A 57,671-nucleotide genomic window follows, 5' to 3' on the forward strand; every position below is an offset into this window, starting at 1 on the left:
GGCCGCGTGTCGGGCGCGCGCTTCTGGTTCACGCTGCCGGTGAGCGACGCCGCACCGCGCGATGTGCCCGATGACATCTCGCCCGGCGAACCTTCTTCGCGGGAAGCGTAGGGCCTGTGTCCGCAGCGTTTTATGATGTGCGCTCGACCCACGAAAGAAGACCGGCCATGAGCGAATCCCAACCCACGTTGAGCGGCACGCGCGTGCAGCTCCGGCCACTGCGGCGCGAAGACCGCGCCGCGCTGCTCGCGGCCGCCGCCGACGGCGAACTGTGGAATCTGCGCGTGACGGTGGTGCCGAACGAAGACACCATCGACCGCATGATCGACACCGTCTTCGCGGACCGCGACGCCGGCACGGTCATGCCCTTCGTGATCGTGCGGCGTGAGGATGGACGGGTTGTCGGCAGCACGCGCTTCTGGAAGATCGACCGCGTCAACCGCAAGTGCGAGATCGGCAGCACGTGGCTGGCGGCCTCGGCGCAGCGCACCGGCATCAATATCGAGGCGAAGCTGCTGATGCTCACGCACGCGTTCGAGGTCATGCAATGCGTGCGGGTGCAGTTCACGACCGACGAGCTCAACGAGAAATCCCGCGCCGCGATTCTCGGCATCGGCGCGCAGCAGGAAGGGATTGTGCGTCACGAACGCATCATGCCGGATGGTCGCAAGCGCAATTCGGTGCGTTTTTCGATCATCGACGATGAATGGGCCGGCGTGAAGGCGATGCTCGAAGCAAGGCTCAGGCGGAGGGCGTAGCGGGGCGCTTCAGGCTCTTGTCCTGTGTCTTCATGAACGCGACGAAACGGCGCGTGACCGCGTCGTCGCGTTCCTCGGCCCACGCGAGGCCGATGCGCCAGCGCGCGGGCTTGTCGCGCAAGGGCAGCACCCGTGCATCGCGCAACAGGTATTGCGCGCGCGACGGCAGAAACGCCGCGCCCACGCCACCCGCCACCGATGCCAGCACGGTCTGGATATCGTCGGCTTCCTGGATCACGCGCGGCACGAAGTGATGTTCCGCACACCAGCGCTCGATCTGGCCGGCAAGGCCCGGTCCCCGCGCGCGCGCCAGAACGATGAAACCCGGTTCGTTGAGTTCGTCCAGCTGCGCGGGCAAGCGCGTGTGGCGGGATTGCTCGGGAAGGGCGAGCGCGAGCGTTTCATCGAGCACGGGAAACGCCGAGAGACCGGGTTCGACGGGTATGCGCATGAAGCCGGCGTCGAGTGTGCCGGCGAGGATGCGGCGCGTCTGCTCGTGCGACGAAAGATCGTGCAGCGTGATGCGCAGGCCCGGATGCAACGCACCGAATCTGGCGATGAGCCGGGGCACGTGCGTGAGCGTCGAGAGGCACAGTCCGACGCGCAGGAAGCCGCGCGCGCCGCTCGCGCTTGCGCGGGCGCGTGCGAGTACGGCATCGGCGTCGCGTACGAGCGTGGCGGCGTCCGCCATGAACGCTGCGCCGAACGAGGTCAGTAAGGCGCCGTGACGGCCGCGCTCGAAAAGGCGCGCGCCGAGGCTCGCTTCCAGCGCTGCGACTTGCTTGCTGAGCGCCGGCTGGCTGAGGTGCAGTGCCTGCGCTGCGCGGCCGAAGTGACCCAGTTCAGCGATGGTGAGGAATGCCCTAAGCAGCCTGAGTTCCATGGCTTTGATTCCAGAAGGTGATCAAATCGATCCAAAGATTCATTTTACTTATCGATCGCCGGGCGTTTCAATGAGGCCGTTCTGACCTTCCTGCCGAGGTGTCGTGTGGATGCTGCTTCGTTGTGTGTGGCTGTCGTGCCTTTCGAATCGCATGCTGGCGAGCCGCGTCGCAACGCGGTGCGGATAGCCACAGCGCTTGCGGATGCCGCGGCGCACGGCGTGCGGCTCGCACTGTTTCCGCAATGGAGCATCAGTGGCCCGGACGACGCGACGCTTGCGGAATCAATCGACGGGCCAGCGCTCGACACGGTCGCCATGGCGATCGATGCCAGCGGGGTTGCCGCAGGCGTCGGCTGGCTGGAACGCGGCGGCGATGGCCGGCTCTACGACGCCTATGCGCTGTGCTTTCCTGGCGGCATGCGCGTGCGCCATCGGAGGCTGCACGTGACGCAGCGCGCGTTGCAAGGCGGCCAACGTTTCACCGTCAGCGATACGCCATTGGGGATGCGCGTCGGCATTCTCATCGGCGACGACAACGACCTCGTCGAGAACGTGCGGATGACGGCGCTGCTCGGCGCGACGCTGCTCGCCGCACCGATGAACCATGCTGCGACGGCGCAGGCCACGCTTGCCGCACGCGCCGTCGATAACGGCCTGTATATCGCTTGCGCCCATCCGGCGGCGCGTGAGGCGCGGATCGTCGGACCTGATGGCCGCGTGCTCGCGCGCCGCAGGCAGGGCGCCGATGGACCGATCATCGCGTGCGTGCACGCTGCGCAGGCGGCCGCGAGCGCTGGACGCAAGGCGTTCGCGGTACGCCGCCCGGAACTCTATGCGCCGCTCGCGGGGCAGGGCAATACCTATCCACTCGTGCAGGAACCCGGGCACGCCGTGCCGCGCGGTTCGCTGCCGATCAGCTTCGCGGTGGTCGCCCGTAGCCGCATGCCGCGTTGAACCCTTCCGGCGCCACTTCAGCAGAATCCGCCGCGCATTTCTGTCCCGCTACAATCAAACCACACGCTGGACACCTGTCCCAGGACGGAGGCTTCGCACATGGATTTGATCATTCGTCGCGCGGCGCTCGCAGGAGCGCGCGAACTCGTCGATATCGGCATGGATGCCGGGCGCATCGCCGCCATCGAACCGCATCTCTCCGCCGCCGCGCGCGGGGAAATCGATGCTGCCGGCGCGCTCGTCACGCCGCCTTTCGTCGATGCGCACTTCCACATGGACGCCACGCTGTCCTATGGCCTGCCGCGCGTGAATGCATCGGGCACGCTGCTCGAGGGCATCGCGCTGTGGGGCGAACTGAAGCCCGATCTCACGCAGGAAGCGCTCGTCGAACGGGCGCTGCAATACTGCGACTGGGCCGTGGCGCGCGGGCTGCTGGCCATCCGCTCGCACGTGGATGTATGCGACCCGCGGCTGCTGGCGGTCGAGGCACTGCTCGAAGTGAAGCGTCGCGTGAAGCCCTATCTTGATCTGCAACTGGTCGCGTTTCCGCAGGACGGCGTTTTGCGCAGCGCCGGCGCATTCGACAACCTGAAGCGTGCGATCGCGCTGGGTGTCGATGTCGTCGGCGGCATTCCGCATTTCGAGCGCACGATGGACGACGGCGCCGCATCGGTGAAGCTGCTGTGCGAATTCGCGGCTGAGCAGGGCTTGCGCGTGGACATGCATTGCGACGAGTCGGACGATCCGCTGTCGCGCCATATTGAAACCCTGGCCGCGGAGACGCACCGGCTTGGCCTGCAAGGGCGCGTGACGGGTTCGCATCTGACCTCGATGCACTCGATGGACAACTACTACGTGAGCAAGCTGATCCCGCTGATGCGCGAATCCGGCGTGGCGGCGATTGCCAATCCGCTCATCAACATCACGCTTCAGGGACGCGCCGATACCTATCCGAAGCGGCGCGGCATGACGCGCGTGCCCGAGCTGATGGCAGCGGGCGTCACGGTTGCGTTCGGCCACGATTGCGTGATGGATCCGTGGTACAGCCTCGGTTCGGGCGACATGCTCGAAGTCGCGCACATGGGACTGCACGTCGCGCAGATGACGGGCGTCGAGGCGATGCGCGCCTGCTTCGATGCCGTCACGGTCAATCCGGCGCGCATCCTCGGGCTGGAGGGCTATGGCATCGAAGTGGGTTGCCATGCGGACTGCGTGGTGCTCGATGCGCGCGATCCGATCGAGGCCATCCGTCTGCGCGCGGCCCGCACGGTCGTGGTGAGAAGAGGGAAGGTGGTGAGCCGCAGTCCCGCCGTGCGCGCGACGCTGGCGCTGGAAGGCCGGCCCGGTGAGGTGGACTTTCGCATCCGCCGATAAAAAAACGCCGGCATCCCATGAGATGCCGGCGTCCTTGTCCTTGCCGGTCAGTGTGCTCAGTGCACTGCCTGCCCCGACATGCCGTTGTGCCGCAGCAAGGCATCGATGTCCGGCTCGCGGCCACGGAACGCCTTGAACGATTCCATCGCCGGGCGGCTGCCGCCCACTTCCAGGATCTCCCGGCGATAGCGCATGCCCGTTTGCCCGTCCAGCACCGAACCGCTGCCGAGCTTCGCGGCTTCCTCGAACGCGGCGTATGCATCGGCGGACAGCACTTCGGCCCACTTGTAGCTGTAGTAGCCCGCGGCGTAACCGCCCGCGAAGATATGGCTGAAGGTGTTCGGCCAGCGCGAGAACGGCGCCTGCGGAATCACGTGGAACTGCTCGTTGATCGCGCGTGCGAGGTCGTTCACGTTCTGCGTGCCGTTGGCCGGATCGTAGGACGTGTGCAGCACCATGTCGAACATCGAGAAGACGATCTGGCGCAATGTGCCCAGACCGCTCTGGAAATTCTTCGCGGCGAGCATCTTGTCGAAGAGTTCGCGCGGCAGCGGCGCGCCGGTTTCCACGTGAGCGGACATGTCGGTGAGCACGTCCCACTCCCAGCAGAAATTCTCCATGAACTGCGACGGCAGTTCGACCGCATCCCACTCGACCCCGTTGATGCCCGACACGCCCAGTTCGTCGATGCGCGTCAGCATGTGATGCAGGCCGTGGCCGAACTCGTGGAACAGCGTGATGACTTCGTCGTGCGTGAAGCAGGCGGGCTTGCCGCCTACCGGCGCCGAGAAGTTGCAGGTGAGATACGCCACCGGCGTCTGCACGCCGCCCTGGACGCGCTTGTGACGCGAGCGGGCGTCGTCCATCCAGGCGCCGCCGCGCTTGCCTTCGCGCGCGTAGAGATCCAGATAGAACTGCGCGACCAGCGTGCCGTCCGCATTCTCGACGCGGAAGAAGCGCACGTCCGGATTCCACACGGCGGCTTCGTCGCGACGAATCGACACGTTGAAGAGCGTTTCAGTGACCTTGAACAGGCCCTTCAGCACGGCTTCCTGCGGGAAGTATTGCTTGACCTCGTTCTCCGAGAACGAGTAACGCTTCTGGCGCAGCTTCTCGGCGGCGTAGGCGACGTCCCACGGTTGCAGCTCGGGCATGCCGAGCTCGGTCGCGGCGAACGCACGCAGCTCCATCCAGTCGTTTTCGGCGTAGGGCCGCGCGCGGGTGGCGAGGTCTTCGAGGAACGCGATCACCTGCGCCGGCGATTCGGCCATTTTCGGGGCCAGCGACACTTCGGCAAAGTTTTGGTAGCCGAGCGTCTTGGCTTCTTCGTCGCGCAGGGCCAGGTTCTCGACGATGTTCGCCGTGTTGTCCCACTCGGCCTTGCCGCCGCCGTAGGTTTCGCCGAGTTCGGACGCGCGCGTGACGTAGGCGCGGTACATCGCTTCGCGCATCGGACGATGCTCGGCGTATTGCAGCACTGGGAAATACGACGGGAAATGCAGCGTGAATTTCCAGCCGTCCTTGCCGTCGCGCTGGGCCGCCTCGCGCGCGCCTTCGATCACGTCATCGGGCAGGCCGGCGAGATCGCTTTCCTGCGTGACGACATACGAGTAGGCGTTGGTGGCGTCGAGCACGTGATCGGAGAACGCCTTCGAGAGCGCTGCCTGTTCTTCCTGCAACTGCGCGAAGCGCGGCTTGCGATCTTCAGGCAACTCGGCGCCGGACAGACGGAAGTCGCGCAGCGAATTGTTGAGGATTTTCTTGCGCTCGTCGCTCAGGCCCGCGAATTCCGGACCGGCGGCGATGGCCTTGTACTTCTCGTACAGCGCGAGGTTCTGGCCGACGCTCGCGGAGAATTCGGTCACGCGCGGCAGGTTTTCGGCATGCGCGGCGCGCAGTTCAGGGGTATCGGCGACGGCGTTCAGATGGCCGATGACGCCCCACGCGCGCGACAGCTTTTCCGATTCCAGTTCGACCGCCTCGACGACGTCCGTCCAGGTGGCGGGCGTGTCCGGTGCGGCCGCGCGATCCACGGCGCTTCTGGCCGCCGCCAGCAGCACATCCAGCGCGGGCGTGACGTGTTCGGGGCGGATCTCGCCGAAACGCGGGAGATCGGAGAAATCGAGCAGCGGATTGGCCGCTGCCGGGGTGGACGTGGTGTCGCTCATGGCTCTCCCGTTCTGGTGTTGGGTGAAGCCCCGGCGGGACAGCGCGCCCCGCGCCGGGTTCTCTCAAGGATTATTGGGGCGGGCGGGGCAAATTCCAATCGATAGTTTTTTCAGGATGCGCGATTGTTTCAAACCCGGTTTCAGCCTTGGTTCTAGCCCTGCGCCGCGCGTTCCGCTGCTTCGATGGTGTTGACGAGCAGCATCGTGATGGTCATCGGGCCGACTCCGCCCGGCACCGGCGTGATATAGCCGGCCACTTCCTTCACGTGGGCGAAATCGACGTCGCCGCACAGCTTGCCTTCGTCGTTGCGGTTCATGCCGACGTCGATCACCGTCGCGCCCGGCTTCACCATCTCGGCGGTCAGGATGTCGCGGCGGCCGACCGCGGCGACGATCACCTCCGCCTCACGCGTGTGCTTCGCCAGATCGCGGGTCTTGCTGTGACAAATGGTGACGGTGGCGCCCGCTTCGAGCAGCAGCAGGGCCATCGGCTTGCCGACGATGTTCGAACGGCCGATCACGACCGCATTCGCACCCGTCAGGTCGATGCCGTGCGCCTCGAACATCTTCATTACGCCGTAGGGCGTGCACGGGCGGAACAGCGGCTTGCCGGTCATCAGCGCACCTGCGTTCGCGACGTGGAAGCCGTCTACGTCCTTTTCCGGGGCGATGGCTTCGATGACCTTATGGCTGTCGATGTGCGGCGGAAGCGGCAATTGCACGAGGATGCCGTGGATGGCGGCATCGGCATTGAGTTTTGCGATGTGCGCGAGGAGTTCGGCTTCGGTGAGCGTGGCGGGAAAGCGGTCCATCACGGAATGCAGGCCGTTGTCGTGGCACGCCTTCACCTTGTTGCGCACATAGACCTCGCTCGCGGGGTTGTCGCCCACCAGCACGACGGCGAGGCCCGGCTTGTGCCCGCGGGCGGAGAGAGCGGCGGCGCGCTGGGCGACTTCGGCGCGAAGGGTCTTGGAGAGGGCGTTGCCGTCGATGAGTTGGGCGGTCATGGTGAATCGTGTGGGGTGAGCGAGGGGGCGGTGCGAAGAATCGAGTCGGGCCGGGGTGCGGCTCGGTGTGCTGTCAGGCGGAAGTATACCGTGCCTCGATGGCGCGGGTAACGGAGTGCTGAATTCTTGCGGCTTCTAATGCGTTTTCAAACGGCGATTTGAAATGTTTTGTTTCCGCTTGATTTTACGCTTCGGCGGCTATTTCGGACGGTCACGAGTCTGATAGTGTCTTGAAGGCGATTTTTAAAGAACGGCATGAGCATGTGTGCGCTTTGATTATCTGCGAACAAGACTGGGGTTCATGGATGTGCACGATCTTTGGTTTTTCCTCTCGTTTTGAAACGACAATGATGTCCGGAGTGGCGCAATGATGAAAATGTCGGTTGCGGGGGAAACCATTGCATCCAGAAAGCCGAAATATTCGGTTTCTCGAACAGTTTCCCTCAACGTTGTCGATTCGGAAGCTGATGACGAAGATGATACGGATGAAGGCACGCCGTTGATGGGCGCAGGTCGACCTCCGGCGAAAAATACCGTGCGTTCATCGACTGTTGTCGAAGAATGTAGCGTTGTCGAAGTCAAAACCGAGCCCGAAACCAAACGCGATTCACATCCTGCGTCCTGGTTGAATTCGTATTTATTCACCACGGCAGGAATGGCGAAGAATCTTACGCGAAGAGTACTTTCACTATTGGTTTCACCGTCCGACTCCTGTTCACCGCTGAAGCCTTTCATTACCACGGATTTTGCGATGCTGACGTATCTCTTTACCGGAGATTCGTGGTCTGCCGTCACGACGGAACGGGGCCTCAATATCCTGATCGATGAGGAAACGGAGAAGTTCCATGAGGATTGCGAGACCTTGAGGAAGGAGACCGTGGAGGTGTTTGTCAAGCTTCGCGAAAATCCAGCGCTCGCAGCCGTCATTGTGCCGGACCTTACCTTGGAGTGGACCGGCCAACGTCTGAGAGCGCTTGGAGAGAACTTGCTGATCGAGGGCGCCGCAATTGATTTTGGTTGTAATGCGCCGATCTACATTAGAGGAGTTTTGGAGAGCTGGCGTTATTTGTCGCATGGGCGCCATCTTCTTAGGCAAGCGGCGATCGGCAATGGTGCGGAAGCGCTACTTACTCTCACGAGCAACGCGATATCCGAGCAGTTCATTCGGCGATTCATGGCTGAGTCGTCTGAACCGAATAATGATGGTTTGGCTCAGACTGCGATGTTCGCGCTTGGCTGGTTCTTAGCGTACCGTTGTCTGGAAAGACACCCGTCCCTGGCAAATTCGAAGTGGCGAGCTGATTTCAGAAAGCTGCGAGGGCGGATACTGGCGCTGCGTAATCCTTATTCGATATCCATGGCGCAGCATCTGATCGTCGCCTTCACAGGGCCGACCGTGGAGCGCAAGTCCTTCATGCCGGTGGACAAAGAGATCCTGGTCGTGAACGGTTTCAGAAGGCTGAAAGACTATGGAGCGTTCAAGCCACCTTCCCTGAATGCTCATGCTGTTCAGGATCACCCCCAGGAGCTGGTCGACGATGTGTGCGACGCGCTGCACTTGGCAAAACTGTGGGACAACCAGCTCCTGGAATACATTGAGCTGTGCCCGCCATTCGTCGAGCCGGAATCCAGGTTTGGTGTTCCTCAATCAATCGAAGAACAAGAACGCGCCGCAAACCACGCCAGGCGGCGCGAGATGGAACATCACAAGGAACTGAAAGTACTCGACACAAATCTCGAGGAACTATTCGAAGGTATCGGCGAAGTAACCGATGCTGAAATCGATGAGGATTTCGATTCGGGAGACTGTGCATGGCCCGATGTAGCAGCGGATGCAGGATTCGATGAAAAGCCGGATGAAAAGGCGGATGAAAACAGCGGTGCAGTCAATGCGACGCTCGAAGAAGATTTTGAAGTAGTAGAAATCGAAGCAGAACCTGACGAGGACGTCGAAGTCGAACTCGACGCAGCATCAGAACCCGCGGCTCCGGATCCATCTGACGCGCCGATGGCATCGCCAGCACCGCGCAACGTCGCGTCAGGAGTGGCCGCTGTGGTTGCAGCTGCCGTGCCGCTCCTGGCCGCGCCGGAACGCTTCCAGATCGAGCTTCCCCTCAATGACTTGGCCCATGGCCGAAACCCGCTTCGTTACCCCGTGATCATTGCGGGCTTGGTCGCCGCGGGTGCGGCGGCGGGCTTCGTCGGGTTGGCGATCAACTTCTTTGTCACTACCTCGGCAAGCAACAAGCGTGCTTTGGCACTGAAAGAACAGGAGCACGAGCGCGAGCAGGAAAGAGCACAAGAGATGGAAATCATGCTCGCAGATCGCGCCGTTTTTAATCAATTTGTGAACGAAACAGGCGAGATCATTCGCAAGGACCTTCGCGGGATGGCAGCGATCGAAGCCGGTCCTCTTATCGAACTGGAAGAAGTCGAAGAAATGCCTGAGACAAGGGACAAGCGCGCTGCAGGGGACGAGGGCGCTCCACCCGCTCAGATTCAGAACATCGACGTCATCGTTCCCCAAGCCCGGGTTTTGAATGTCAGCGCCATCCTGCCGGATTTCTCCGACGCACCGGAAAAACGCGAATTCGTATGGCACGTTTTACGCGATATTGATCCAGCGGATTTCGTGAAAGCGTTTGAGACGCCGGCCGAATTGCGCATCGATACAGATCCGGTGTTGTTCAATGCCGGCATGGCGAAGGCCGAGGAACTTCATGACGACGATCCGGATTGCAGCGGCGATTCGGTGCGCATTGCGCGGGAGCATTTTGGAAAGCCGATCGAATACGTGCTGAGCCCCGCCATGTTGCTGAATCGCGACGAGTCCGAAGTGCGTGGCGAAATCGCGGAGCTGCTCGTCGCCGGGCGAGCTTACATGGCCTTGTGTGAGTCAGCTCCATCATCGAAGCAGTACTTCAGCATACTGTTGCCTGAACCGACGATCCCGGCCGAACTGCTCGTGCCCGATCCCGAAGCAGCGCTGGCACAGTGGGATGGAATCGTGAAGCCAGGCGACCTCGTGTCCACGGCTATCTCATCGCTTGTCGACCGATTCAAAGGTCGTGCGCAGCAAATCTATGGAAATCAGCGGTCGAGGCGGATCGATATAGCCGAAATCGAGAAGATTTTTGAATCACTCCGGTCGGACCTGGAAGCTGAAAGCGCACGTCGCAGGTCGTCGCCCGATCGTCAGGAATCGGACGCCAGACAGATCGCGCAAATTGCCCTGCATATTTTTCCGTCGTTCGAAAAGCGTACGCTCGAGTACTTCCGGGTATTGAACAAGGTGCGCGTGGACTTGCGGCAGATGCACCCTGTCAGTCCCGAATATGACCTCTACGCAGCGCTGGTCTATGGCGTCAGATATGCGGTTGCGCGCACCATGCCCCAAGTGTCTCCGCTGTTCCAGAGCGTCTCCCGGGATATGGTGCTCCTGCAGGTTGATCTGGCAGGCGACGAGACCTACAAACAGGTTCAGGGTTTCGCACAGTCCATGCTCTATGCGCTGCTGGACGGAGGCGGATGGGCGAAGGCGCTGAATATGTCGATGCAGCCGAAGAAACTGGCCGACGAGTTTGCTAGCGCATTTGAGAATTCGGATTTTCGCCGGAGGATGAGTCCCCATGCACTTGAAGGATTGAAAAAACTCAGCGAATTCGAGACAGAGGAAAAAGTCGGATCGGGACCGGCAGCGCGCATTAAATACTACGAGCAATTCAATGGCTGGCGCGACAAGTATCTTGAAGCGGCGTCCAAGGCACTGACCGTGACGCGGCTCGACAGCATCGATGCTTCACCCTTCTGGATCCATGAACCGACCACTACGACTTACTGCGTCACTATCGTTCTCGGTTTGCGAGCGTTCGGACGAAGAACCTATTTCGAAAAGAAAAGGACCGTCTATTGGTCGAAGCTGTCAGACGACAGATATATGATCATCGAGACTGATAATACGATTCCTGAGGTGAGGGTAGTCAGTCGGGACGAAACACAATGTGACGAGGCGCTTTTCAAAAAATTTTTTATAGAACAAACAGAATACAAATTTCGTGATTATTTCCGTGTTACTACGCCGGAACACAAGGAAGTGGCTGAATGCATCGAGAAGCTCTTCAAAATCTCTCACATTCAATGGGGCAACGATCGAGCGGACCTCAGGATCAGCACGGAAAAAACGGGAGCTCAGGTCGTACAACAGCTTGATATCCTCTGCACAGACGGGTTGAAAACGTTTGTCAAAAACCTGAAGGAGTCGATGCGAGCGAAATATTGGTACACCCCGATCAACGGTGCAATTCCCTTCTACGACCTTGCGGTCCGATTAAGCGAAGATCGTTACTACGAGACCGGCGCCGTGCGAATCGCTGAAGAGGTCGTCAACCTTGTTCTTCTTGTGGCCGATCCGGCCGTGCAGGCTGGAAAAGCGCTCGGCGTCGCAGCGGAATCCGGGTTTCACATCCTCCTCGAGGGCTATTTTGCCGAACAGGCGGTCGGTAAGCTTGCTGTGCGCATTGGGGAAGAAGTCGTGCCGAATCTGGCTGAAGGATTGATAAAAGCCGGGCAGGAGCTGTCCAGCAACATCGTCATCGGCTTGCTGATGCCCCCATTAGGGCCCTTGGCGCTTCCGTTGCAAATCTATGGGCTGGTGAATCTGGGGCGTAGAGCATTTCAGGCAGCAAGATCGTTCCGGTACTTTCAGCCCGTGTCCATCAGCGGCAGGGCATCGCCGCTCACCGCGCAGCTGGTAGAAAAAGGATACGTGAAGTTCGTCAAGGAATGGCCGATGCCATGGAAGGCGCCCAAGTTGAAGCTCCATGAGTATGAGATAACGCCGCTGGGCGCAACGGTTCTCAGATTACAAGGCGGCCAGGGTCCTGATGTGAACGAGGGCGAACTTGGCGAATCCTGGGCTGCGTCCTTGAATGGCGTCGTGGATTTCAGTGTTGCCCTGACTGACGCCGCACTGCCCGAGCTGGAGAGTCAACCCGCCTGGCTTGAGCGGAGCATGGAACGTGACGGGAAGCTCCTGCAGCTTCTGGATGGCTCTGACGCAATCAGTTATCCGGATGATTCGAACATCATGCTGACGGCCACCGTATTGAAGTTGAATCGTGCAGAAGACGGCTTCGTTCATGCAACCGTCGACTTGACGAGACTGGACGTGGCCGACTCGATCGTGCTCGACGCGCAAATCGGTGAGAGACAGCTTCTCCTGACCGCGGTTTCAGAAGACGAGCGTCGTCTGGAAGTTTTTTATTTCAGTCGTTTCGACGTCGAACCGTGGAGCCTGAAATACGCCGACGCGATGTTGGGAGCGTGGAACACGAAGTATCCGGGTTCAGCGCTCAACCCGTCACTGCGCGAGCAGTCGCCCCAGCAGCTCATTGCGTCGATGGGGCTATCCCAATCGAATTTGATCTTTGGAAATCGCTGGAATGGAAGGCAGTTCGACTGGATGACCGCGGTGCCCGATGCTCCGGCCTCGCAGCAGATGCTGTTGAGGGCCGGTTCGTCGCTTGACGCGCAATCCGGTCATTACGTCGATAGCCGCATCGACTGTCGTATGACCGCGCTCAGGACCGGTGATGTCGTCAACGTGCGCACGGCCACCTCAAAGGTTCATCAGCGTTCCATCCAGCGCATTTCCGCGCCGGTCGCTGCAGCGAAACAGGGCTCTGTTTTCCATGTTGCCGAGACGTCCAACATGGTCGACATACTGCGTGGTGTGAAGCTCGAGACACATCCGAAGGCGCTGATCGATGCTGTCACGAACGCGATGAAAGACAAGTTTGGCGAAGATGGCGTCGTGGTCGAGCCGCAGGTGTTGTCGAAGAAGTCGGGAAGTCTCACGACCCGATCACTCTTGTTTCAAATCCGACAGAATGGCGATGTGTTCATGGCGGGATGGGCGGATGAAACGTCCAGCGAACCTTTCTGCCTGGCTGAGCAATCGTGGTTCGAGAAGGCGCGACGAGAGAACGAAGGCACGACTTCGGTGCTCTCGGCGGTGAACAGTCAGAATTGGGCCAAGAGCTTTTCCACTCCGATCGAAGCACTGTTGCAGAGTGCCGACGCACAGGTTTTATCCATCGATGTACAGGCACTCGAATTCAGCGAGCCCGTGAGACTGGACAGCGGCGTCAAACCCATCGAGAAAAGCCCTGAAATCGACATGCGCGTCGAGAGAAGCGTCGGCGATATCGACGATATCGTGGAGCACTACCTGCATGAGCGCGCGCCGGCGGATCTTATCAAGGGACTCGACGACCTTCGTGATCACATTCAGCCTTCCGCCGTGCGCGTCACCACCGTGGTGCGGCTGGCTTATTCCGCGGAGACGATGCATGCACCGTCATGCTCGGTCGCGCTGCATGTCACCTTGAAGAATGGCGCTGATTTTGTCGTGCCCGGTCAACCTGCAGCCGAACCGGTCGTCTTTTCAGGCGTCAGGGTCTGGGCAAGCCGCGGCGCAGACCTCATCCTCACGTTTGAACAGGACGCACCCGTTGCCAGCTTCTCAGCCATCCTGAATGAAGACCGCGCCGGGATGAAGTTTTTCGATGGCGCTTACTGGAAACGCGCGGACAGCCGGTACGAGATTCAATATTTCAATCCGAAGCTGAAAGGTTTTCTGCTTGAGCAGTTGGATCAGAGTCGCGCGGAACTGGATCTGCCATGGCGCGATGTGTTAAATAGCGGCGTTCGTCCACAGTCATACTTTGAATCCCGGGCTTATCGGATCTTGCAGCTGAAAGAGCGTGTCTTCGATTATCCAGATGAAGCGCCGATGCGGGAACGGGCGAGTGCGCAGGACCTGGAAACGCGTCGAGCGTCGGAATCGCCGAACTCGAAGCTTGAAAGATATGCTGTCAAGGTAAAGCCATTTCTCGCGTGGAACGAGCAGGCTCGCGTACAGGAGATCAACGCCGACGGCAGCTTGACGGACAGGCCCGATATTGAAGTCGACCGTCTTCCGTCCTCGAAACTGCTGGTGGATTTCAACGAAGCATCACGGATACTCGAACATTACAGGCAAATTTACCAGGACATCGAAGGCCAGGCGCAAGTCTTTGGTGGCGATACCGGCAACGAGGTTGTCGAGTTGGCAGAGATGGCCCTGTCCAACCTCGACGCCATTCAGAAATCGGTTGAAGCGAAAGCGTCAGAAGAAGCGATCCACGCAATAGGAAGTTCAAGTCCTGGGTCAGTGGACGCCGCGAAACAGAATCTCTTCGGATTCTGCGCATTTGCCCGGCCCGCTGCGAAGAACGTATTGGTTGGACGTGCAATGGTGATCCATCCATTTGTGGCCCTTCGGGAACATCCGTCATTCCTTTTCTATTATCAAACGAGGAAGAGGACAGATTTGACGGATGACTTTCATCTTTTCAATCTCCAGAGCGTTGAAACGAAATTGGTCGCCGATGCGGTATCTGCATTGAAAGAGGACAACAAAGCAGACCTTGTGCTGTTCGAAATCGCCAACCCGGGATTGAACGCCAGGGCGAGAGCATCTGGATTCGAAAAGATATCGGGTGCCGAGTTTGACGACATCAAGGCGAGCGGAGAGAGGTGGGGCAAGCGAAAAAAATCGCTGGAGGAAGAAAATGCGGGCAGCTCGAGAGCGGCTCAGCTTCCCGTTTTTGTGGACTTCCCCAACTCCCGAGTCTTGGCGGGCTGGTCAGACAGAGAAATTTTCCCGCCTGCGCTCATCAACCATGTGGCATCTCTTCAGTATGACAATGGCTTGCTCACGCGCAATTTCATATATGGGGTTGGCACGGGGGATTTCGTCGATCTGAGCGGCCGGTCCAAGCAGACACTTGCGCTTTTCAAGGGTGTGTCCACGGAGGACTACATCAGACAGGTCTTAAGAGTGTTGAAGAGCAAGGAATCGGTGGCGCGCGCTCCCTTTGGTACGGTATTCCGGTCATTTACCTTTCCAGCAGGGCATGAACCGGCCATCAAGGTGGGTGACGTGATGCAAAATCACGGATTAATGGCTTTCTCAAAATCGGTCCAAAGCGTGCTGCCCGAGCGGGGTAAGGTGGAGATTCTCTATGTACTGCAACAGGATGCTCCCGGAGGTCTCAGAAAGTTTCCGAAACTTGAACCGGTGTTCAGTTTGCCTGGAGACTTGTTTCAGGTGACTGGGATCAAGAGAGAAGCGAGAAACGATGGCGGTGTAAAACTCAGTGTCGCAATTGAACCCGCCGGGAGTGACAGAAGGGTATGGACCAAATCACTGACTGGAGAAACCATCGAGGTGGCAGACAGCATAGAGCCACTCGGCACGTTCGAGTCGGGACGCTTCGACGCTTTGACTGAACGAGATGTCAAAAGAGCATTGGATCTGATTGGCGAGAAGGATCTCGAACTGCGCGGCTATCGTGATCGCCCGAAGTTGAAATGTGATAAGGCGGCCGAGCGTTTCGGCGCGCTCTACAAGCATGGGTTTTTATCAATTATCCAGAAGCTGGAAGGTCCCGAAGAGTTGGCGCTTAAGGATACGCTCCAAAAAATGGCGAACAGTAGAATAAAATTCAGATTTATGCAGTTGGCACAAAAACCGACCAAAGATGAGCCTTTCAACATGGGAGCGGATCACTATGTGATCCTTCTTGAATATCCGCGCCCCGACGGCCAATCCATACCCGTCAGGATGGTCGCCGATTATACGGCAGGGCAATTCGCCGGCAGATTCAAGATAGATGAGGCCATCTTTGATTATGAAGATAATTGGGCCGAGCGTTACATGGCGGGGGCGAAACGCCGACTTGGCGAAGACCTGATTGTCTTTGAGGATTTTGGGACTTTCTTCAAGGCGAATGGAGCAGGAAGAAGAGGGCGCATCGATCGTACGCCCACCCTCAAGAACGGCTTGCGCATGACCGCGCCTCAGTGGTATTCGGATATTCCGTATAAAATCACGGTGCCCCCCGCAAAACCAGGGCGGAGAGCAGAAATCGAGGGCGGCTATTTCGCGGCGCTCGAACTGATTGAGAAACTCTCGCTTGATCCGGTGTCTTCGCTGTTGTTGTACGACGAACATTACGACGCGCGAGCGTCCGATAGAACGCTGGACGAGATCCTGGTTGCTTCATATCGCACGGGCGTTGAAGCCAAGGCAAGTGTCGAGCCAAACGTGAGTCTGCAAGCGATCAGGGTGAAACAGCCTGTGTCCGAAGTGTTCGCCAATAATTTCATGAAGTTGGCCATCGAACGATTCTCTTCGGTGGTGCCGGTTGGAAAGGACGCGATCGAGCAATTCGCATCCACCGAGTTTTTGGAGAAGGTTGAAAGCCTGCCCGCCGAGATGCATCACGTGTTCATGATCGACATCGGAAATCTGGAGCATAAGTTCATATTTGTGCTCCCTTCCGGCCTGGTTGAAGAAGGAAAGGAAGGGCAAGAAGGCAAGCCGGCGGGCCTGGTGCTGCAGTCGGACCTGGGGGATGGGATTCTGCCCGAATTGGCGATCGATGACTGGATAGGCAGCGGCAGCGCGCTAAAAAAAGTAGCGGTCGAAGATATCGATCAACTGATGAAACTTCAGGGCCCGGTATTGAGCCGGCAGGATCAGTTTTTGATTTCGAGAGTGCTCTCGGACTCGAATCCCTACCGGCTTCAGAAACTCGAAATCGATACAGGGAAGCCCGCAAGCTTCAGCTTCCAACGGTTTTACCCTGGAAATCTGGTGCGGAATCTTCAAATTCTGGAGCCGCAGCTGGTGGAATCGGGCAGTAAGGTAGAGCCGGGCAAGATGGATCCAGCCTGGTCTGTTGGGGAACAACTGCCAACGGGCGGAAGAGTGATCAGCAGGCAGGAATGGCTTGATTCCGAGGCCAGCGGGAATCCGGCGGAATTCTTCCAGTTGCCAGGAAGTACGCCCTTTTATATTCAGGAAGGGCGTTTTTATTACCGCGTGATGTTCAGCGAGTCGAATTCACTGTTTCTGGTCAATCCTTCGGCCGTCAACGCGGAAACGGCCTTTTATAAGCTGTTCAACCTGAAGAAGGAATGGCAGGTGGTCAAGGACCGGAGCGCTTGGATCGATAAGGATTATTGACACGGATCGCGGCGCTTTCGGCGAGGCCTGGCCCGCTTTCGCGGCTCAGGCCAGCGCCGCCGGTCGCGTCCTTCTTACGGCGCGACCGGCCGCCAGGATGCACCAGGAGCGGTAAGCGAAACCTTCGAGGCCAGCTCGGCCGATTTCGCTCCGAGGTCCTTCTCGAAAAGCTGTCCGTCCTGCTTCACGAGAAAACTCATCACCCCCGTCTGGCCGTAACGGGCGGGAGTCGCGATCAGTCCGACACCGCCGCCTTGGGCCGACAGGATGCGGTAGTGATAGCCGTAATAGCCATCCGCCGCGCTCGGCTTGTTCGGCATCTCCGCGGCCAGCGGGCCGAGCGGGCTTTCCGGTTCGCCCGCCGCCGTTTCCCAGTAGAGGCCGTCATGCTTGCCCGGCGTGCTGACGAAGCGGTCGGCGTAGCGCCCCTGCTTGTCGTGGAACTCCTTCTGTGCGGCGACATAGGCGAGCGCGACCTGCATCGCCGAACGCTCGTTGCGGCCGATACGCCGCGTAAGCACTTCGTCCCGCGCGGCGGGCATGTCGAAGCGCCAGCCGCTCGCCACCTTCACGAGCGGAATCGGCAGCGTCCAGCCGCTAGTGCCGACCTCGATGTGCGCGGCAGGGCGGCCGTCGAGCGGCTGCGGGTCATCGACGATGCGATGCTGCTGCGCCCAGGCGCCGAGATACGCATAGTTGTCCTGTTCGCCGATGCTGTCGGTGGGAACGTAGTGCGCGTGGTCTTTGCCGAGGACTATCGAGAGCGCGCGTTCGTCGTTGCTGGCGATGGCGTCCGTCAGCGCCTGGGCCGCGGCCTCGGTGCTCGGATAGACAGCCTGCGATGCGGCTTGAGCGTGCGCCATGGTCGCGCTGAACGCGAACGAGGCGAACGACGCGGCGAGCACCGCGCCAAGCAAGGCTTTTTTCGGTAAGGCGAAAGTGTGGATAGGGGTCATCTCAGGCTCCTTGAGCGGTCGTTCGCCGCGTGCGCGGCGCGTAGGCATGGGTAGGTTCATCAACGGCGATGGAAGCCTCCGCCGCCATGGAATCCGCCGCCGCCGAAGCCGCCCGGATGCTGTATTCCGCCACCACCGCCGCCCAGTCCGCCGCCTTCGTGCTGGATGCCGCCACCGCCGCTGCCGAGACCGCCGCCCTGACGCTGCACGCCGCCACCGCCGCTGCCGAGACCGCCGCCTTGGCGCTGCACGCCGCCGCCGTTCGCGCCGGGCCGGCTTTGCGTCCGGTTTGCGTACGACTGCCGGCTTGCCTGTCCGCGCTGCATGTCCTGCCGCGCGGCGTTGCCGTCGCCGGCGCCGCGCAGTGCATTGTCGCGGTTGACGCTCTGCGCGCGCTGCTGGAGGTCGCTGCGGTTGAGCGCATTCTGACCGCCGCCCTGGCGGATGCTCTGCGCGCGCTGGCTGGCCGTCTGATTGAGGTTCTGGCCGGTGCGTTGCTGCAGCGTCTGCGCAGCCTGCGCGCGTGCGTCCTCGCGGCCGCGGAACTGGCCGGCATTCGCGCCGAGATTGGCGTTGTTGAAATTGTTCTGCCGGCTGCCGAGGTTGTTGCGGTTGAACTGCGGGTCGTTGCGATTCCAGCGCACATTGTTGCTGTTCGCGTTGATGCGGTTGTTCACGTTGATGTTGTTGTAGCGGTTCACGTTGACGTTGACGTCGCCGTGATTCCAGTCGCAGTTGCCCCACAGCGAATTGGCGACCGCGATGCCCGCGCCGAAGGCCAGGCCCGACACGAAGCCGGTCGCGATGGCGTAGCCGGGCGGGGGCGGCACGTAGACCGGCGGATAGGCCGGATAGGGCCACGCGCCGTAGACGACCGTCGGGTTATAGGTGGGCACGTAGACCACCTGCGGATTGGCCGGCACGATTTCGATCCGGGTCGTGCTGACGGTGCTGGTGGTGCCGGTGGTGCTCGGCGCCTGCTGCACCACGACGGTCTGCTGCTCGTTGCTCTTCAGGTTGCCCGCGCCTTGCGCTGCGCGCCGCAGACGCTGCACGGAGTCCATGACATCGCTGGGTTGCGCGATGAAGGCATTGCCGAGCTGCGCGGTCCAGTCGATCTTGGACGCCAGGGTCGCGAGCGCCTGCGGGAACGCCACGAGCGATTGCACGCTCGGATCCCACGGCTGGGACTGCACGGCGCGGACGGCGTCGTCGCCCTTTACGTTCGTGTTGGCCTTGGACCATGCATCCGCATCGGTGACTTGCGCGGGATAGGTCGACGCCATCAGCACCTGGGCAAGCAGGGCATCGGGATACAGCGCGATCGGCGCGGTCAATGCGTCGAGCTGCTGGCTGGAGAGCTTCTGCATCGGGGTTGCCGCGACAGGCTGCGGAGGCACTTGAGCCGGCACCTGCGCCGGCACCTGAGCCTGAGCCTGCGCATAGTACGGATGCAGATACTGGACCGCGACGGGCACGGCGACCAGCGCCGCGCTGAGCGCCACGATGCGGACCGTACGCTTGCGCGACGGCGAACCGTTTGACGTCGGATTGGAAGGGTTGCGTTCCACGATCAGGTCCTCCGGTGCGCGGTGCCCGCGACAGGTGAGGAAGAGGGAAACGGGAGATGCTCGGCATCGAGCCCGGCGGCTGCGATGCCAAACGTTTGCTGGCCGAGCCAGGACGCGAGGGACGTCTTGTCGCGCATGACGTTGTCCGGTAGTTAAGGCCCGCAGACGTTACGTTCGGGCCCCAAGGTGTGTCAACGTGATTGAGGAAATATCACGTTTCACTGTTACGGACAACGGAATTCAGACCGGGGAAGAGAGGGCGTGGAGGCGCCGGAACCGGCGCACCATGACAACGCGGCCGGCATGTCGATGCCGGCCGCGTGAGGGGAACAGCGCGCTTACTGCTGCGGCTTGTTGGAGAGCGCGAGGCGCAGCAGGTCGGCGACGGTATTCACGGAGAGCTTCTCCATGATGTTCGCGCGATGCGCCTCGACGGTCTTGATGCTGATGCCGAGATCGTCGGCGATCTGCTTGTTGAGCCGCCCGGCGATGATGCGTTCCAGCACCTGATGCTCGCGCGCCGTCAGCTTGCCGAGCCGCTCGGCGGCGGCGCGCTGCTGTTGCACGCTGGTGCTTTCGCTGCGCGCCTTCTCGAGCATGCGCTCGACCAGCTTGCGCAATTCGGCTTCGTCGAACGGCTTTTCGATGAAATCCATCGCGCCTTTCTTCATGGTCGAAACGGCCATCGGCACGTCGCCGTGACCCGTCACGAAAATGATCGGCAGCAGCGAGTTTTCGGCGATCAGCTTTTCCTGCAGCTCGAGCCCCGTCATGCCGGCCATGCGCACGTCGAGGATCAGGCACGAGATCGCGCCGGAATGGGCGATCGGCAGGTACACGTCGAGGAAGGACTCGGCGCTCGAAAAGCACTGCACGCGATAGCCGTTTGCCTCGAGCAGCCAGCGCAAGGAATCGCGCACCGCTTCGTCATCATCCACGACGAAGACGGTTTCCTGAGTGGTGACTGTGCTCATAGTTCTCCCGTAACGGTTTGTTGTCTCGTATGTTCGTCTTGAGCGGACCCGTCCGTGCCCGAACCGTCCACCTGGCCGATCGGCAGGCTGCAGTGGAAGGTCGCGCCGGTCACGTGACCGTCCGCCTCGACGTTGTTGACCACCCAAAGTCTTCCGCGATGCGATTCGATGATCGAGCGGCAGATATTCAGCCCCATGCCCATGCCGTCGGACTTGGTGCTGTAAAACGGTTCGAACAGGCGCTCGGCGGTGGCTTCGTCCACGCCCGGGCCCTGGTCGACCACGCTGATGCAGACAAAGCCGCCGTCCATGCGCTGCACGATGACGCGGATCACCGGATCGATGGCATGTGGTTTCGCATCATGCATCGCTTCCGCTGCGTTTTTCAACAGGTTCACCAACACTTGTTCGATCAAAACCGGATCGACGTAGATCACCGGCATGCGCGAGCGGATTTCCGTGACGATGCGGATCTTGCGTTTGCGCGCCTCGATCTCGGCGAGACCCACCGCGTCCGCGACGATATCCGCAACGCGCGTGGCCTGGCGTTTCGGTTCCGAACGCTTCACGAACTCGCGGATACGCTTGATGATCATGCCTGCGCGCACCGCCTGCTGGGCGGTTTTTTCGAGCGCCGGCAGCAACGTTTCCTGCGTCATGCGGCCGGATTTGACCAGCGCGACGCAACCTGAGCAGTAATTGTTGATGGCGGCGAGCGGCTGGTTCAGTTCGTGGGCGAGCGAGGACGCCATTTCGCCCATCGTCATCAGGCGGCTCGTGAACTGGAGCTTTTCCTCTTGCTGGTGCGCGAGTTCCTGGGCCTGCTTGCGCTGCGTGATGTCGGTGGCGATCTGCATCTGCGCGAGATGACCGTCGACCCACTGGATGTACTGGCGGCGCACCTCGAACCATTTCTGGATGCCCTCGACATACACTTCCTGCGCGTCCGCCGAGCTTTCGGTCAGCGCGGTGGCGGGCAGGCCGGCGTAGGTGTCGACCATGTCGATGGTGTCGGACGAACTCTGCGAGGTGCCGTCGAAGGCGGCGCCGGCGAGTTCCAGATGGCCGTCCGGCCGAATGCCGAACAGATGCCGGTAATAGCGGTTCGCGAACAGCAGTTCGGCTTCGTCGGCGGCGAGCACGGAGACGGCGGCGTCGAGGCTTTCGAGCACCGTGGTGAAGCGTTCGTGCGCGGCGGCGAGTTCCTCGCGGGCGCGCTTCGGCTCGGTGATGTCCGTCATCGACGACATCCAGCCGGTCTGGCGTCCCGAACTGTCGATCAGCGGCGAAACGTACAGGCGCGCATGGAAGAACGAGCCGTCCTTGCGGCGCACGCGCAGCTCGAAGCCGGACGAGGGCGCCTTGCCGCGCAGGGTCATGTCGAGCTGGCGCTGCATTTCCGGATAGGCGTCGCGCGGCCAGTAGGGGAACGGCGCGTTCTTGCCGACCAGATCGCTTTCGTCCCAGCCCGTCATGCGGCAGAAGGCGGGATTCACGTGCGTGATGCGGCCGTGCATGTCGAGCACGCGCATGCCGATCAGCACGGAGTTCTCCATCGCGCGGCGGAAGAAGGCCTCGGCGTAGAGCGCCTGCTGCGCCTCGAAACGCTGGCGGGTGTGCTTCCAGAGACTCCACAGGCTCCACAGCACGAAGCACGACAGGCCGGCGACGAGCCACACCAGCGTGTTGTTGGTGAAGTTGGTGAGCTGCGGATACGAATAGACGCGCACCGACAAACCCTGGCCCGGCGGATCGAGCGGCAGGTCATAGAACATGTCGCGCGGCAGGCGCGGGCGGCTCGACGTGGTCGCGAGCTCGCGGTTGTTCAGGTCGGTGATGGAGATCTTGTACTTCGCCGACAGTTCGCTCGGAATGTCGTGCTTCAGGATCCCTTCGATGGAAAACACCGCGGCAATCGAGCCGAGAAACTCGCGGTCGCGGAACACCGGCGTCTGCAGCGTGATATAGCCGTTGCCGAGGTCGTCGTAGAGCAGCGGCGAGTAGACCTGGCGGCGGGTGTTGCGGGCTTCGTCGAAGGCGGCCTGCACGGCCTCGTCCATCTGCGTGTCGTTGGGCTTCGCGAGGCGCGAACCGAGCAGCGGCAGCGGCGTATTGGGCCAGCGCGGCTTGTGCTCGCTGGTGTACCAGTTCATGTAGAGGATCTCGGGATGCCCCTGCATGATGTCGGTGGATGCGGTCTGGAAATTCTGCGGGTCGCCGTGACCGCCGGCGATGTCGCGCGCGAGCGCCTGGATCTGTTCCTGCGCGCCGGTCATCGACAGGCGGATCTGCTGCTGCGCCCACGCCACATTGCGATACAGCGTGTCTTCCTGCTGTTGCTGCTCGCGCCGGTTGAGGCTCCACAGGATCAGGCTCATGACGACCAGGAACACCAGGATCGAGATGAGTGGCGTGAGCAAATAGGAGTTCGACCACCACGGGCCGTGGTGCCAGCGGGTAGACGACGAGTCAGACGGCTTGCGCCCGCCCTTCGCCGAGCGTTTGATCAGCCGTTCGGTCAACATGCGTGCGATTGTAACGCAGCACCTGATTGTTAATTGGCGTAAAAAGACAGGGAAGACCGCCCAAACGCCGCAAAAGGAGGAGAAACGTCTGATAAAAAAAGCCTTACCGGACGGTGCATTGCAGCATTTTTTCGTATTATGAGATTAGCTCTCATGATTTGAAAAATTCCTTGCGTCTTGATCTAGACCCTCTTTAGAATTGCCGGCACGCGGCCGGGCCCGCTTTTTTACGGGCGCGCGCCAGTGGTTCAAGAGTGTTCCTCACATCAGGAGACGAGCATGTCCGCTGTACCCGACGAAGTTCTCAAATATGTCGCCAACGCCAAGGACGACGATCCCCAGGAAACCGCCGAATGGCTCGACGCGCTCGACGGCGTGATTTCCGCGGTCGGCCCTGATCGCGCGCATTACCTGATCGAGAAACAAATCGAATTCGCTCGCGTGCATGGCGAGCACCTGCCGTTCTCGGCGAACACGCCGTACATCAACACGATCCCCGTCGCCTCGCAGTCGAAGATTCCGGGCGACCAGGACGTCGAACACCGGATTCGCTCGTACACGCGCTGGAACGCCATCGCCATGGTGCTGCGCGCGGGCAAGGACACCAACGTCGGCGGCCACATCGCCTCGTTCGCGTCGGCCGCGACGCTCTATGACGTCGGCTTCAACCACTTCTGGCACGCACCGTCGAAAGACCATGGCGGCGACCTCGTGTTCGTGCAGGGCCACTCGTCGCCGGGCGTGTACTCGCGCGCGTTCCTGCTCGGCCGCCTGACCGAGAAGCAACTCAACAACTTCCGCCAGGAAGTGGGCGGCGAGGGCATCTCGTCGTATCCGCATCCGTGGCTGATGCCGGACTTCTGGCAGTTCCCGACCGTGTCGATGGGCCTCGGCCCGATCATGGCCATCTATCAGGCGCGCTTCATGAAGTACATGGCGGCGCGCGGCATCGCGAAGACCGAAGGCCGCAAGGTCTGGGCGTTCCTCGGCGACGGCGAGACGGACGAGCCGGAATCGCTCGGCGCGATCGGCATGGCCGGCCGCGAGCGTCTCGACAACCTCGTGTTCGTCATCAACTGCAACCTGCAGCGTCTGGACGGCCCGGTGCGCGGCAACGGCAAGATCATCCAGGAACTCGAAAGCGAGTTCCGCGGCGCCGGCTGGAACGTCATCAAGGTGATCTGGGGCAGCCGCTGGGATGCGCTGTTCGCACGCGACAAGACGGGCGCGCTGATGCGCCGCATGATGGACGTCGTCGACGGCGAGTACCAGACCTACAAGTCGGAGTCGGGCGCGTTCGTGCGCGAGCACTTCTTCAACACGCCGGAACTGAAGGCGCTGGTGTCCGACTGGTCCGATGAAGACATCTGGAACCTGAACCGCGGCGGCCACGACCCGCACAAGATCTACGCCGCCTTCGACGCCGCCACCAAGACGAAGGGCGCGCCGACCGTCATCCTCGCCAAGACCATCAAGGGCTATGGCATGGGCGAGCACGGCCAGGCGATGAACATCACGCACCAGCAGAAGAAGCTGCCGATCGACACGCTGAAGAAATTCCGCGACCAGTTCCGCCTGCCGCTGACCGACGAACAGATCGCCGACGTGCCGTACCTCACGTTCGAGGAAGGCTCGAAGGAACTGGAATACATGCGCCAGAAGCGCATGGACCTGGGCGGCTATCTGCCGGCGCGCCGCGAGAAGGCGGAATCGCTGCCGGTGCCGGCGCTCAGCGCATTCGAGCCGCTGCTCAAGGGCACGGGCGAAGGCCGCGAAATCTCCACGACGATGGCCTTCGTGCGCGTGCTCAACATCCTGTTGAAGGACAAGGCCATCGGCAAGCGCATCGTGCCGATCGTGCCGGACGAGTCGCGCACCTTCGGCATGGAAGGCCTGTTCCGCCAGATCGGCATCTGGAATCAGGACGGCCAGAAGTACATTCCGGAAGACTCCGACCAGCTGATGTTCTACAAGGAATCGGAGACCGGCCAGATCCTGCAGGAAGGCATCAACGAAGCTGGGGGCATGTGTGACTGGATCGCAGCCGCGACGTCGTACTCGACGCACGGCGAGATCATGATCCCGTTCTACATCTTCTATTCGATGTTCGGCTTCCAGCGTATCGGCGACCTGGCCTGGGCCGCGGGCGACATGCGTTCGCGCGGCTTCCTGCTGGGCGGCACCGCGGGCCGCACGACGCTCAACGGCGAAGGCCTGCAGCACGAAGACGGCCACTCGCTGCTGTGGGCGGCGTCCGTCCCGAACTGCGTGAGCTACGACCCGACCTTCGGCTACGAACTCGCGGTCATCATGCAGGACGGCCTGCGCCGCATGGTCGCGGAACAGGAAGACGTGTACTACTACATCACGGTGATGAACGAGAACTACGAGCATCCGGCGATTCCGCAAGGTGACGCCGTGGCCGCCGACATCATCAAGGGCATGTACGCGTTCAGGAAGTCCGACGCGCCGGCCAAGGCGCACGTCCAGCTGATGGGCGCGGGCACGATCTTCAATGAAGTGATCGCCGCCGCCGACCTGCTGAAGAACGACTGGGGCGTGTCTGCCGACCTGTGGAGCGTGCCGAGCTTCACCGAACTGGCCCGCGAAGGCCAGGCCATCGAGCGCTACAACCTGCTGCATCCGGCGGAAGAGAAGCGCGTGCCGCACGTGACGAAGCTGCTGACGGGCGCGAAGGGTCCGGTGATTGCATCGACCGACTACATCCGGGCGCTGACGGACCAGATCCGCGCGTTCGTGCCGCAGAAGTTCGTGGTGCTCGGCACCGACGGCTACGGCCGCTCGGACACGCGCGAGGCGCTGCGCCACTTCTTCGAGGTCGACCGCTACTGGGTCACGCTGGCTGCGCTCAACGCGCTCGCCGACGAAGGCACGATCGAGCGCAAGGTCGTCGGCGAGGCGATCAAGAAGTACAACCTCGACCCGTCCAAACCCAACCCGATGACCGTCTAAAGGCATCGCCCCCGTGTGTTGTGACGTGGCCTCTTTCCGAAGCGGAGAGAGGCCGCGTGCAACCAGGAGACACTAATAATGAGTCAAGCGATCGAAGTCAAAGTGCCGGACATCGGCGATTTCAAGGACATTCCGGTGATCGAGGTTCTGGTCAAGCCGGGTGACACCGTCGAGGCCGAGCAGTCGCTCGTCACGCTCGAGTCCGACAAGGCGACGATGGACGTGCCTAGTTCCGCCGCCGGCACCGTGAAGGAAGTGAAGGTCAAGGTCGGCGACAACGTGTCGGAAGGCACGCTGATCGTCGTGCTGGAAGGCGGCGCCGCCGAAGCGCCGAAGAAGGAAGAAACGAAGCAGGAAGCGGCCGCCGCGCCGGCGCCCGCCGCTGCACCCGCGCCCGCGGCTTCCGGCGGCGGCGTGGTCGAAGTGAAGGTGCCGGACATCGGCGACTTCAAGGACATTCCGGTCATCGAGATCGCGGTCAAGGTCGGCGACACGGTCGAGAAGGAACAGTCGCTCGTCACGCTCGAATCCGACAAGGCCACGATGGACGTGCCGTCGCCTGCCGCCGGCACCGTCAAGGAGCTGAAGGTCAAGATCGGCGACAACGTGTCCGAAGGCACGCTGATCCTCGTGCTCGAAGGCGGCGCAGGTGCATCGGCGCCGGCCGCTGCTCCCGCTCCGGCCGCGAAGACCGAAGCGGCGCCGGATGCGCCGGCCAAGCCGGCCCCCGCGAAGGAAGCGCCGTCCGCGCTCGCGCAGGCGCCCGTGATGCCTGCCGGCGACGGCACGCGTTCGTCGAGCCATGCCTCGCCTTCGGTGCGCAAGTTCGCGCGCGAACTCGGCGTGGACGTGGCGCGCGTGCGCGGCACGGGTCCGAAGGGCCGCATCACGCAGCAGGACATCACGAGCTTCGTGAAGGGCGTGATGTCGGGTCAGGGTGCAGCGCCCACAGCGGCGGCTCCGGCCGGCGGCGGTGGCGGCGAACTCGGCCTGCTGCCGTGGCCGAAGGTCGATTTCACGAAGTTCGGCCCGGTCGATCCGAAGCCGCTGTCGCGCATCAAGAAGATCTCGGGCGCGAACCTGCATCGCAACTGGGTCATGATTCCGCACGTCACCAACAACGACGAAGCGGACATCACCGAGCTCGAGGAACTGCGCGTCAAGCTCAACAAGGAGAACGAGAAGGCCGGCGTGAAGTTCACGATGCTGGCGTTCGTCATCAAGGCGGTCGTGTCTGCGCTGAAGAAATTCCCGACCTTCAACGCCAGCCTCGACGGCGACAACCTCGTCTTCAAGCAGTACTACCACGTCGGTTTCGCAGCCGATACGCCGAACGGCCTCGTCGTTCCGGTGATCCGCGACGCCGACAAGAAGGGCCTCGTCGACATCGCGAAGGAAATGGCGGACCTGTCGAAGGCGGCGCGCGACGGCAAGCTCAAGCCCGACCAGATGCAGGGCGGCTGCTTCTCGATCTCGTCGCTGGGCGGCATCGGCGGAACGAACTTCACGCCGATCATCAACGCGCCCGAAGTCGCGATCCTCGGCCTGTCGCGCGGTCAGATGAAGCCCGTGTGGGACGGCAAGCAGTTCGTGCCGCGCCTCACGCTGCCGCTGTCGCTGTCGTATGACCATCGCGTCATCGACGGCGCCGAGGCCGCGCGCTTCAACGCGTATCTGTCGGCGATTCTGGGCGATTTCCGTCGCGTCATTCTTTGATCGTTTGATCGGGGCCGCGTCCGGACCTGCGGGTCCGGGACCGCGGCCGGCCGACGGGGACCGGCAATGTCCGGTCCAACCGCTCTTTTCTTAGGGGACACCATGAGTCTCGTCGAACTAAAAGTACCCGACATCGGCGACTTCTCCGATGTCGATGTCATCGAAATCCATATCCAGGCCGGCGACCGCATCGAGAAGGAACAGGGCGTCATCACGCTCGAAACCGACAAGGCCACGATGGAAGTGCCCGCCGACGCGGCCGGCACGATCAAGGAAGTGAAGGTCAAGCAGGGCGACAAGGTTTCGCAGGGCACGGTCATCGCGATGATCGAGACCGAAGGCGCGGCTGCTGCGCCCGCGGCGGCTCCGGCTGCTTCGGCACCGGCCGCGGCTCCCGCTGCAAGCGGCGCCGTGCAGGACGTGAAGGTGCCGGATATCGGCGACTTCAAGGACATTCCGGTCATCGAAGTGCACGTGAAGCCGGGCGACACGGTCGAGAAGGAGCAGTCGCTCATCACCCTCGAGTCCGACAAGGCCACGATGGACGTGCCTTCGCCCGCTGCCGGCACCGTCAAGGAAGTGAAGGTCAAGGTCGGCGACAACGTGTCGGAAGGCACGCTGGTCCTGACGCTGGAAGGCGGCGCAGCCGCAGCGGCCGCACCGCAGAAGGCGGCTCCGGCAGCGGCTCCCGCTGCCGCCCCGGCTGCATCTTCGGCGCCGGCGCCGCAGGCCGGTTCCTATTCCGGCACGGCCGATGTCGAATGCGACATGCTCGTGCTCGGCGCCGGCCCCGGCGGCTATTCGGCGGCCTTCCGCGCTGCCGATCTCGGCATGAAGACCGTACTCGTCGAACGTTATGCGACGCTCGGCGGCGTGTGCCTGAACGTCGGCTGCATTCCGTCGAAGGCGCTGCTGCACACGGCGCTCGTCATCGACGAAGCCGCCGAACTCGCCGCGCACGGCATCAGCTTCGGCGAGCCGAAGATCGACCTCGACAAGCTGCGCGGCTTCAAGGAAGGCGTCGTCAAGAAGCTGACCGGCGGCCTCGCCGGCATGGCGAAGGCGCGCAAGGTGCAGGTGATGACGGGCGTCGGCAATTTCGTCGATCCGTATCACATGGAAGTGCAGGGTGCCGACGGCAAGAAGGTCGTCAAGTTCAAGCAGGCGATCATCGCGGCCGGTTCGCAGGCCGTGAAGCTGCCGTTCTTCCCGGACGATCCGCGGGTCGTCGATTCGACCGGCGCGCTCGAACTGCGTCAGCTGCCCAAGCGCATGCTGGTGGTGGGCGGCGGCATCATCGGCCTGGAAATGGCCACGGTCTATTCGACGCTTGGCGCCGATATCGACGTGGTTGAAATGCTCGACGGCCTGATGCAAGGCGCGGACCGCGATCTCGTGAAGGTCTGGGAGAAGTTCAACGCCAAGCGCTTCGGCAACGTCATGCTGAAGACGAAGACCACGAAGGCCGAAGCGAAGGAAGACGGCATCTACGTGACCTTCGAGGGCGAGAAGGCGCCGGCCGAGCCGCAACGCTACGATCTCGTGCTGCTCGCGGTGGGCCGCAGCCCGAACGGCGGCAAGATCAGCGCGGACAAGGCGGGCGTGGCGGTGACGGAGCGCGGCTTCATCAATGTCGACAAGCAGATGCGCACCAACGTGCCGCACATCTTCGCGATCGGCGACCTGGTCGGCCAGCCGATGCTCGCGCACAAGGCCGTGCATGAAGGCCACGTCGCGGCGGAAGCGGCGCACGGCGAGAAGGCGTACTTCGATGCGCTGCAGATTCCGTCGGTGGCCTATACCGATCCGGAAGTGGCCTGGGCCGGCAAGACGGAAGAGCAGTGCAAGGCAGAAGGCATCAAGTTCGGCAAGGCGGTGTTCCCGTGGGCCGCTTCGGGCCGCGCAATCGCCAATGGCCGCGACGAAGGCTTCACCAAGCTGATCTTCGACGAGGAAACGCATCGCGTGATCGGCGGCGGTATCGTCGGCCTGAATGCGGGCGACCTGATCAGCGAAGTGTGCCTCGCGATCGAGATGGGCGCGGATGCCACGGATATCGGCAAGACGATCCATCCGCACCCGACGCTCGGCGAATCGGTCGGCATGGCGGCGGAGCTGTATGAAGGAGTCTGCACGGACTTGCCGCCGCAGCGCAAGAAGTAAGCTCTCTACGCGTTGAACCAACGCAAAAGGCGCGCTCCTGCAAGGGAGCGCGCCTTTTTTCATGCGTCTTTTCATGTGCGCCACGGGCAATAAAAAACCCGGCACAACGGCCGGGTTTTCCTGGTGCTTGGTCAGTCAGCCGGGGCGAGGCCCGGCAGCAGACTTAGGCAACCGACTTCTTGGCGACGCGCGAAGCTTGCTCGGTCGCTTGCGTAGCGGCCTTCGTGGCGGCCGTGGCGGCTGCGTTGAAGTTGCTTTCAGCGATCTCGACGGCTTGCTTCGTTGCCTTGTGGACCGTTTCGTACGTGGTGTTGGCGGCGGTGATGGCCGACTTCATCACGGCGACGGCCGTTTCCGAACCAGCCGGTGCGTTCTTCGCGACGTTGTCGACGAGCGTTTGCACCTTGCGGTTCTGCTCTTCGTACTGCACTTCCGCGACACGGGCGAATTCGGCTTGCGTGGCCGATGCGATTTCATACAGGTGACGGCCATACGACAGGACCTTTTCCGCAACCGGCTGCGTCAGGCTGGCTTGCAGCGCGAGCAGTTCCTGTGCGTCCTTCACCGACAACGCGCGTTGCGCGTTTTCCTGGCTTTCGGCCAGCGTGGACTTCACGACTTGCAGATTCAGTTCAACCAGCTTTTCGACGCCTTCGAACGCCTTGTTCGTCAGACCGAACAGCGTGTCGAAGTTGGCTTTCTGGGCAGCGGCGATTTGCTCGGGGGTCAACAGCGTCATCTCAGGCTCCTGATGGCCGACCCATCAAACGCGGGTCGTGGTTTGGTAGATCCGGCGAAAACGGGTGCCGGCTCAGTGCAACAGCGATTGGTGCGTCGCAACATGAAAGCCATTTTAGTGATATCCCAAACGTTGTCAAGCTCTTTTTGTGCATCGCACAAACGGGATAAAACTCAGTTTAAACAGCGACTTACAAGTCACACTCAGGCGCTTGCGGCAGCCCGTGAAAACCCTTGTGCACCACGCTGGGATCCAAGCGTGCAGGCGTTCGGCGGGAGCGTGATGCTGATGAAATCACGCTTCGATGAAACTTTGATGTTTGGAGTTGGCGCGCGCGCCGGACCGGTCTTTCGGCGGCTGGCCTGCCGCGGCGCAACCGCGCATGGCTTATATGAAGGGCTCGTCTTACTTTTTGGCCTTTCGGCGTACACCAAAATCGTGAAGAACCGTTAACATCTCGGCTGTCCGACCCGCTGTGCACTGTCCGCCGCACTTCCGACACCCGTCCCCGTTTCAAAAACTTCGTTGTCGCTGACGCGTTGTTAAGCGTTTGACTAAAGTCACGGAAAGTATTGCCGATAGAGCGCTTGTCATCATGTAGTAAAAGCGCGCTCTCGCAGCAATCTTCTGCCGGAATGATCGTTTTTTCCGCTCGGAGTGCGGTTCGTCATCGATAATACGCAATCACGGCTTACAACTCGGTTTAAAGAGCACCGATAAGTGCTTAATATTGCTTAAATTTCGTAGCTTCACTACACTTGGCGGTACCCTCCAGCCGCCCAACAGAACACTAATGAAAACCGAAATGTTTTCGTCGTTGAAGGTGGTGCATGGCGTCGCAGTGCGATCCGCACTGTCGCTCGCCGTCTCCATCGCAGTAGCGACGTCCTTCGCAGCGGCTCCGGCTGAAGCCCTCGCAAAGACTGCAACCGCCAGCAAGACCGTCAAGAAATCCGCCCAATCTGCTAGCAAGACTGCCAAGCCCGCACGTGCCGCGAAGACCGCGCTGAAATCGCCCAAGCCGGCGAAGGCTGCCAAGGTCGCCGCCGCGAACGACGATGACGACGCGCCGCGCGCGTCGCGCAAGCGCCGTGTCGCGTATCGCATGGAGCCGCACGCTCGGCGCGCCGCGGTCCACGCGGTGGCGTTCCAGCCGCGTTCGCCTTCGGTGGGACAGGCATTCGGTCTGCATGACACGCCCGACAGCCTCGCGCTGCGTTCGAGCGTGGCCTATGTGATCGACCAGAACACCTCCGAAACGCTCTTCGACAAGAATTCGCGCGCCGTCGTGCCGATCGCATCGATCACCAAGCTCATGACGGCGATGGTCGTGCTCGACTCGCACGCACCGCTCACCGAGGACATCTCCGTCACCGACGAAGATCGCGATTACGAGAAGTTCACCGGCTCGCGTCTCTCCGTCGGCTCGGTGCTGAATCGCGAGGACATGCTGCACATCGCGCTGATGGCGTCGGAAAACCGTGCGGCAGCGGCGTTGTCCCGTTATTACCCAGGCGGACGTCCGGCATTCATCGCTGCAATGAATGCGAAGGCGAAGTCGCTCGGCATGAGCGACACCCACTTCGAGAATTCCACCGGCCTCACCAGCCAGAACGTGTCGAGCGCGCGTGACCTCGCCAAGATGGTCAACGCCGCGTATCAGTACCCGCTGATCCGCAAGTTCTCGACCGACCGCAGCTATGACGTCTTCACCGGCAAGCGCAATCTCGCCTACAACAGCACGAATGCGCTGATCCGCAACGCGTCGTGGGACATCGGCCTGCAGAAGACCGGCTTCATCAACGAAGCGGGCGAGTGCCTGGTGATGCAGGCGACCGTTCACGGCCGTCCGGTCGTGATGGTGCTGCTCGATTCCTACGGCAAGTATTCGCGCTTCGCGGATGCCGGCCGTTTGCGTTCGTATCTCGACACGCTCGGCGAACCGCACATCATGAGCGCCGACATGGGCGGCGGCGCGAATCCTTAAGCTGGATCAAGCCCGGCGCACCGGCCGGGCTTGAAAAGCGAAAAGGGGATTCGTCGAAAGACGAATCCCCTTTTCATTTACACAGCAAAGACGATTCAGCGATGCGCATGCGCCCCGTGCTGTGCCTGCTGCGCCTCCGCGGCCGCCTGCTCCGGGTGATAGCCGAGCGAGCGTGAAATCTCCAGCGCCGTATGGCTCAGCTGCTTGAGCCACGCGTCCTGCAGCCGGTCGGCGGGCGCCGACAGCGACAGCCCCGCGACCAGCCTCCCGGTATCGTCATAGATGCCCGCCGCGATGCAGCGCACGCCCAGTTCGAGTTCCTCGTTGTCGCGCGCGCAGGACTGTTGGCGCACCAGCAGCAGTTCGCGTTCGAGCTTCGCGAGGTCGGTGATGCTGTTCTGCGTATGGCCGGAGAGCCCGGTGCGCGTCGCGTAGGCGCGCACGCGCGTGGCTTCGTCGGCGGCGAGGAACAGCTTGCCCACCGACGTGAGATGCAGCGGCGCCCGTCCGCCGATCGCCCGCACCACCTGCATGCCCGAGCGCTCCGAGTAGGCGCGCTCGATATAGACGATCTCGTCGCCCTGACGCACCGACAGGTTGACCGTCTGGCCCGTCTGGCGATGCAGTTCGCGCATCGGCGGCATCGCGGCCTCGCGCACGGAAAGGCGCGCCTTCACCAGATTGCCGAGTTCGAGCAGGCGCATGCCCAGCCGGTACGTGCCGGGATCCGAGCGGTCGACGAGCCGGCACAGCACCATGTCATTGAGAATGCGGTGCGCGGTGGACGGATGCAGCTCGGTGCTCTGCGACAGTTCTTTGAGACTGACGGGATCGGTGTGATCAGCGAGTGCGTCGAGCAGACGCATCATGCGTTCGATCACCTGAATGGAGGTCTTGGAATCCGGGTTCGTATCGCTCATCGTGAAAAATCGGTTGATGCGTCAAACAGCGGAAATGCAATTGTATCTCGTATCGTGAAAAGGCAAGCAGGCCATTTGTCCGCGGCGAACGATCCGCTCGTTCGAATCGACGTGAACGGGCCGGCGCGGCGGCGTTTTCACGGATAATTGCCGGGCGTTCACATCACTCTACAAAACAGGAAACGCCCCCCATGCGAGTCGGATTATTCGTGACATGTCTCGTCGACATGATGCGCCCCGAGATCGGCTTCTCCGCGATCAAGCTGATCGAGCGCGCGGGCTTCGAGGTCATCGTGCCGCCGTCGCAGACCTGCTGCGGCCAGCCTGCCTACAATTCCGGCGATCGCCCGCTTGCCCGCGATCTGGCCGAAAAGACGCTGCGCGAATTCGAGCAGTTCGACTACGTCGTGGTGCCGTCCGGTTCCTGCGGCGGCATGATCCGCGCGCACTACGGCGACCTGTTCCGCGACGATCCCCAGTTGATGAGCCGCTTCGCCCGGCTTCAGCCGCGTGTGTTCGAACTCACCGATTTCCTCGTGACGGTCGCGCAGGCGCGCATGGAGCCCGCGGGCTTCGACGGCACCGCGACCTATCACGATTCCTGCTCCGGCCTGCGTGAACTCGGCGTGAAGACCCAGCCGCGCGAGCTGTTGTCGCAGGCAGGCGTGGCCGTGACGGAGATGGCGGCCTGCGAGCATTGCTGCGGTTTCGGCGGCACCTTCGCGGTGAAGTACGGCGATATCTCGACGGCGATCGTCGACGAAAAATGCGCCAACATCCGGGCGAGCGGGGCAGATGCGGTCGTGCTGGGCGATCTCGGCTGCATGCTGAACATCGAAGGCCGGCTGCGCCGCACCGGCGATACCACGACACGCGTGCTGCACATCGCGCAGGTGCTTGCCGGCGACGCGCCGGCCGGCGTCTGACGGCAGCAGACGGAGCACTCCCCATGCAAGTTCAGACGATGCAGTTCAAGGCGCGCGCCGGCAGCAAGCTCGCGGACGAACGCCTGCAACAGAACCTCAGGAAGCTGTCGACGAAGTTCGTCACCGGGCGGGCGAACGCGGTGCGCGACATCGACTTCGAGGCAACGCGCGCGGCGTTGAAGGAACGGCGCAACCGGGCGCTGGAGAACCTCGACGTCTGGCTCGAAACCTTCGAGCGCGAGGCGACCCGGCGCGGCGCCACCGTGCTGTACGCCGAATCGACGCAGGACGCCGCGCGGCTGGTGGCCGAGATCGCGCGCAAGCACGACGTGAAGAAGGTCATCAAGACCAAGTCGATGGTGTCGGAAGAGATGCAGCTCAATCGCGTGCTGGGCGAGATGGGCGTGCAGTCGATCGAAACCGATCTCGGCGAATACATCCTGCAGATCAACGGCAACGAGCCGCCGAGCCACATCATCGCGCCGGTCGTGCACAAGGATAAGGACGAGATCGCCGATCTCTTCGCGAAGACGCACCACAAGCCACGCCTGACCGACATTCCCGAGATGACGCGCGAGGCGCGCGAGGTGTTGCGGCCGCATTTCATGTCGGCGGACATGGGCGTGACCGGCGGCAATTTTTTGATCGCGGAAACGGGTTCGGTGGCGGTCGTCACGAACGAGGGCAACGAAGGCATGTGTACGGTGATGCCGCGCGTGCACGTCGCGGTGACGGGCATCGAGAAGGTGCTGCCGACTCTCGAGGATCTCGCGACCGCCATGCGCCTGCTGCCGCGCTCGGCGACCGGACAGACGGTGTCCAACTATTTCTCGCTGCTGACCGGTCCGCGCGCCGCGGATGACGCCGACGGTCCCGAGCACATGTACTTCGTGCTCGTCGATGGCGGGCGCACCGGGCTGATCGGCGGCGAGTTCCAGGAGATGTTGCGCTGCATCCGCTGCGGCGCATGCATGAACCACTGTCCGGTGTATCAGAAGATCGGCGGACATGCGTACGGCTGGGTGTACCCCGGGCCGATGGGATCGGTGCTGACGCCGGCCTATGTGGGCATCGACCGCGCGCTCGACCTGCCGCAGGCCGCCACGCTATGCGGCGAGTGCAACAGCGTGTGTCCGGTCGGGATTCCGCTGTCGGACCTGCTGCGCAAGCTGCGGGAGAAGCAGATGGAGCGGCGGCTGCGCCCCTGGAAGGAGCGCGCCGGGCTCGCCATGTGGGGCTGTCTCGCGAAGCATCCGACCGCGTATGCGCTGTTCACGAAACTCGCGGTGCGCGTGCTGGAGCGCATGGGCGGCAAGAACCGGTCGATTGCACGCCTGCCGCTCGGCGCCGGCTGGACCGCGACGCGCGACATGCCGGCGCCCGTCGGCCGGACCTTCCGCGAGTTGTACAAGGCGCAGCGGTCGCATCTGGGCTGAGCGCGGCAAATAAAAAACGGCGCCCGAGTTGCTTCGGGCGCCGTACTTTTGTGCAGCACGATGGCGGGTTTAGTTGCCGACCGGCCCATTGTGCCAGCGGCCGCCGTTGCCGCCACTGTTGCCACCGCCACCGCCCCGGTTGCCACCCTGATTACCACCCGGGTTCGACGGCGGCGGTGCGGCTTGAGGTCGCATCGGCGGGCCGCCGACGGCTCTCGGCAACGCGCCGCCGTTGGCCTGGGGCGGCTGACCGCCCGGCGGACGTCCTCCACCCGCCTGTGGCGGCGGACCGCCGTGGCCGCCGCCGGCCTGCGGCGGAGGACCACCGTTGCCACGATTGGGCGGCGGCCGGTTGTTCCAGCCGCCATTCCATCCGCCGGGCGGGGGACGTCGCCAGCCGGGGCCGTCGTCCCAATAGCGGCCAAGACCCGGACCGCCGTAGTAATACCCGCCGCCTACGACCACGCCCTGCTGCACGACGGGCGGTCCGCCGTAATAAGCGTCGTAGCCGGGCGTGTCATACGCGGTGGCGGGATAGCCGCCGCCGTAGTACCCGCCGGCATCGGGATAAGCTGCGCAACCGCCGAGCAGCGCGGCAGACGAGGCGAACAAAAGACCAGCGACTGCGGATTTCATGATCTTGGAATAATTCGTTGGAGCGTGTCTTATTAAGACACGCCCGATGGTCCGATGTCCCGACAACTTTGTAAGCCTTTATGACGGCCGTCTGCCGCGTGGAGCGGCTTTTCCAGGCGCATCGTCGCCGGAGCCTTGTTGCCCCGGCTGCAACAAAGCTTTGCTTTTCAATATCTTTTTAAGATTCTCTCATTTCCGTAACATTTGGAGTGTCGGCAAGTGGGCGTTCGCTCCGCTCCGACATCGAATCGAGGTAGTCCAAATGAGAAAGACAATATCGACTTACTGGCCCGTGGTGATGCTGCTGCCTATCGCGCTGGCCTTTTGCATGCAGGCGGGCAGCCACCGCGCGGCCGGCGTGCGCCAGGAACAGACCGACGTCACGACCGTGAGCGCCGAACTCGCGCGGGCGATTTCATACGGTTTCGTCGACGCCGACGATGCCGTCACGGTCCCGGCCGCATCGCCGACGCTGTAACGCGCGCGCTTCAGCGCGAGAAAAAACCAGCGCAAAAAAATGGCGCCTTTGCGGTTCACGCAGGGCGCCATTTCTTCGTCCGGCCGCCAGAGCGCCCGGACTTCCACGAGACAGCCTTACTTCAGCACGGCCGCCACCGCCGTCGCGACGGCGTCGAGGTTGCGCGTGTTCAGCGCGGCCGCGCAGATGCGGCCCGTGCTGACGGCATAGATGCCGAACTCTTCGCGCAGGCGGTCGACTTGCGCCGACGTCAGGCCCGAGTACGAGAACATGCCGCGCTGCTGATTGACGAACGAGAAGTCGCGGTCGACGCCGCTCGCCTTCAGGCGCTCGACGAGGCCGTTGCGCATTGCGCGGATGCGGTCGCGCATTTCGCCCAGTTCCTGCTCCCAGGTCGCGCGCAGTTGCGGCGACGCCAGCACGGCCGCGACGATCGAGCCGCCGTGCGTGGGCGGGTTCGAGTAGTTGGTGCGGATCACGCGCTTCAGTTGCGAGAGCACGCGCGCCGATTCTTCCTTGCTGGTGGTGATGATCGACAGCGCGCCGACGCGCTCGCCATACAGCGAGAACGACTTCGAGAACGACGACGACACGAACACGTTGAGTTCAGCGCCCGCGAACAGGCGCACGGCGGCCGAATCCGCCTCGATGTTGTCCGCGAAGCCCTGATAGGCCATGTCGAGGAAGGGCACGAGCTCGCGCGCCTTCACGACTTCGACGATCTGCTTCCACTGCGCGTCCGAGAGGTCGACGCCCGTCGGGTTGTGGCAGCACGCGTGCAGCACGACCACGGTGCCCGCGGCGTAGCTGTTCAGCGCGGCCAGCATGGCGTCGAAGTTCACGCCGTGCGTGGCGGCCTCGTAGTACGGGTAGTTGACGACGTCGAAGCCGGCGCCTTCGAACAGCGCGCGATGGTTTTCCCAGCTCGGATCGCTGATCGCGACCTTGGCGTTCGGGTTCAGGCGCTTCAGGAAGTCCGCGCCGATCTTCAGCGCGCCCGTGCCGCCCAGCGCCTGCGCCGTGACGACGCGGCCTGCGGCGATCAGCGGCGAGTCCTGGCCGAGCAGCAGCGCTTGCACGGCGGCGTCATAGGCGGCGATGCCGTCGATGGGCAGGTAGCCGCGCGGCAGGGCGGCATCGACGCGTGCCTTTTCGGCTTCGCGCACGGCGCGCAGCAGCGGAATCTTGCCTTCCTCGTTGGTGTAGACACCGACGCCCAGATTCACTTTGGTGGCGCGCGTGTCGGCGTTGAAGGCTTCGTTGAGGCCCAGGATGGGGTCGCGGGGAGCGAGTTCGACGGCAGAGAAAAGAGACATGATCTATCGGCAGTGAGAAAAAGACGGTGCGGCGGAGTGGCGCCCGGAAGGCCAACGAGCGCGAAACTGGCGCGAAGCCAGCCCGGAACGGGGACGATGCCCGCGTGGCGTCTTCGGCGGTCCCTGCAGCGCGGCATGCTGCGCCGCTGTGAGAAATGTCCGTTGCCCGCCGTCGAGCACAGTCGCACATTGTAGCGAATCCGGCCCGGCTTTTTGCCGCCACCTTGCCGGCAGCGCGTGTTTTTCACGCCGGCGTCATTTCGACCGATCCCGCCCGCGTCGTCAAAAAGGGCCGCAAGGCCGGCGCTTGAGATCGGCGGCGCGGTCCCAATGTGCTATGGACCCAGGCGCCGCGCCGTCAGTCCCGACCGCCGCGCGCTCCCATCCGCCGGGCCGCGCGTGTTTTCGGCAGCCGCTAGAATAAGTGTTTGCTCCGGCGACGACGCATCGAATCTCCATGTCCGACACTCTCATCGACTCTCCCGAAGCACTGGACGAATCGAAGTTCGTCACCTTCGACGGCTCGCCGTTCCAGCTCTATCAGCCGTATCCGCCCGCGGGCGACCAGCCCGAAGCCATCGCCAAGCTCGTCGAAGGGATCGAGGACGGTCTCTCGTTCCAGACGCTGCTCGGCGTGACCGGCTCCGGCAAGACCTTCACGATGGCCAACGTGATCGCCCGCATGGGCCGTCCGGCTATCGTGTTCGCGCCGAACAAGACGCTCGCCGCGCAGCTCTACGCCGAGTTCCGCGAATTCTTCCCGCGCAATGCGGTCGAGTACTTCGTCTCGTACTACGACTACTACCAGCCGGAAGCGTACGTGCCGCAGCGCGACCTGTTCATCGAGAAGGATTCGTCGATCAACGACCACATTGAGCAGATGCGGCTCTCCGCCACCAAGAGCCTGCTCGAACGGCGCGACGTGGTGATCGTGGCCACCGTGTCGGCGATCTACGGTATCGGCAATCCGTCCGAATACCATCGCATGATCCTGACGCTGCGCACCGGCGACAAGCTCGGCCAGCGCGACATCATCGCGCGCCTGATCGCGATGCAGTACACGCGCAACGAAGCCGACTTCTCGCGCGGCACCTTCCGCGTGCGCGGCGACACCATCGACATCTTTCCGGCGGAACACGCGGAAATGGCCGTGCGCGTGGAACTGTTCGACGATGAAGTCGAAGCCATGCATCTGTTCGATCCGCTCACCGGCCGCGTGCGCAACAAGATTCCGCGCTTCACCGTGTATCCGTCGTCGCACTACGTGACGCCGCGCGACACCGTGATGCGTGCCGTCGAAGCCATCAAGGACGAACTGCGCGAACGGCTCGAGTTCTTCTACGACCAGGGCAAGCTGGTCGAGGCGCAGCGGCTGGAGCAGCGCACCCGCTTCGACCTGGAGATGCTGCAGGAGCTCGGCTTCTGCAAGGGCATCGAGAACTACTCGCGGCACTTCTCCGGCGCGATGCCCGGCGAGCCGCCGCCGACGCTCGTCGACTATCTGCCGTCCGACGCGCTGATGCTGCTCGACGAATCGCACGTGCTGATCGGGCAGTTGAACGGCATGTACAACGGCGACCGCGCGCGCAAGGAGAATCTCGTCGACTACGGTTTCCGGCTGCCGTGCGCGCTCGACAACCGCCCGCTCAAGTTCAACGAGTTCGAGCGCAAGATGCGCCAGGCGGTGTTCGTCTCGGCCACGCCCGCCGACTATGAAAAGGGCAAGGCCGGACAGGTGGCCGAGCAGCTCGTGCGCCCGACCGGTCTGGTCGATCCGGAAATCGAAGTGCGTCCCGCGCGTTCGCAGGTGGACGACGTGCTCTCCGAGATCAACGCGCGCGTCGCCGTGCATGAGCGCGTGCTCGTCACCACGCTTACCAAGCGCATGGCCGAACAGCTGACCGAGTTTCTCGCCGATCACGGCGTGAAGGTGCGCTACCTGCACAGCGACATCGACACGGTAGAGCGCGTGGAAATCATCCGCGACCTGCGGCTCGGCACCTTCGACGTGCTGGTCGGCATCAACCTGCTGCGCGAAGGGCTGGACATTCCGGAGGTCTCGCTCGTCGCGATTCTCGACGCCGACAAGGAAGGTTTCCTGCGTGCCGAACGCTCGCTGATCCAGACCATCGGCCGGGCGGCGCGCAATGTGAACGGCAAGGCGATTCTCTACGCCGACAACATGACCGATTCGATGAAGCGCGCCATCGACGAGACCGAGCGGCGCCGCGCCAAGCAGATCGCGCATAACCAGGCGATGGGCATCACGCCGCGCGGCGTGGAGAAGCGCATCAAGGACATCATCGACGGTGTCTATAACGCCGACGAAGCCCGCGCCGAGCTGAAGGAAGCGCAGACGCGCGCGAAGTTCGAGGACATGTCCGAGAAGCAGATCGCCAAGGAAATCAAGCGGCTCGAAAAGCAGATGATGGACCACGCCAAGAATCTCGAATTCGAGAAGGCCGCGCAGACCCGCGACCAATTGGCGCTGCTGCGGCAACGCGTGTTCGGCGCGAATGTCGGCGACCACGTGGGTGGAACCGGCGGAAAGTAAGGCTTATGTAATAGTTTCTTAAGGCCTGGTTTAAAATACGCGGCGGCCCGGCGGGCCGGCCGCGTTTTTTTGCGCCTCGCACGTTCAAGTCGATGCCGCGAAAAGCCTTGTCGGCACTGGGTTTGTAAGCCCGCTCAAATTGTTCCGGGTGTCGAACGATGCTAAACTTGGCAAACTTTGAGAATGGTTCGTATTAACGTTCACAAAGTTGTGCTAGCGCTGCTCACCGTGGACGTTCGAATCGCCCATCCCTGGCAGAAACTTTCAATCCGTCCGGCGCATCGTCCGGATATCCGGCAGTCGGACCTGATGTTCGGGCAGCAGGCGCGCGTGGCGCCCCGCGCCGGTCGATAACAACAAGGAGTATCTATGGGTTCAACGTTGATGCGCGGCCTCGTGGCCGCCGCGGGCCTTACGGCAATGATGGCGGCGTCGGCCGCGGAATATCCGATCGGCAAGCAGCATATCGAGGGCGGCATGGAAACGGGCGCCGTCTACCTCCAGCCGATCACGATGGCGCCGGAAGGCATGATGCGCAAGGCATCGGATTCGGATATCCACCTCGAGGCGGACATCCACGCGGTCAAGAACAACCCGACCGGTTTCGCCGAAGGCGACTGGATGCCCTATCTCAACGTGACCTATGAACTGAGCAAGGTGGGCACGACTCAGACCGTCAAGGGCGACCTGATGGCGATGGTCGCGAACGACGGCCCGCACTACGGCGACAACGTGAAGCTCTTCGGCCCGGGCAAGTACCACCTGAAACTGCACATCGCGCCGCCGACGGAAACCGGCCACATGGCCTTCGGCCGTCACACCGACAAGGAAACCGGCGTGGGTCCGTGGTTCAAGCCGTTCACGATCGAATACGACTTCCCGTTCGCGGGCATCGGCAAGAAGGGCGGTTACTGATCGTCCGTGGCGCCCGGCATCCCGGACCGGGCGCGTACTTAACCAGGAAGTTCGCATGAAACTGACAAGCCAGATGGCGGCGATCGCGATGTCGCTGTGCGCCGCCGCTGCCGGGATGAACATGGCGCATGCCGCCGATCTGCCTACGTTCAAGCTCGAGATGAACGACGGCAAGCTGAATCCGGCGCGTATCGAAGTGCCGGCGGGGCAGCGCATCAAGATCGAGGTGCACAACATCGGCAAGGGCGCAGCCGAGTTCGAGAGCGTGCAGTTGCGCAAGGAAAAGGTGCTCGCGCCGGGCGCGGATTCGTTCGTCGTGATCGCGCCGCTCGATCCGGGCGAATACAAGTTTTTCGACGACTTTCACCAGAGCGCGCAGGGCGTGATCGTCGCCAAGTAAAGGGTATTGGACGCGCCTCGCGCGCGGCCAGTTGAAGTGGAATCGCTGGAGGTTGGGTATGGGGCAGGTACTTTTCATCGTATGGCGTGAGAGCGTCGAGGCATTGCTCGTCGTCGGCATTCTCTACGCGTGGCTGAAGAACGGCGACCATCAGGCGCGCCGCGGCCTGCCTTATCTGTGGGCCGGCGTCGTCATCGGCCTGCTCGCGGCGGTGGCGCTGGGCGCCGCGCTGATCGGCTTCACCGAAGTGCTGTCGGGCAACGCGCAGGATTACTTCCAGACCGCGATGGTGCTGGTGGCGTGCGTGCTGATCGTGCAGATGGTCCTGTGGATGAAGCGTCACGGCCGCACGCTGAAGCGCGACATGGAAACCTCGCTGCAGAAGAGCACGCAGGACGGACACTGGTGGAGCATCGCGCTGCTGGTTGCGCTGGCGATCGCGCGCGAGGGCAGCGAGACGGCCGTGTTCCTGTATGGCGTCGGCTTCGGTCAATCGGGGCACGTCGCCGCGTCACAATACGTGGCCATCATCCTGGGCTTCGGGCTCGCGCTGCTGACCTTCTACGTGCTGCAACTCGGCGGCAAGATCTTCTCCTGGCGCGCCTTCTTCCGCGTCACGGAAATCATGCTGCTGTTCCTCGCGGCTGGTCTGTTCGAGACGGGCGTGGACAAATTGATCGACATGGAAGTGCTGCCGGTCATCGTCAACCAGGTGTGGAACACCTCTGCGCTACTCGACGATTCCAGCACCTTCGGCTCGCTGGTCGCTACACTGACGGGCTATCGCGCGCATCCGGCCGGCATGAACCTCGTGGCGTACGCCGTGTACTGGATCGTCATTTATCTTCTGCTGCGCCGTTCGAATCATCAGATGGCGCAAAAACAAAAGGCGGCAAGCCGTCCAGCATGAGTTCTGTAATGCCTCAACCCGGCCGGCTCCAGCAAGCCGGCCAATGGATGCAACGTCACGGCAGCGCGATCCGCATGATTCAGTGGGTCGTCGTTGCCGTGTATGCGTTTCTGATCCTCGTTCCCGCCGTGATGCCGCTGCCCGATGGCTCGGCGCATCTGTGGAACAACCTGACGCTCGCCGCACAGTTCGTGTTCTGGGGCATCTGGTGGCCGTTTGTGTTGCTCTCGATGGTCATGCTCGGCCGCGTCTGGTGCGGCGTGCTGTGTCCCGAGGGCGCGCTCACCGAGTTCGCGAGCCGCTTCGGCCGCGGCTGGGCCATTCCGCGCTGGATGCGCTGGGGCGGCTGGCCGTTCGTCGCGTTCGGCCTGACGACCATCTACGGCCAGATGGTCAGCGTCTATCAATATCCGAAGGCCGTGCTGCTGGTGCTCGGCGGCTCGACCGTCGGGGCGATGATCATCGGCGTGCTGTATGGCCGCGAGAAGCGCGTGTGGTGCAAGTACCTGTGTCCGGTGAATGGCGTGTTCACGCTGCTGGCACGCCTCGCGCCGTTCCACTTCAAGGTCAGCGAGGACGCGTGGCGCCGCTCGTACAAGCAGGGCGAGCATGGCCATCGCGTGATTCCGATCAACTGCGCGCCGCTCGTGCCCTTGCGCAACATGAAAGGCGCCGCCGACTGCCACATGTGCGGCCGCTGCAGCGGTCATCGCGACGCCATTGCGCTCACGTGGCGCTCGCCCGCCGAGGAAGTCGTGAAGCTCGGCGACAAGGCCGCGAATCCGTGGGACACGGCGCTCATCCTGTACGGGCTGCTCGGCATCGCGATCGGCGCGTTCCACTGGACCGTCAGCACGTGGTTCGTCGACCTGAAGCAGTTCTTTGCCGGCTGGCTGATCGACCACAACATCCTGTGGCCGCTCGACACCAACGCGCCGTGGTTCCTCTTCACGCATTACCCCGAGCAGAACGACGTCTTCTCGTGGCTCGACGGCACGATGGTCATCGGCTATATCGTCGTGACGGGGCTCGTGTACGGCACCGCGCTGCTGGCGCTGCTCGCGGCGGGCACGCGCATGCTCGGCAAGATGGAAGCGAGGCGCCTGCATCACCTGACGCTCGCGCTGATTCCGCTGGCGGGCTGCGGCGTGTTCCTGGGCTTGTCGGCGACAACGGTATCGCTGCTGCGCGCCGAGCAGCTGCCGCTCTGGTGGGTGACGGATCTGCGCCTCACGCTGCTGTTCATCGCGAACGCATGGAGCGCGTGGCTCGCGTGGCGCGTGACAGGGCGCCATGCCACGACGCTTGTTCCGCGCGTCCTCACGATGGTATGGTTTGTCGCTGCGCTGGCTGTAGCGGACAGCGCGTGGTACCTGATGTTCTGGGGCTTCAGCCGATAAACCGTCCACGCCGTGACCGACGGCCGCGAGAACGCACGTGAGAACCAAACCCGTACTGACCGACGACGACGTCAAGTCGATGGCCGCCGCCGCCGAGGCGCACGCGAAGGATCACAACTGGAACGTGACGATTGCGATCGTCGACGATGGCGGGCATCTGCTGCATCTGCATCGTCTGGAAGGGGCGGGGGCGAGCACCGTCGAGATGGCGACGGGCAAGGCCCGCACCGCCGTGCTCGGCCGCCGCGAGACGAAGGTCTATGAAGACACCATCAAGCAAGGCCGCACGGCCTTTCTCAGCGCACCGATGACCGCGATGCTCGAAGGCGGCGTGCCGATCTTCGTCGGTACGGACATCGTGGGTGCGGTGGGCGTATCGGGCGTGAAGTCGGAACAGGATGCGCAGATCGCCAAGGCGGGGATTGCTGCGCTGGGTATCGAGAACGTCTGACGCTTTTCATCAAAGACAAAACGGCACGCCTTCGAAAGAAGAACGTGCCGTTCGATGGATCATCATTGCGCTCGCCTCATCAGGCGGACCATCACGCAAACGCGCGGGAACCAAAAAAAAAGCGGCTTCGCTTGCTATCGACGACTGGCTGGTGTTTGCACGAAGGGGTCTAAATTCTCGCGTGCAAGTCGTCCTCGCTGGCTAAGGCCAAACACCTCTTGGAGAGGTGGTCCCCACAATACACAGTGCTACTGCTGTTCTTTGCGCTACTTCGTCAGGATCAGCTTGCCCAGACGAGTCGCGCGCAACTGATAGGTCTCCCCGTTATGCAGGATGCTGACATGACTGCGTCCCTGCAACAGCGCATCGCTTTTGAGTGACCGCTCGCCCGGGCTCTCCGCGGCGTGCTGGACGTGAACGGTGGTCACGGTGGTCGCTTTCGGGCGGGTGATCGCGGCGTCGCGGACAGCCGGGCGGCGCAGCCTGAGCGTGGAAGATCGCAGCGTGTCGGTCATGTCGGAAGAGTGCGTTCGTTGATTCGATGGGTCTATAGTAAATGATAACTATTCCTATTTGCAAATAGACTTTCTGATCGAAGCACAATTTTTGATAGCCAGGCTCGATGCGGCGGCGAAGCATCCGCCGCCGCGTGTGAGCGAGGCTCAGTGCAGCGGCTTGTCGTCGTTCCGGCCGTGCGCGAACCGGCGGATCAGATGCACGGTGTCGATATCCGATTCGCGATACGCCGACTTCACGATCTCCTGCGTCTGCAGTTCATCGGGCGTCGGGTTGGCTTGCTCCGGCAGCGTCGTGCTGTAGGTGAAGCGCAGGAAGAGCTGCTGCTCGTCGGGCTCCTCGATCGCCATCGTCAGCGAGCCGCCCACATATTCGGCGGTCGGCAGGATGTCGTAGCGCACGCTCGACTGCGGGTTGAGCGTCACGCGATCGCGCACGACGGCCTGGCCGTAGTGCAGCTCGCGCTCCATGCTGTCGCCGTCGCGCGAAAGGATGTCACAGCGGTCCAGTCCCAGCACGAACAACTGCGGCTGCTCGGCGCGCAGAACGAGGCCTTCCCACAATTGCTCGCGTGTCAGCGACTGGACCAGCGGATTCTGGGGATCGTTGATCTGGATGAGGTGTTCGAAATTCAAAACGACGTTTCCTTGAACGTTCAGTGTGCCCGCGACGCGTTACGGCGCCAGTGCGGAATCGATGTGGATCGGACCGGACAGAACCTTGTGGATCGGGCACGCATTGGCAATTTGCAAGAGACGTTCCCGCTGTTCGTCGCTGAGCGGACCGGTCAGCGCGATGCGGCGATCGATCCGCGTGCCCGCTGCGGCGCTCTCTATCGACAGTTCCACATGCACCGCCTCCAGCGGCCATTCCTTGCGCTTCGCGTACATCTTCAGCGTGATGGACGTGCAGGCGCCGAGGCTGCCGAGCAGGAGCGAATGCGGGTCCGGAGCCGTGTCGCCGCCACCGAGGCCGACGGGTTCGTCGGCGCTCCAGTCGTGCGAGCCGTCCGCGAGGCGGACGTGGAAATCGGTAGCGCCGATGTCGGCGGTCACGACGGGGCGGGTCATGCGCTGCTCCTCGGTTGATCCGGTGAAATGAAAGTGTGAAACGAAACGGCGCGGAACGAACGGTCATTGTGACGCAATGTGTCCGTTCATGCCGCGCCGGAGTCGCTGAAACTCAGCGCCCGTGCCTGTTCAACGCTGACTGCTCAATGCGCGATCGCGCCCATCCGACCCGCCTGATAGTCGATGACGGCCTGGCGGATCTCGTCCTCGGTGTTCATCACGAACGGACCGTAGCGCACGACCGGCTCCTTGAGCGGCACGCCGCCAATCAACAGCAGTTCCACGGGCTCGTCGCCGGCGGCGAGCGAGACCGTATCGCTGTCGTCGCGGAAGATCACCATCTGCTGGGCGCGCACCGGCTGCTTCTGCGGGCCGTACAGCGCCGTGCCCGACAGCGGATACGCGAACACGCGGAATTCGCGCGGCACGTTCAGCGCGATCGTCGCGCCCGGCTGCAGCGAGACGTGCTGATACAGGATCGGCGTGCGCGTTTCGATCGCCGCCTTCACGCCGAGCGCCTCACCGGCGATGACCTTCACGCGGACCTTGCCGTCCTCGCTCGTCGCGACCGGAATGCGCGCCGACGGAATCTCCTGGTAATGCGGCGCGACCATCTTGTCGCGCTGCGGCAGGTTCACCCACAGTTGCAGGCCATGGACGCGGCCGCCGCGCTGCGTGAAAGCCTCGGCGGGGATCTCGCTGTGCACGACGCCCGCGCCGGCGGTCATCCATTGCACGTCGCCGGGCAGCAGCGTGCCGGAATGACCCGCCGAGTCCTTGTGGCCGAACTCGCCTTCGAGCATGTACGTGACGGTCTCGAAGCCGCGATGCGGATGATCGGGCGCGCCCTTGGCCTCGCCGGGCGCGTAATCGACGGGGCCCATTTCATCGAGCAGGAGAAACGGGTCGAAGTCCATCAGAAGACGGGTCGGAAACGGGCGATGCACGACGAACCCGCCGCCTTCGACGGTGCGGGTCGCCGGAATGATGCGTTCGATGCTGCGGCTGTCGGTCATGATGTCTCGCTTCGTGAATCCAGCGTTCAAAGGGGAATAGCGATATTTTTGAAACACAGAGCTATTATATGGGCCGCATTTCGCGTAAAAAGCCGCCTCGGCGCAATGGATTGTCCCGCTGGCGATAACGAACCACAGCAACGCGCCTTATCGAGTTTTCCGATCGACCATGAAAGTTGACTCGCACGACCTGAACGATCTGATGTATTTCTCGCACGTCGTCGAGCACGGCGGCTTCTCGGCTGCGGAACGCGTGCTCGGCATTTCGAAGTCGCGTTTGTCGCGCCGTGTCTCGGAACTCGAGGCGTCGCTCGGCGTGCGCCTGCTGCAGCGCTCCACGCGCAAGCTGGCGCTGACGGAGGCGGGCCAGCTGTTCTACCAGCATTGCCAGGCGATGCTGGCCGAGGCGCAGGCGGCGGTGAATGTCGTGCAGAGCCTGCGCGATTCGCCGCGCGGCACGGTGCGCGTGAGCGTGCCGGTGACCATCGCGCAGACCTTTCTGTCCGCCGTGGTGCCGGACTTCATGCATCGCTTTCCGGAAGTGCGGGTCGTGCTGCGCGTGACCAACCGCGTGGTGGACCTGTTCGAGGATGCCATCGACGTCGCGCTGCGCGTGCGCTCCGAGCCGCCCGCCAGTTCGAACGTGGTCGCGCGGCCGCTATGGCGCACGGAACAGATGCTGGTGGCGGCGCCGTCGCTGCTGAAGTCGAATGCGCCGCCGATGACGCCCGCCGAACTCGCCCAATACGACACGCTCGACACGCCCTCGGCGGACGGCCGCCATGTCTACCGGCTGATCGCGCCCGACGGCACGCGCCACGAGTTCGAGCACGAGCCGCGGCTCGTCACCGCCGACCTGTCGATGATCCGCGAGGCCGTCATGCGCGGCGTCGGCATCGCGGCGCTGCCCGAGATGATGTACGGCGCGCCGCTCCGCACGGGGCAACTGTCGCCGGTCATGCCGGGCTGGACCTTTCCGTCGCCGCAGCTGTATGCGGTCTTTTTGTCGCGGCAAGGCATGGTCCCTGCAGTGCGCGCGTTCGTCGATTTTCTGGTCGAGTCGATCGGCAGCGGACAGCACTTCCCCGGAGAATGTCCTGTTCATGAACGGCCGGAACGAGAAACAGTTTCAACGCAATGACGCGCGTCATTGATTCGAGGCGGGGCAGTGCGGATAAGCGATGGTCAGATTCAATTGATGCCCGAAAATGGCGGCAGTATATTGAAACCTCTTTCGCTAAGGAGCTCCTATGCGAAAACTCACGGCTGCTCTGATAGTTAGCCTGATAGGGTTGATTGCACTGTCCGTGTCGACCACGGCTGCTGCATGTGACGGGACTTCTGGTTCTGGCTATACGAACCCAAAGTGACCGCCTCGCCCGAATGCGCCGAGCGCGCACAAAAAAAGGCCTTCATCTGACGATGAAGGCCTTTTACTTTGGAGCGTGAGAAAGTTCGAAAGGGCGCGCTTGCGTTACTTGCCGCTCTTCGGTTCGGTGACGAAGCCGATCTTGGTCAGCCCGCCCGCCTGCGCCGCCGACATCAGGTCGGCGACCTTCTCATACGCGACCTTGCGGTCCGCGCGCAACTGGATCTCCGGCTGCGGCGTCTGCTGCGACGCCTGCGCGATGCGCGCGTTGAGCGTCGCTTCGTCGACCGGCTGCTCGTCCCACAGCGTCGTGCCGTCGGCCTGGATCGCGATGTTCACGTGCGCGGGCTTCTCGTCCTGCGGCTGGCTGCTCGCGTGCGGCAGGTCGATCTTCACCGCGTGATGCATCGCGGGAATCGTCACCAGGAAGATGATCAGCAGGACCAGCATGACGTCGACGAGCGGCGTCATGTTGATCTCGCTCATCATGCCGTCGTCTTCATCGCCGGCAAAAGGGCTCATGGCCATGATGCGAACCTCCCGGGCTTACGACGCGCGCGTCGCGAGACGCAGGCTGTCGGACGAGGCGTTCGTCGCGCGCTTGGTCGACGAGAGCTTCGTGCCCGTGACGAAGAACGCGTGCAGGCCGTGCGCAAAGCGATTCAGCTTCGTGACGATGCCCTTGTTCGCGCGCGTCAGGGCGTTGTAGCCGAGCACCGCGGGAATCGCGACGAACAGGCCGAACGCCGTCATGATGAGCGACTCGCCGACCGGGCCAGCGACCTGGTCGATCGACGTCTGGCCGGTCGCGCCGATGGTCAGCAGCGCGTGATAGATCCCCCACACGGTGCCGAACAGCCCGACGAACGGCGAGGTGGAACCGATGGACGCGAGAATTGCGAGGCCCGCCTGCATGCGGCCGACGCCTTCGTCCATCACATCCTTCAGGCAGCGCGTGATCCAGTCCGACACGTCCATGCGGTCGTGCAGATGCGGCTGCGTCTGGTGATGGTGATCCGCCGCTTCCTGGCCGGCGAGGGCCAAGGCGAGGAACGGGTTGTCGGCCGGGCTCGACGACTGGCTGCCGAGCTTCTTGATGCCGTCGTTGAAATCGTCGGAGTGCCAGAAGGCCTGTTCGGCGTTCTTGGTCAGGCGCTTCAGGCGCACGACATTCCATGCCTTCACGATGATGACGGTCCACGACAGCACCGACATGATCACCAGCGCGAGCGCGATGCCCCGCGTTACGAAGTCACCTTGCGCCCAGACGTGCGCAATCCCGTAGTTTTGCATTGCTCTTTCCTTGTATCTAAAAAAACCGGTCAGTCGTTGAGACTGAATACGAATGGCACCGTGGCGGTAGCGCGGATCGCTTCGCCATTTTCCTTGTACGGGCTGCACGCGCTGCTGCGTACCGCCGCGAGCGCAGCGTCATCCAGCCGCGACGAGCCGCTGCTTTTCTGCAGCGTGATGTTCTCGATCTTGCCCGACACGCCGACCGTCAGCCGCACGGTCGCCGTGCCTGTTTCGCCGCGGCGCTTGGCCATGGCCGGGTAATCCGGCTGGGCGATATTGCAGCTCAGCCGCGCGACGTTCTTCGGCGCGGCGAGATCCATGCTCGGCTTGCCGATGGCCGGCGCGGTGGGCGGCGGGGTCGGTTGCGCCGGCGCGGGCGGAGTGGGATCCGGTGCGGGCGCGGCGATCTGCGACGGCGCCTCGGTGACCGGCATCGGCGTGGGCGCAGGCTCGATCTTCGGCTTGACCTTGGGCTTGGGCAGCGGCTTCGGGACGGGCTTCGGAAGCGGCTTGGGCGGCGGCGGCGTTTCGACCGCGACCGGCTGCGGCGCGGGCTGCGGCGTTTCGCTGATGAGCTGCGCGGTGATCGACTTGGCTTCGATGGGTCGCGGCGGCGGCTCGTTGTGCATCGTCATCGCGACGCCGAGCAGGACTGCGTGAAGCACGACGACGGCGGCGCACGCGGCGATCACGCGCGGACTGGCGCTCGATGCCGGCGCCGTCTGGAAAGCGGCGGGAGTGGTGGTCGGGGACTGCATTCTTATTGGCTGCTTTGAGTGCTGCTTGTGGTGCGATGTGAATTGATGCCGATCATGCCGCGGGTTCGTTTCAGCTTGAAGTCCAGCAACGGTGCGGATCCGGCGCAACGGGGAAACGGGAATCCAGGCGACGTCATGTTCGAAAGATCAGCAATGAGATAAACAGGGTAGTCACGAAACCGATCAGCAATTCCATGGTTCCCTCCAGGGATAGGGGTTGCTCGGGGAGGTGCTTGGCTAGCTGGAAGTGACCGGATGTTCGAAGGTAACCTGGCTTGCTGGAGGCGGTTCGGAAACCGGACTGCGAAAACTGGCAAGAAAGCTTGAAAGACTGCGGGCGCCGCCGCGGAAGCGCGACGCCTGAACCTGCGGCCTGGCCTCAGGCCGCCTTGCGCTCGTAAAACATCAGCGGCGCCACGTGCTCGCGCTGCTCGACGCCACACTGCGAGGCGCACACGCCGCTCTGTGCCATCACGTCGCGAACGCTCTCCTCGCACTTGCCGCAGCACATGGCCACGCCGAGCTCGAACTGGAGCTCGTCGAAGGTGTCCACACCCTCGGCGATGGATGCTCGGATCTTGCGGTCGGATACTGATTTGCAGACACAGACAATCATGATCGTTCGCGATAGCTTGCGTTAATGCGAATTATTATCATTCGACTTGCGCACCAATGCAAGCGGGGCTCTGTGTTTTTTGTAACAGAGCAGGCAAGTTAGCAGAATTGTTGCTAGAGGCCAGAGCTGGCGCGGGAAAGCGCGCGCCGGGGAACATGCGGCGGGCGAGAAACCCTCACGCGATGTCGGGTTCGGCGAGCCGTGGGAGGCCGGAGGGAATGCTGACATGCTCGACGGGCGCGTCGAGCCTGAGGAGGGCAGCGGCGAGCTGGCGCTGCGATTCGCCGTCGGCCGTCGAGCAGAAGCGGGGCAGAAGATCAGCCGAATCTGCGTCCGAGCGGCGCGCGTGGGTATCGAGCAGACGTTCGAGCTGCCGGGCGATGGCCACGCTCGTGTCCACGATGTGCAGGCGCTCGCCGGCAATGGCGCGGATTGCGCCGTCCAGGAAAGGGTAGTGCGTGCAGCCGAGCACCAGTGTGTCGGCGCCGGCGTCCAGCATGGGGGACAGGTAGCTTTCGAGCAGCGCCATGAGGGCGGGCGACGACGTATCGCCGCGCTCCACCGCCTGCACCAGGCCGTGTCCCGCCTGGCAGATGAAGCGGCAGTCGCCGGCGTAGCGGTCCAGCAGCGACTGGAAACGCGCGGAACGCAGCGTCACCGCCGTCGCTAGAACGCCGACGACGCGCGAGCGCGACACGTTCGCCGCGGGCTTCACGCCCGGCTCCACGCCGACCAGCGGAATGGGCAGGCGCTCGCGCACCAGCGCGATGGACTGCGCGGTCGCGGTATTGCATGCGACCACGAGCGCTTTCGCGCCCTGCGACACGAGCCATTCGCCGATGGCCAGCGTGCGTTCGCCGATGAACGCGTCGGTTTTTTCGCCGTACGGCGCGTGAAGCGAGTCGGCCACGTAGATCAGGTGCTCGTGCGGCAGGATGGCGCGCACGGCGCGCAGCACCGACAGCCCGCCCAGGCCGGAATCGAAAATGCCGACCGGCGCGCTCGCGTCCAGCGCGGCGCGTGGGGGCAGGGCAAGCGGGGATGCTGCGCTGACGGGCATCGTGACGAACGGATTACTCGTGATCGCCCATCATGGTTTGCTGGTAGTTCTGGATGCCGACCTTGTCGATCAGGTCCAGTTGCGTTTCCAGCCAGTCGATGTGCTCTTCCGTGTCGTGCAGGATCTTTTCGAAGATCTCGCGCGAGACGAAGTCACGCACGGATTCGCAATACGCGATGGCTTCCTTGCAGGTGGACTGCGAGATCTGCTCGAGCTTCAGGTCGCACTCGAGGATTTCCTTGGTTTCCTCGCCGATCAGCAGCTTGTGCAGGTCCTGCAGGTTCGGCAGTCCGTCGAGCATGAAGACGCGCTGGATGAGCCAGTCGGCGTGCTTCATTTCGCCGATCGATTCGTCGTACTCGTGCTTGTTGAGCTTTTCGAGACCCCAGTGCTGATACATCCGGGCGTGCAGGAAGTATTGATTGATCGCGGTCAGTTCGTTCTTCAACTGCGAGTTCAGATATTCGATGACTTTCGCGTCGCCTTGCATGGCTTGATTCCTGTTCGTAAACGTGGGGTTTTGAGAAAGATAAACCTTGGGCGTGACAAAGCCAAGGTTGAGTAGAAAATTTTTTTTCGAGATAAAACTGAGAATGAAAACCCTTCTCGATGGGCGCGGTGTCAAAGAAAAGAGCCGGGCGTGTGCCCGGCTCTTTCGTTGACGGGTTGCCTGTCAGCGGATCATTGCGACAGGCAACCGTCGATCCCGCCTCAGACCGTGGCGACCGGAATCTTGCCGATCTTCGCCTGCCATTCGGCCGGACCCGTCTTGTGGACCGACGTGCCGTTCGAATCGACGGCCACCGTCACCGGCATGTCCTGCACGTCGAATTCGTAGATGGCTTCCATGCCGAGGTCTTCGAACGCGAGCACCTTCGCCTCGCGGATCGCCTTCGACACCAGATACGCCGCGCCGCCGACCGCCATCAGATAGGCCGCCTTGTGCTTCCTGATCGACTCGATGGCGACCGGGCCGCGCTCGGCCTTGCCGATCATCGAGATGAGGCCGGTTTGCGCCAGCATCGTTTCGGTGAACTTGTCCATGCGCGTGGCCGTGGTCGGGCCGGCCGGGCCGACGGCTTCGTCGCGCACCGGATCGACCGGGCCTACGTAATAGATCACGCGGTTGGTGAAGTCGACGGGCAGCTTTTCGCCCGCGGCCAGCATGTCGGCAATGCGCTTGTGCGCGGCGTCGCGTCCCGTGAGCATCTTGCCCGACAGCAGCAGCGTCTGGCCGGGCTTCCACGAGGCGACTTCCTCGGGCGTCAGCGTGTTCAGGTCGACGCGCTGGCTCGTCTCGGTGTTGGGCTGCCACGTGACGTCGGGCCAGGCATCGAGCGGCGGCGCTTCGAGCTTCGCGGCGCCGCTGCCGTCGAGCGTGAAGTGCGCGTGACGGGTCGCGGCGCAGTTCGGGATGATCGCGACGGGCTTCGAGGCCGCATGCGTCGGCGCGGCCATGATCTTGACGTCGAGCACGGTGGCGAGGCCGCCGAGACCCTGCGCGCCGATGCCGAGCGCATTCACCTTCTCATGCAGCTCGACGCGCAGTTCCTCGATCCAGTCCTTGGGGCCGCGCGCGATGACGTCCTGGATGTCGATGGGGTCCATCAGCGATTCCTTCGCCATGACCATCGCCTTTTCCGCGGTCCCGCCGATGCCGATGCCGAGCATGCCCGGCGGGCACCAGCCGGCGCCCATGGTCGGCACGGTCTTGATGATCCAGTCGACGATCGAGTCCGACGGGTTCAGCATCGCGAACTTCGACTTGTTCTCCGAGCCGCCGCCCTTGGCCGCGACCTGCACGTCCACCTTGTCGCCCGGCACGATCTCGTAGTGGATCACGGCCGGCGTGTTGTCCTTGGTGTTCTTGCGGCCGCCTTCGGGCGGCGAGACGATGGACGCGCGCAGCACGTTGTCCGGGTTCAGGTAACCGCGGCGCACGCCTTCGTTGATCATGTCGGTGACGGACATCGTCGCACCGCCGTTGTCGCTGCCCCAGCGCACGTCCATGCCCACCTTCACGAACACCGTCACGATGCCCGTGTCTTGGCAGATCGGGCGCTTCCCTTCGGCGCACATGCGGCTGTTGGTGAGGATCTGCGCGATGGCGTCCTTCGCCGCCGGGCTTTCTTCCAGCTCGTAGGCGCGGCCGAGCGCCTGGATGTAGTCGAGCGGATGGTAGTAGCTGATGTACTGCAGGGAATCCGCAATGCTCTGGATCAGGTCTTCCTGTTTGATGACGGTCATGGCTCGAGGCTCTGGGGGACGAAATTTTTTCTGGTGTGCGTTCAGGCGACGCTTCAGTTGACGCTCAGTCTGTTGTGCCGCGCGGCGGCGCGAAGGACTCGTCGTGAAAGTGCCGCGGATGCGTATGCGTGGTCAGCTTGTCGACATACGCCATGATGAGCGCGGACAGCAGGAAGGCCACGTGAATGATCACTTGCCACAGCACGGTATGGAAAGTGTGCTGGTCGGGGTTGATGAAGGTCTTGAGCAGATGGATGGACGAGATGCTGATGAGCGCCATCGAGAGCTTGACCTTCAGCACGCCGGCGTTGACGTGATCGAGCCATTCGGGTTCGTCGGGGTGGCCTTCGACGCCCAGCCGCGACACGAAGGTCTCGTAGCCGCCGACGATCACCATGATGAGCAGGTTCGAGATCATCACCACGTCGATCAGGCCGAGCACGACGAGCATGATGTTGGTTTCGTCGAGCGACATGGCGTGCGTGACGAGATGCCAGACTTCCTTCAGGAAGAGCACGACATACACGCCTTGCGCGACGATCAGCCCGAGATAGAGCGGCACCTGCAGCCAGCGGCTCATGAAGATGATTCTGGGGAGCGCCTTCATCGCGCCGGGCCGAACGGAACCGGGGGTGTGCTGGGGAGCGGACATGAGCGGCTTTTCAGTCGAAGCAAAACGGACGAAACAGGCGAAGGACGAAGCGGACGGCGGCTGAACCCGGGCCGCAATGCGCCGGCGGAATGCGGACTCGAAGCGCATTCGAGCACGTCTGCGGTCAGGGAAAGCCCGGTATTGTAGCGCGTCGGCGTGACAGTCTGCGCGAACGTTGCGGCGCATGGGCAGGGGCGACGCAAGGGGGCGAAGCGAGGGGCGACGCAAGAGGGTGCGCGGCCGAAACCCTGGTTTGGATCAAAAGAATCGCACGTCGCGCCGGGCCGGATACCGCACCGGGAGTCAGTTCAGTTACGATTGCAGGGCGCATGCGCAACACGCGCTCACTTCGCGTATACCCCGTGTTCATTGGCCGGCACGCGTAAGAAGCGGGTAAGTTGAGCGGCTTATCTTGAATTCAATGCTTGAAGTCGATGCTTGAAGTCGATGCTTGAAGTCGATGCGGCATGCCCGCGGCTGCACGAGGCGCCGCGGCATGTGCCCGTGCCGCCCGGCGCGGGCCTTCGCAACGGCCGGACGCGCGCGCCATGACGGCGGTGCCGGCCACAAGAACGGAGACAGGATCGGGTCCGGAAACGCTGCGCGTTTCCGCCGACGGATCCCACCACATGCGGCGCACGCAGCCCATTCAGCGATGCGGGCGCCGGCGGATTTTGGAAACACCATCAGAGAGGTTGTCGATGTCTGCGATCGAATCAGTTCTTCACGAAAAACGCGTATTCCCGCCGTCGGCCAAGGCAACGGCGGATGCGGCCATTGCCGGCATGGACGCGTATCAGGCGCTCGTCGCCCAGGCGGAGAAAGATTACGAAGGTTTCTGGGCCGGCCTCGCACGCGAGACGCTCGCCTGGCACAAGCCGTTCACGAAGGTGCTGGATGAAACGAAGGCGCCGTTCTATACGTGGTTCGAGGACGGCGAACTCAATGCGTCGTACAACTGTCTCGACCGCCATATCGAAGCGGGCCGCGGCAATGACAACGCGATCATCTTCGAAGCCGACGACGGCACCGTCACCCACATCACCTATCAGGACCTGCTCGAGCGCGTGTGCCGTCTCGCCAATGCGCTCAAGAAGCGCGGCGTGAAGAAGGGCGATCGGGTCGTCATCTATCTGCCGATGTCGGTGGAAGGCGTGGTTGCGATGCAGGCGTGCGCGCGCATCGGCGCCACGCATTCGGTGGTGTTCGGCGGTTTCTCGTCGAAGTCGCTCAACGAGCGTCTCGTCGATGTCGGCGCGGTCGCGCTCATCACGGCGGACGAGCAGATGCGCGGCGGCAAGGCGCTGCCGCTCAAGAGCATTGCCGACGAAGCGCTGGCCGCGGGCGGCTGCGACAAGGTCAAGGACGTGATCGTGTATCGCCGCACCGGCGGCAAGATCGGCTGGACCGAAGGGCGCGACGCATGGCTGCACGAGGTCGTCGAGAACGAGCCGGCGCAATGCGAGCCGGAGTGGGTGGGCGCGGAACATCCGCTGTTCATCCTCTACACGTCGGGCTCGACGGGCAAGCCGAAGGGCGTGCAGCACAGCACGGCGGGCCTGCTGCTGTGGGCCGCGCAGACCATGAAGTGGACCTTCGACATGAAGCCGGACGATGTCTTCTGGTGCACGGCGGACATCGGCTGGATCACCGGGCATAGCTATATCGCGTACGGGCCGCTCGCCATCGGCGCGACCCAGGTGATGTTCGAGGGCGTGCCCACTTATCCGCACGCGGGACGGTTCTGGGAGATGATCGGCCGTCACAAGGTCACGATCTTCTACACCGCGCCGACGGCGATCCGCTCGCTGATCAAGGTGTCGGAGGCGGATGCGAAGGTGCATCCGAAGAGCTTCGACCTGTCGACATTGCGCATCCTCGGCACGGTCGGCGAGCCGATCAATCC

The 57,671-nt window shown here is 62.7% G+C and carries 46 protein-coding genes (2 of these 46 cut by a window edge); 23 read left to right on the plus strand and 23 right to left on the minus strand.

Annotated features, from left to right (window positions below; translation table 11 throughout):
* Nucleotides 1-111: the final stretch of a sensor histidine kinase KdpD gene (locus QCE83_RS04765; RefSeq protein WP_309807915.1), read on the plus strand. The gene continues 2,694 nt to the left of window position 1, outside the view; the window shows 111 of its 2,805 coding nt (coding positions 2,695-2,805); its start codon lies off the left edge, out of view; it ends in the stop codon at nucleotides 109-111.
* A 56-nt stretch (nucleotides 112-167) separates the two neighbouring features.
* Complete coding sequence (locus tag QCE83_RS04770; RefSeq protein ID WP_309807916.1) at nucleotides 168-758, plus strand: GNAT family N-acetyltransferase; 591 nt, start codon at nucleotides 168-170, stop codon at nucleotides 756-758.
* Here the strand turns inward: QCE83_RS04770 and QCE83_RS04775 are convergent.
* Complete coding sequence (locus QCE83_RS04775) at nucleotides 742-1,641, minus strand: LysR family transcriptional regulator (protein ID WP_309807917.1); 900 nt, start codon at nucleotides 1,639-1,641, stop codon at nucleotides 742-744. The two genes, QCE83_RS04770 and QCE83_RS04775, sit on opposite strands and share 17 nt — an antisense overlap.
* A gap of 135 nt (nucleotides 1,642-1,776) precedes the next feature.
* On the opposite strand from QCE83_RS04775, the gene QCE83_RS04780 reads away from it, so the two are divergent.
* Together QCE83_RS04780 and QCE83_RS04785 are read left to right on the plus strand one after the other, a co-directional pair.
* Entirely contained in the window at nucleotides 1,777-2,595 is an 819-nt protein-coding gene (locus tag QCE83_RS04780) for a nitrilase-related carbon-nitrogen hydrolase (RefSeq protein ID WP_309811458.1), read from the plus strand.
* A gap of 99 nt (nucleotides 2,596-2,694) precedes the next feature.
* On the plus strand, nucleotides 2,695-3,969 hold the full coding sequence (locus QCE83_RS04785; protein ID WP_309807918.1) for an amidohydrolase family protein: 1,275 nt from the start codon (nucleotides 2,695-2,697) through the stop codon (nucleotides 3,967-3,969).
* 56 nt (nucleotides 3,970-4,025) lie between these two features.
* On the opposite strand, the gene QCE83_RS04790 is transcribed toward QCE83_RS04785, so the two are convergent.
* Both QCE83_RS04790 and folD read right to left on the minus strand, forming a co-directional pair.
* The gene (locus QCE83_RS04790; RefSeq protein WP_309807919.1) at nucleotides 4,026-6,137 is read right to left on the minus strand and encodes a M3 family metallopeptidase; all 2,112 of its coding nucleotides are present in this window, start codon (nucleotides 6,135-6,137) and stop codon (nucleotides 4,026-4,028) included.
* A gap of 152 nt (nucleotides 6,138-6,289) precedes the next feature.
* The gene (gene folD / locus QCE83_RS04795; protein WP_309807920.1) at nucleotides 6,290-7,144 is read right to left on the minus strand and encodes a bifunctional methylenetetrahydrofolate dehydrogenase/methenyltetrahydrofolate cyclohydrolase FolD; all 855 of its coding nucleotides are present in this window, start codon (nucleotides 7,142-7,144) and stop codon (nucleotides 6,290-6,292) included.
* Nucleotides 7,145-7,511: 367 nt separating this feature from the next.
* Here folD and QCE83_RS04800 point away from each other — a divergent pair, with 367 nt between their 5' ends.
* On the plus strand, nucleotides 7,512-17,219 hold the full coding sequence (locus QCE83_RS04800) for a cycle-inhibiting factor (RefSeq protein ID WP_309807921.1): 9,708 nt from the start codon (nucleotides 7,512-7,514) through the stop codon (nucleotides 17,217-17,219).
* Nucleotides 17,220-17,293: 74 nt separating this feature from the next.
* Here the strand turns inward: QCE83_RS04800 and QCE83_RS04805 are convergent, their stop codons facing one another.
* From QCE83_RS04805 to fixL, 4 genes are all read right to left on the minus strand, one after another.
* Nucleotides 17,294-18,175 carry a DUF2950 family protein gene (locus tag QCE83_RS04805; protein WP_309807922.1) on the minus strand — a complete coding sequence of 294 codons (882 nt, stop codon included), beginning with the start codon at nucleotides 18,173-18,175 and terminating at the stop codon, nucleotides 17,294-17,296.
* A gap of 59 nt (nucleotides 18,176-18,234) precedes the next feature.
* Nucleotides 18,235-19,653, minus strand: a complete 1,419-nt coding sequence (locus QCE83_RS04810) for a DUF3300 domain-containing protein (RefSeq protein ID WP_404984726.1) — start codon at nucleotides 19,651-19,653, stop codon at nucleotides 18,235-18,237.
* Nucleotides 19,654-20,084: 431 nt separating this feature from the next.
* Nucleotides 20,085-20,720: an oxygen response regulator transcription factor FixJ gene (gene fixJ, locus QCE83_RS04815; RefSeq protein ID WP_008350478.1), complete on the minus strand. Its 636-nt coding sequence runs from the start codon at nucleotides 20,718-20,720 to the stop codon at nucleotides 20,085-20,087.
* Nucleotides 20,717-23,245 (minus strand): oxygen sensor histidine kinase FixL, encoded by a 2,529-nt coding sequence (gene fixL / locus QCE83_RS04820; RefSeq protein ID WP_309807923.1) that lies wholly within the window; start codon nucleotides 23,243-23,245, stop codon nucleotides 20,717-20,719. Before fixL ends, fixJ begins: the two co-directional genes overlap by 4 nt.
* On the opposite strand from fixL, the gene QCE83_RS04825 reads away from it, so the two are divergent.
* From QCE83_RS04825 to lpdA, 4 genes are all read left to right on the plus strand, one after another.
* Complete coding sequence (locus tag QCE83_RS04825) at nucleotides 23,199-23,387, plus strand: hypothetical protein (protein ID WP_309811781.1); 189 nt, start codon at nucleotides 23,199-23,201, stop codon at nucleotides 23,385-23,387. The genes fixL and QCE83_RS04825 overlap by 47 nt on opposite strands.
* 137 nt (nucleotides 23,388-23,524) lie before the next feature.
* Nucleotides 23,525-26,218, plus strand: coding sequence for a pyruvate dehydrogenase (acetyl-transferring), homodimeric type (gene aceE, locus QCE83_RS04830; protein WP_309807924.1), 2,694 nt, complete (start codon nucleotides 23,525-23,527; stop codon nucleotides 26,216-26,218).
* Between the two features lie 78 nt (nucleotides 26,219-26,296).
* Nucleotides 26,297-27,934 carry a dihydrolipoyllysine-residue acetyltransferase gene (gene aceF, locus QCE83_RS04835; protein WP_309807925.1) on the plus strand — a complete coding sequence of 546 codons (1,638 nt, stop codon included), beginning with the start codon at nucleotides 26,297-26,299 and terminating at the stop codon, nucleotides 27,932-27,934.
* A gap of 102 nt (nucleotides 27,935-28,036) precedes the next feature.
* On the plus strand, nucleotides 28,037-30,097 hold the full coding sequence (lpdA, locus tag QCE83_RS04840; protein ID WP_309807926.1) for a dihydrolipoyl dehydrogenase: 2,061 nt from the start codon (nucleotides 28,037-28,039) through the stop codon (nucleotides 30,095-30,097).
* A gap of 163 nt (nucleotides 30,098-30,260) precedes the next feature.
* Here the strand turns inward: lpdA and QCE83_RS04845 are convergent, their stop codons facing one another.
* Nucleotides 30,261-30,836 (minus strand): phasin family protein, encoded by a 576-nt coding sequence (locus QCE83_RS04845; protein ID WP_309807927.1) that lies wholly within the window; start codon nucleotides 30,834-30,836, stop codon nucleotides 30,261-30,263.
* A gap of 12 nt (nucleotides 30,837-30,848) precedes the next feature.
* On the opposite strand from QCE83_RS04845, the gene QCE83_RS04850 reads away from it, so the two are divergent.
* Together QCE83_RS04850 and pbpG are read left to right on the plus strand one after the other, a co-directional pair.
* Nucleotides 30,849-31,289, plus strand: coding sequence for a hypothetical protein (locus tag QCE83_RS04850; protein ID WP_309807928.1), 441 nt, complete (start codon nucleotides 30,849-30,851; stop codon nucleotides 31,287-31,289).
* Nucleotides 31,290-31,629: 340 nt separating this feature from the next.
* The gene (pbpG, locus tag QCE83_RS04855; protein ID WP_309807929.1) at nucleotides 31,630-32,823 is read left to right on the plus strand and encodes a D-alanyl-D-alanine endopeptidase; all 1,194 of its coding nucleotides are present in this window, start codon (nucleotides 31,630-31,632) and stop codon (nucleotides 32,821-32,823) included.
* Between the two features lie 95 nt (nucleotides 32,824-32,918).
* On the opposite strand, the gene QCE83_RS04860 is transcribed toward pbpG, so the two are convergent.
* On the minus strand, nucleotides 32,919-33,743 hold the full coding sequence (locus QCE83_RS04860) for an IclR family transcriptional regulator (protein WP_309807930.1): 825 nt from the start codon (nucleotides 33,741-33,743) through the stop codon (nucleotides 32,919-32,921).
* A 191-nt stretch (nucleotides 33,744-33,934) separates the two neighbouring features.
* Here QCE83_RS04860 and QCE83_RS04865 point away from each other — a divergent pair, with 191 nt between their 5' ends.
* Complete coding sequence (locus QCE83_RS04865; protein ID WP_309807931.1) at nucleotides 33,935-34,669, plus strand: (Fe-S)-binding protein; 735 nt, start codon at nucleotides 33,935-33,937, stop codon at nucleotides 34,667-34,669.
* 23 nt (nucleotides 34,670-34,692) lie between these two features.
* A complete protein-coding gene (locus QCE83_RS04870) occupies nucleotides 34,693-36,105 on the plus strand; it encodes a lactate utilization protein B (protein WP_309807932.1) in 1,413 nt (470 codons plus the stop codon).
* Nucleotides 36,106-36,174: 69 nt separating this feature from the next.
* Here QCE83_RS04870 and QCE83_RS04875 read toward each other — a convergent pair whose 3' ends face one another.
* Nucleotides 36,175-36,741, minus strand: coding sequence for a hypothetical protein (locus QCE83_RS04875; RefSeq protein WP_309807933.1), 567 nt, complete (start codon nucleotides 36,739-36,741; stop codon nucleotides 36,175-36,177).
* A gap of 262 nt (nucleotides 36,742-37,003) precedes the next feature.
* Here QCE83_RS04875 and QCE83_RS04880 point away from each other — a divergent pair, with 262 nt between their 5' ends.
* The gene (locus tag QCE83_RS04880; RefSeq protein WP_309807934.1) at nucleotides 37,004-37,219 is read left to right on the plus strand and encodes a hypothetical protein; all 216 of its coding nucleotides are present in this window, start codon (nucleotides 37,004-37,006) and stop codon (nucleotides 37,217-37,219) included.
* A gap of 116 nt (nucleotides 37,220-37,335) precedes the next feature.
* On the opposite strand, the gene QCE83_RS04885 is transcribed toward QCE83_RS04880, so the two are convergent.
* Nucleotides 37,336-38,535 (minus strand): amino acid aminotransferase, encoded by a 1,200-nt coding sequence (locus QCE83_RS04885; protein ID WP_309807935.1) that lies wholly within the window; start codon nucleotides 38,533-38,535, stop codon nucleotides 37,336-37,338.
* Between the two features lie 457 nt (nucleotides 38,536-38,992).
* Between QCE83_RS04885 and uvrB the strand changes: the two genes are divergently transcribed.
* The 6 genes from uvrB to QCE83_RS04915 all read left to right on the plus strand — a co-directional run bounded on the left by uvrB (nucleotide 38,993) and on the right by QCE83_RS04915 (nucleotide 45,165).
* Nucleotides 38,993-41,089, plus strand: a complete 2,097-nt coding sequence (gene uvrB, locus QCE83_RS04890) for an excinuclease ABC subunit UvrB (protein ID WP_309807936.1) — start codon at nucleotides 38,993-38,995, stop codon at nucleotides 41,087-41,089.
* A gap of 369 nt (nucleotides 41,090-41,458) precedes the next feature.
* The gene (locus QCE83_RS04895; protein WP_309807937.1) at nucleotides 41,459-42,004 is read left to right on the plus strand and encodes an iron transporter; all 546 of its coding nucleotides are present in this window, start codon (nucleotides 41,459-41,461) and stop codon (nucleotides 42,002-42,004) included.
* A 55-nt stretch (nucleotides 42,005-42,059) separates the two neighbouring features.
* Nucleotides 42,060-42,404 (plus strand): cupredoxin domain-containing protein, encoded by a 345-nt coding sequence (locus QCE83_RS04900; RefSeq protein ID WP_309807938.1) that lies wholly within the window; start codon nucleotides 42,060-42,062, stop codon nucleotides 42,402-42,404.
* A 58-nt stretch (nucleotides 42,405-42,462) separates the two neighbouring features.
* The gene (locus QCE83_RS04905) at nucleotides 42,463-43,314 is read left to right on the plus strand and encodes an FTR1 family protein (RefSeq protein WP_309807939.1); all 852 of its coding nucleotides are present in this window, start codon (nucleotides 42,463-42,465) and stop codon (nucleotides 43,312-43,314) included.
* The gene (locus tag QCE83_RS04910) at nucleotides 43,311-44,714 is read left to right on the plus strand and encodes a 4Fe-4S binding protein (RefSeq protein ID WP_309807940.1); all 1,404 of its coding nucleotides are present in this window, start codon (nucleotides 43,311-43,313) and stop codon (nucleotides 44,712-44,714) included. Before QCE83_RS04905 ends, QCE83_RS04910 begins: the two co-directional genes overlap by 4 nt.
* Before the next feature lie 37 nt (nucleotides 44,715-44,751).
* Complete coding sequence (locus tag QCE83_RS04915; protein ID WP_309807941.1) at nucleotides 44,752-45,165, plus strand: heme-binding protein; 414 nt, start codon at nucleotides 44,752-44,754, stop codon at nucleotides 45,163-45,165.
* Between the two features lie 266 nt (nucleotides 45,166-45,431).
* On the opposite strand, the gene hemP is transcribed toward QCE83_RS04915, so the two are convergent.
* From hemP to QCE83_RS04935, 4 genes are all read right to left on the minus strand, one after another.
* Nucleotides 45,432-45,680 (minus strand): hemin uptake protein HemP, encoded by a 249-nt coding sequence (gene hemP / locus QCE83_RS04920; protein WP_309807942.1) that lies wholly within the window; start codon nucleotides 45,678-45,680, stop codon nucleotides 45,432-45,434.
* A gap of 147 nt (nucleotides 45,681-45,827) precedes the next feature.
* Nucleotides 45,828-46,316 carry an SRPBCC family protein gene (locus QCE83_RS04925; RefSeq protein ID WP_309807943.1) on the minus strand — a complete coding sequence of 163 codons (489 nt, stop codon included), beginning with the start codon at nucleotides 46,314-46,316 and terminating at the stop codon, nucleotides 45,828-45,830.
* 39 nt (nucleotides 46,317-46,355) lie between these two features.
* Complete coding sequence (locus QCE83_RS04930) at nucleotides 46,356-46,751, minus strand: OsmC family protein (RefSeq protein ID WP_309807944.1); 396 nt, start codon at nucleotides 46,749-46,751, stop codon at nucleotides 46,356-46,358.
* 143 nt (nucleotides 46,752-46,894) lie between these two features.
* Nucleotides 46,895-47,767 (minus strand): pirin family protein, encoded by an 873-nt coding sequence (locus QCE83_RS04935; protein ID WP_309807945.1) that lies wholly within the window; start codon nucleotides 47,765-47,767, stop codon nucleotides 46,895-46,897.
* A 169-nt stretch (nucleotides 47,768-47,936) separates the two neighbouring features.
* Here QCE83_RS04935 and QCE83_RS04940 point away from each other — a divergent pair, with 169 nt between their 5' ends.
* Nucleotides 47,937-48,908, plus strand: coding sequence for a LysR family transcriptional regulator (locus QCE83_RS04940; RefSeq protein WP_309807946.1), 972 nt, complete (start codon nucleotides 47,937-47,939; stop codon nucleotides 48,906-48,908).
* A 333-nt stretch (nucleotides 48,909-49,241) separates the two neighbouring features.
* Here the strand turns inward: QCE83_RS04940 and QCE83_RS04945 are convergent, their stop codons facing one another.
* The 8 genes from QCE83_RS04945 to QCE83_RS04980 all read right to left on the minus strand — a co-directional run bounded on the left by QCE83_RS04945 (nucleotide 49,242) and on the right by QCE83_RS04980 (nucleotide 55,720).
* Entirely contained in the window at nucleotides 49,242-49,664 is a 423-nt protein-coding gene (locus QCE83_RS04945) for a biopolymer transporter ExbD (RefSeq protein WP_309807947.1), read from the minus strand.
* 18 nt (nucleotides 49,665-49,682) lie between these two features.
* Nucleotides 49,683-50,429 (minus strand): MotA/TolQ/ExbB proton channel family protein, encoded by a 747-nt coding sequence (locus QCE83_RS04950; protein ID WP_309807948.1) that lies wholly within the window; start codon nucleotides 50,427-50,429, stop codon nucleotides 49,683-49,685.
* Nucleotides 50,430-50,458: 29 nt separating this feature from the next.
* Nucleotides 50,459-51,190, minus strand: coding sequence for a TonB family protein (locus tag QCE83_RS04955; RefSeq protein ID WP_309807949.1), 732 nt, complete (start codon nucleotides 51,188-51,190; stop codon nucleotides 50,459-50,461).
* Nucleotides 51,191-51,569: 379 nt separating this feature from the next.
* Nucleotides 51,570-51,806 (minus strand): (2Fe-2S)-binding protein, encoded by a 237-nt coding sequence (locus QCE83_RS04960; RefSeq protein WP_309807951.1) that lies wholly within the window; start codon nucleotides 51,804-51,806, stop codon nucleotides 51,570-51,572.
* A gap of 175 nt (nucleotides 51,807-51,981) precedes the next feature.
* A complete protein-coding gene (gene murI / locus QCE83_RS04965; RefSeq protein ID WP_309807952.1) occupies nucleotides 51,982-52,866 on the minus strand; it encodes a glutamate racemase in 885 nt (294 codons plus the stop codon).
* Nucleotides 52,867-52,879: 13 nt separating this feature from the next.
* On the minus strand, nucleotides 52,880-53,356 hold the full coding sequence (bfr, locus tag QCE83_RS04970; protein WP_035506542.1) for a bacterioferritin: 477 nt from the start codon (nucleotides 53,354-53,356) through the stop codon (nucleotides 52,880-52,882).
* 221 nt (nucleotides 53,357-53,577) lie between these two features.
* On the minus strand, nucleotides 53,578-55,113 hold the full coding sequence (locus tag QCE83_RS04975) for a fumarate hydratase (RefSeq protein ID WP_309807954.1): 1,536 nt from the start codon (nucleotides 55,111-55,113) through the stop codon (nucleotides 53,578-53,580).
* Nucleotides 55,114-55,177: 64 nt separating this feature from the next.
* Nucleotides 55,178-55,720: a TIGR00645 family protein gene (locus tag QCE83_RS04980; RefSeq protein ID WP_309811462.1), complete on the minus strand. Its 543-nt coding sequence runs from the start codon at nucleotides 55,718-55,720 to the stop codon at nucleotides 55,178-55,180.
* Between QCE83_RS04980 and QCE83_RS04985 the strand changes: the two genes are divergently transcribed.
* Complete coding sequence (locus QCE83_RS04985; protein ID WP_309811785.1) at nucleotides 55,692-55,829, plus strand: hypothetical protein; 138 nt, start codon at nucleotides 55,692-55,694, stop codon at nucleotides 55,827-55,829. The two genes, QCE83_RS04980 and QCE83_RS04985, sit on opposite strands and share 29 nt — an antisense overlap.
* A gap of 637 nt (nucleotides 55,830-56,466) precedes the next feature.
* Nucleotides 56,467-57,671: the 5' portion of an acetate--CoA ligase gene (gene acs / locus QCE83_RS04990; protein WP_309807955.1), read on the plus strand. It continues 778 nt past the right edge of the window; the window shows 1,205 of its 1,983 coding nt (coding positions 1-1,205); it begins with the start codon at nucleotides 56,467-56,469; the stop codon falls past the right edge of the window.

The sequence above is a fragment of the Caballeronia sp. LZ034LL genome (genome assembly GCF_031451215.1).
In the GTDB taxonomy this organism is placed as follows: Bacteria; Pseudomonadota; Gammaproteobacteria; order Burkholderiales; family Burkholderiaceae; genus Caballeronia.

Excerpts from the sequence above, each read along its gene's own strand:
- QCE83_RS04770 (WP_309807916.1), top strand. The coding sequence starts at position 168 with ATGAGCGAATCCCAACCCACGTTGAGCGGCACGCGCGTGCAGCTCCGG.
- QCE83_RS04980 (WP_309811462.1), bottom strand. The coding sequence starts at position 55,720 with ATGAAGGCGCTCCCCAGAATCATCTTCATGAGCCGCTGGCTGCAGGTG.
- QCE83_RS04950 (WP_309807948.1), bottom strand. The coding sequence starts at position 50,429 with ATGCAAAACTACGGGATTGCGCACGTCTGGGCGCAAGGTGACTTCGTA.
- QCE83_RS04975 (WP_309807954.1), bottom strand. The coding sequence starts at position 55,113 with ATGACCGTCATCAAACAGGAAGACCTGATCCAGAGCATTGCGGATTCC.
- QCE83_RS04910 (WP_309807940.1), top strand. The coding sequence starts at position 43,311 with ATGAGTTCTGTAATGCCTCAACCCGGCCGGCTCCAGCAAGCCGGCCAA.
- QCE83_RS04885 (WP_309807935.1), bottom strand. The coding sequence starts at position 38,535 with ATGTCTCTTTTCTCTGCCGTCGAACTCGCTCCCCGCGACCCCATCCTG.
- QCE83_RS04785 (WP_309807918.1), top strand. The coding sequence starts at position 2,695 with ATGGATTTGATCATTCGTCGCGCGGCGCTCGCAGGAGCGCGCGAACTC.
- QCE83_RS04940 (WP_309807946.1), top strand. The coding sequence starts at position 47,937 with ATGAAAGTTGACTCGCACGACCTGAACGATCTGATGTATTTCTCGCAC.
- bfr (WP_035506542.1), bottom strand. The coding sequence starts at position 53,356 with ATGCAAGGCGACGCGAAAGTCATCGAATATCTGAACTCGCAGTTGAAG.
- QCE83_RS04945 (WP_309807947.1), bottom strand. The coding sequence starts at position 49,664 with ATGGCCATGAGCCCTTTTGCCGGCGATGAAGACGACGGCATGATGAGC.
- QCE83_RS04900 (WP_309807938.1), top strand. The coding sequence starts at position 42,060 with ATGAAACTGACAAGCCAGATGGCGGCGATCGCGATGTCGCTGTGCGCC.
- pbpG (WP_309807929.1), top strand. The coding sequence starts at position 31,630 with ATGAAAACCGAAATGTTTTCGTCGTTGAAGGTGGTGCATGGCGTCGCA.
- QCE83_RS04790 (WP_309807919.1), bottom strand. The coding sequence starts at position 6,137 with ATGAGCGACACCACGTCCACCCCGGCAGCGGCCAATCCGCTGCTCGAT.
- QCE83_RS04955 (WP_309807949.1), bottom strand. The coding sequence starts at position 51,190 with ATGCAGTCCCCGACCACCACTCCCGCCGCTTTCCAGACGGCGCCGGCA.
- QCE83_RS04895 (WP_309807937.1), top strand. The coding sequence starts at position 41,459 with ATGGGTTCAACGTTGATGCGCGGCCTCGTGGCCGCCGCGGGCCTTACG.
- QCE83_RS04865 (WP_309807931.1), top strand. The coding sequence starts at position 33,935 with ATGCGAGTCGGATTATTCGTGACATGTCTCGTCGACATGATGCGCCCC.
- QCE83_RS04935 (WP_309807945.1), bottom strand. The coding sequence starts at position 47,767 with ATGACCGACAGCCGCAGCATCGAACGCATCATTCCGGCGACCCGCACC.
- QCE83_RS04850 (WP_309807928.1), top strand. The coding sequence starts at position 30,849 with ATGGCCGACCCATCAAACGCGGGTCGTGGTTTGGTAGATCCGGCGAAA.
- QCE83_RS04905 (WP_309807939.1), top strand. The coding sequence starts at position 42,463 with ATGGGGCAGGTACTTTTCATCGTATGGCGTGAGAGCGTCGAGGCATTG.
- aceF (WP_309807925.1), top strand. The coding sequence starts at position 26,297 with ATGAGTCAAGCGATCGAAGTCAAAGTGCCGGACATCGGCGATTTCAAG.
- QCE83_RS04805 (WP_309807922.1), bottom strand. The coding sequence starts at position 18,175 with ATGACCCCTATCCACACTTTCGCCTTACCGAAAAAAGCCTTGCTTGGC.
- QCE83_RS04875 (WP_309807933.1), bottom strand. The coding sequence starts at position 36,741 with ATGAAATCCGCAGTCGCTGGTCTTTTGTTCGCCTCGTCTGCCGCGCTG.
- QCE83_RS04880 (WP_309807934.1), top strand. The coding sequence starts at position 37,004 with ATGAGAAAGACAATATCGACTTACTGGCCCGTGGTGATGCTGCTGCCT.
- aceE (WP_309807924.1), top strand. The coding sequence starts at position 23,525 with ATGTCCGCTGTACCCGACGAAGTTCTCAAATATGTCGCCAACGCCAAG.
- fixL (WP_309807923.1), bottom strand. The coding sequence starts at position 23,245 with ATGTTGACCGAACGGCTGATCAAACGCTCGGCGAAGGGCGGGCGCAAG.
- QCE83_RS04985 (WP_309811785.1), top strand. The coding sequence starts at position 55,692 with ATGAAGATGATTCTGGGGAGCGCCTTCATCGCGCCGGGCCGAACGGAA.
- QCE83_RS04860 (WP_309807930.1), bottom strand. The coding sequence starts at position 33,743 with ATGAGCGATACGAACCCGGATTCCAAGACCTCCATTCAGGTGATCGAA.
- QCE83_RS04960 (WP_309807951.1), bottom strand. The coding sequence starts at position 51,806 with ATGATTGTCTGTGTCTGCAAATCAGTATCCGACCGCAAGATCCGAGCA.
- hemP (WP_309807942.1), bottom strand. The coding sequence starts at position 45,680 with ATGACCGACACGCTGCGATCTTCCACGCTCAGGCTGCGCCGCCCGGCT.
- QCE83_RS04845 (WP_309807927.1), bottom strand. The coding sequence starts at position 30,836 with ATGACGCTGTTGACCCCCGAGCAAATCGCCGCTGCCCAGAAAGCCAAC.
- QCE83_RS04870 (WP_309807932.1), top strand. The coding sequence starts at position 34,693 with ATGCAAGTTCAGACGATGCAGTTCAAGGCGCGCGCCGGCAGCAAGCTC.
- murI (WP_309807952.1), bottom strand. The coding sequence starts at position 52,866 with ATGCCCGTCAGCGCAGCATCCCCGCTTGCCCTGCCCCCACGCGCCGCG.
- QCE83_RS04775 (WP_309807917.1), bottom strand. The coding sequence starts at position 1,641 with ATGGAACTCAGGCTGCTTAGGGCATTCCTCACCATCGCTGAACTGGGT.
- uvrB (WP_309807936.1), top strand. The coding sequence starts at position 38,993 with ATGTCCGACACTCTCATCGACTCTCCCGAAGCACTGGACGAATCGAAG.
- folD (WP_309807920.1), bottom strand. The coding sequence starts at position 7,144 with ATGACCGCCCAACTCATCGACGGCAACGCCCTCTCCAAGACCCTTCGC.
- QCE83_RS04930 (WP_309807944.1), bottom strand. The coding sequence starts at position 46,751 with ATGACCCGCCCCGTCGTGACCGCCGACATCGGCGCTACCGATTTCCAC.
- lpdA (WP_309807926.1), top strand. The coding sequence starts at position 28,037 with ATGAGTCTCGTCGAACTAAAAGTACCCGACATCGGCGACTTCTCCGAT.
- fixJ (WP_008350478.1), bottom strand. The coding sequence starts at position 20,720 with ATGAGCACAGTCACCACTCAGGAAACCGTCTTCGTCGTGGATGATGAC.
- QCE83_RS04800 (WP_309807921.1), top strand. The coding sequence starts at position 7,512 with ATGATGAAAATGTCGGTTGCGGGGGAAACCATTGCATCCAGAAAGCCG.